Source organism: Bacteroides sp. 224 (assembly GCF_010500995.1).
Taxonomy (GTDB): Bacteria; Bacteroidota; Bacteroidia; order Bacteroidales; family Bacteroidaceae; genus Bacteroides.
Map to the genome: position 1 here is coordinate 57,672 of NZ_QVMK01000019.1, position 57,671 is coordinate 115,342.

The 57,671-nt window shown below is 40.9% G+C and carries 52 protein-coding genes and 1 tRNA gene (2 of these 53 cut by a window edge); 23 read left to right on the forward strand and 30 right to left on the reverse strand.

Annotation, left to right across the window (positions count from 1 at the left end; genetic code table 11):
• The 11 genes from D0T60_RS10460 to D0T60_RS10510 form a co-directional block, all read left to right on the forward strand.
• Positions 1-1,091, forward strand: the 3' portion of a protein-coding gene (locus D0T60_RS10460; RefSeq protein ID WP_239059541.1) for a S9 family peptidase. It extends 1,069 nt beyond the left edge of the window; 1,091 of the gene's 2,160 nt are visible here — the last part of the coding sequence; its start codon lies beyond the left edge, outside the window; it ends in the stop codon at positions 1,089-1,091.
• 114 nt (positions 1,092-1,205) lie between these two features.
• The gene (gene purD / locus D0T60_RS10465; RefSeq protein WP_163218201.1) at positions 1,206-2,480 is read left to right on the forward strand and encodes a phosphoribosylamine--glycine ligase; all 1,275 of its coding nucleotides are present in this window, start codon (positions 1,206-1,208) and stop codon (positions 2,478-2,480) included.
• A 2-nt stretch (positions 2,481-2,482) separates the two neighbouring features.
• Positions 2,483-3,481 (forward strand): hypothetical protein, encoded by a 999-nt coding sequence (locus D0T60_RS10470; protein WP_163218133.1) that lies wholly within the window; start codon positions 2,483-2,485, stop codon positions 3,479-3,481.
• On the forward strand, positions 3,466-3,933 hold the full coding sequence (locus D0T60_RS10475) for a YqaA family protein (RefSeq protein ID WP_163218134.1): 468 nt from the start codon (positions 3,466-3,468) through the stop codon (positions 3,931-3,933). Before D0T60_RS10470 ends, D0T60_RS10475 begins: the two co-directional genes overlap by 16 nt.
• 2 nt (positions 3,934-3,935) lie before the next feature.
• Positions 3,936-4,595: a tRNA (5-methylaminomethyl-2-thiouridine)(34)-methyltransferase MnmD gene (mnmD, locus tag D0T60_RS10480; RefSeq protein WP_163218135.1), complete on the forward strand. Its 660-nt coding sequence runs from the start codon at positions 3,936-3,938 to the stop codon at positions 4,593-4,595.
• 8 nt (positions 4,596-4,603) lie between these two features.
• Positions 4,604-5,491 (forward strand): metal ABC transporter solute-binding protein, Zn/Mn family, encoded by an 888-nt coding sequence (locus D0T60_RS10485; RefSeq protein ID WP_163218136.1) that lies wholly within the window; start codon positions 4,604-4,606, stop codon positions 5,489-5,491.
• Between the two features lie 27 nt (positions 5,492-5,518).
• Positions 5,519-6,292 carry a metal ABC transporter ATP-binding protein gene (locus D0T60_RS10490; protein ID WP_163218137.1) on the forward strand — a complete coding sequence of 258 codons (774 nt, stop codon included), beginning with the start codon at positions 5,519-5,521 and terminating at the stop codon, positions 6,290-6,292.
• A gap of 68 nt (positions 6,293-6,360) precedes the next feature.
• Positions 6,361-7,341 (forward strand): toxin-antitoxin system YwqK family antitoxin, encoded by a 981-nt coding sequence (locus D0T60_RS10495; RefSeq protein WP_163218138.1) that lies wholly within the window; start codon positions 6,361-6,363, stop codon positions 7,339-7,341.
• Positions 7,342-7,420: 79 nt separating this feature from the next.
• A complete protein-coding gene (locus D0T60_RS10500) occupies positions 7,421-10,783 on the forward strand; it encodes a DUF2723 domain-containing protein (protein ID WP_163218139.1) in 3,363 nt (1,120 codons plus the stop codon).
• Between the two features lie 16 nt (positions 10,784-10,799).
• A complete protein-coding gene (locus D0T60_RS10505; protein WP_163218140.1) occupies positions 10,800-11,408 on the forward strand; it encodes a polysaccharide deacetylase family protein in 609 nt (202 codons plus the stop codon).
• Positions 11,409-11,417: 9 nt separating this feature from the next.
• The gene (locus D0T60_RS10510; RefSeq protein WP_163218141.1) at positions 11,418-12,416 is read left to right on the forward strand and encodes an NAD-dependent epimerase/dehydratase family protein; all 999 of its coding nucleotides are present in this window, start codon (positions 11,418-11,420) and stop codon (positions 12,414-12,416) included.
• Positions 12,417-12,483: 67 nt separating this feature from the next.
• Here the strand turns inward: D0T60_RS10510 and D0T60_RS10515 are convergent, their stop codons facing one another.
• The 3 genes from D0T60_RS10515 to kduI form a co-directional block, all read right to left on the reverse strand.
• Positions 12,484-13,728: a DUF4861 domain-containing protein gene (locus D0T60_RS10515; protein ID WP_163218142.1), complete on the reverse strand. Its 1,245-nt coding sequence runs from the start codon at positions 13,726-13,728 to the stop codon at positions 12,484-12,486.
• A gap of 109 nt (positions 13,729-13,837) precedes the next feature.
• Positions 13,838-14,629, reverse strand: a complete 792-nt coding sequence (locus tag D0T60_RS10520) for a gluconate 5-dehydrogenase (protein ID WP_163218143.1) — start codon at positions 14,627-14,629, stop codon at positions 13,838-13,840.
• 99 nt (positions 14,630-14,728) lie between these two features.
• Positions 14,729-15,571: a 5-dehydro-4-deoxy-D-glucuronate isomerase gene (gene kduI / locus D0T60_RS10525; RefSeq protein WP_163218144.1), complete on the reverse strand. Its 843-nt coding sequence runs from the start codon at positions 15,569-15,571 to the stop codon at positions 14,729-14,731.
• 236 nt (positions 15,572-15,807) lie between these two features.
• On the opposite strand from kduI, the gene D0T60_RS10530 reads away from it, so the two are divergent.
• The 3 genes from D0T60_RS10530 (at position 15,808) to D0T60_RS10540 (ending at position 20,640) form a co-directional block, all read left to right on the forward strand.
• Positions 15,808-16,452, forward strand: coding sequence for a murein L,D-transpeptidase catalytic domain-containing protein (locus tag D0T60_RS10530; RefSeq protein WP_163218145.1), 645 nt, complete (start codon positions 15,808-15,810; stop codon positions 16,450-16,452).
• Between the two features lie 112 nt (positions 16,453-16,564).
• On the forward strand, positions 16,565-18,313 hold the full coding sequence (locus tag D0T60_RS10535) for an AAA family ATPase (RefSeq protein WP_370524414.1): 1,749 nt from the start codon (positions 16,565-16,567) through the stop codon (positions 18,311-18,313).
• A gap of 575 nt (positions 18,314-18,888) precedes the next feature.
• Positions 18,889-20,640, forward strand: coding sequence for an AAA family ATPase (locus D0T60_RS10540; protein WP_370524415.1), 1,752 nt, complete (start codon positions 18,889-18,891; stop codon positions 20,638-20,640).
• On the opposite strand, the gene D0T60_RS10545 is transcribed toward D0T60_RS10540, so the two are convergent.
• The 20 genes from D0T60_RS10545 to D0T60_RS10640 form a co-directional block, all read right to left on the reverse strand.
• Positions 20,637-21,350: a hypothetical protein gene (locus D0T60_RS10545; RefSeq protein ID WP_163218146.1), complete on the reverse strand. Its 714-nt coding sequence runs from the start codon at positions 21,348-21,350 to the stop codon at positions 20,637-20,639. The two genes, D0T60_RS10540 and D0T60_RS10545, sit on opposite strands and share 4 nt — an antisense overlap.
• On the reverse strand, positions 21,307-22,071 hold the full coding sequence (locus D0T60_RS10550; RefSeq protein WP_163218147.1) for a hypothetical protein: 765 nt from the start codon (positions 22,069-22,071) through the stop codon (positions 21,307-21,309). The genes D0T60_RS10545 and D0T60_RS10550 overlap by 44 nt, the downstream gene beginning before the upstream one ends.
• A 54-nt stretch (positions 22,072-22,125) precedes the next feature.
• Complete coding sequence (locus tag D0T60_RS10555) at positions 22,126-22,716, reverse strand: hypothetical protein (RefSeq protein ID WP_163218148.1); 591 nt, start codon at positions 22,714-22,716, stop codon at positions 22,126-22,128.
• A complete protein-coding gene (locus D0T60_RS10560) occupies positions 22,713-23,270 on the reverse strand; it encodes an OmpH family outer membrane protein (protein ID WP_163218149.1) in 558 nt (185 codons plus the stop codon). The genes D0T60_RS10555 and D0T60_RS10560 overlap by 4 nt, the downstream gene beginning before the upstream one ends.
• A gap of 72 nt (positions 23,271-23,342) precedes the next feature.
• Positions 23,343-23,413: transfer RNA gene (locus D0T60_RS10565), tRNA-Gln, on the reverse strand.
• 146 nt (positions 23,414-23,559) lie between these two features.
• Positions 23,560-24,858 carry a tyrosine--tRNA ligase gene (gene tyrS / locus D0T60_RS10570; RefSeq protein ID WP_163218150.1) on the reverse strand — a complete coding sequence of 433 codons (1,299 nt, stop codon included), beginning with the start codon at positions 24,856-24,858 and terminating at the stop codon, positions 23,560-23,562.
• 211 nt (positions 24,859-25,069) lie between these two features.
• Positions 25,070-25,522, reverse strand: a complete 453-nt coding sequence (gene tnpA, locus D0T60_RS10575) for an IS200/IS605 family transposase (RefSeq protein WP_163218151.1) — start codon at positions 25,520-25,522, stop codon at positions 25,070-25,072.
• A 183-nt stretch (positions 25,523-25,705) separates the two neighbouring features.
• Positions 25,706-26,347 carry a TatD family hydrolase gene (locus D0T60_RS10580; protein WP_163218152.1) on the reverse strand — a complete coding sequence of 214 codons (642 nt, stop codon included), beginning with the start codon at positions 26,345-26,347 and terminating at the stop codon, positions 25,706-25,708.
• A gap of 11 nt (positions 26,348-26,358) precedes the next feature.
• A complete protein-coding gene (gene yidD / locus D0T60_RS10585) occupies positions 26,359-26,580 on the reverse strand; it encodes a membrane protein insertion efficiency factor YidD (RefSeq protein ID WP_163218153.1) in 222 nt (73 codons plus the stop codon).
• Positions 26,577-26,963, reverse strand: coding sequence for a ribonuclease P protein component (gene rnpA, locus D0T60_RS10590; protein ID WP_163218154.1), 387 nt, complete (start codon positions 26,961-26,963; stop codon positions 26,577-26,579). Before rnpA ends, yidD begins: the two co-directional genes overlap by 4 nt.
• 141 nt (positions 26,964-27,104) lie before the next feature.
• The gene (locus D0T60_RS10595) at positions 27,105-27,857 is read right to left on the reverse strand and encodes a uroporphyrinogen-III synthase (protein ID WP_163218155.1); all 753 of its coding nucleotides are present in this window, start codon (positions 27,855-27,857) and stop codon (positions 27,105-27,107) included.
• Positions 27,858-27,861: 4 nt separating this feature from the next.
• Entirely contained in the window at positions 27,862-28,578 is a 717-nt protein-coding gene (locus D0T60_RS10600; RefSeq protein WP_163218156.1) for a DUF4271 domain-containing protein, read from the reverse strand.
• A gap of 179 nt (positions 28,579-28,757) precedes the next feature.
• Positions 28,758-30,050, reverse strand: a complete 1,293-nt coding sequence (gene metK, locus D0T60_RS10605) for a methionine adenosyltransferase (RefSeq protein WP_163218157.1) — start codon at positions 30,048-30,050, stop codon at positions 28,758-28,760.
• A gap of 158 nt (positions 30,051-30,208) precedes the next feature.
• Positions 30,209-30,673 carry a 2-amino-4-hydroxy-6-hydroxymethyldihydropteridine diphosphokinase gene (gene folK, locus D0T60_RS10610; protein ID WP_163218158.1) on the reverse strand — a complete coding sequence of 155 codons (465 nt, stop codon included), beginning with the start codon at positions 30,671-30,673 and terminating at the stop codon, positions 30,209-30,211.
• Positions 30,674-30,679: 6 nt separating this feature from the next.
• Entirely contained in the window at positions 30,680-31,738 is a 1,059-nt protein-coding gene (queA, locus tag D0T60_RS10615; protein WP_163218159.1) for a tRNA preQ1(34) S-adenosylmethionine ribosyltransferase-isomerase QueA, read from the reverse strand.
• Between the two features lie 17 nt (positions 31,739-31,755).
• Positions 31,756-32,457 (reverse strand): tRNA pseudouridine(55) synthase TruB, encoded by a 702-nt coding sequence (gene truB, locus D0T60_RS10620; protein ID WP_163218160.1) that lies wholly within the window; start codon positions 32,455-32,457, stop codon positions 31,756-31,758.
• A gap of 7 nt (positions 32,458-32,464) precedes the next feature.
• Positions 32,465-33,265: an undecaprenyl-diphosphate phosphatase gene (locus D0T60_RS10625; RefSeq protein WP_163218161.1), complete on the reverse strand. Its 801-nt coding sequence runs from the start codon at positions 33,263-33,265 to the stop codon at positions 32,465-32,467.
• Between the two features lie 3 nt (positions 33,266-33,268).
• The gene (locus D0T60_RS10630; protein WP_163218162.1) at positions 33,269-33,502 is read right to left on the reverse strand and encodes a DUF3098 domain-containing protein; all 234 of its coding nucleotides are present in this window, start codon (positions 33,500-33,502) and stop codon (positions 33,269-33,271) included.
• A 26-nt stretch (positions 33,503-33,528) separates the two neighbouring features.
• Positions 33,529-34,410 (reverse strand): ABC transporter permease, encoded by an 882-nt coding sequence (locus D0T60_RS10635; protein WP_163218163.1) that lies wholly within the window; start codon positions 34,408-34,410, stop codon positions 33,529-33,531.
• The gene (locus tag D0T60_RS10640; protein WP_163218164.1) at positions 34,407-35,312 is read right to left on the reverse strand and encodes a class I SAM-dependent methyltransferase; all 906 of its coding nucleotides are present in this window, start codon (positions 35,310-35,312) and stop codon (positions 34,407-34,409) included. Before D0T60_RS10640 ends, D0T60_RS10635 begins: the two co-directional genes overlap by 4 nt.
• A gap of 170 nt (positions 35,313-35,482) precedes the next feature.
• On the opposite strand from D0T60_RS10640, the gene D0T60_RS10645 reads away from it, so the two are divergent.
• Positions 35,483-35,668 carry a PspC domain-containing protein gene (locus D0T60_RS10645; RefSeq protein WP_163218165.1) on the forward strand — a complete coding sequence of 62 codons (186 nt, stop codon included), beginning with the start codon at positions 35,483-35,485 and terminating at the stop codon, positions 35,666-35,668.
• A 57-nt stretch (positions 35,669-35,725) separates the two neighbouring features.
• Here D0T60_RS10645 and miaB read toward each other — a convergent pair whose 3' ends face one another.
• Both miaB and D0T60_RS10655 read right to left on the reverse strand, forming a co-directional pair.
• On the reverse strand, positions 35,726-37,099 hold the full coding sequence (gene miaB, locus D0T60_RS10650) for a tRNA (N6-isopentenyl adenosine(37)-C2)-methylthiotransferase MiaB (RefSeq protein WP_163218166.1): 1,374 nt from the start codon (positions 37,097-37,099) through the stop codon (positions 35,726-35,728).
• 91 nt (positions 37,100-37,190) lie between these two features.
• Positions 37,191-38,750, reverse strand: a complete 1,560-nt coding sequence (locus D0T60_RS10655) for an ATP-binding protein (protein ID WP_163218167.1) — start codon at positions 38,748-38,750, stop codon at positions 37,191-37,193.
• 556 nt (positions 38,751-39,306) lie between these two features.
• Between D0T60_RS10655 and D0T60_RS10660 the strand changes: the two genes are divergently transcribed.
• From D0T60_RS10660 to D0T60_RS10675, 4 genes are all read left to right on the forward strand, one after another.
• The gene (locus D0T60_RS10660; RefSeq protein WP_163218168.1) at positions 39,307-39,702 is read left to right on the forward strand and encodes an HU family DNA-binding protein; all 396 of its coding nucleotides are present in this window, start codon (positions 39,307-39,309) and stop codon (positions 39,700-39,702) included.
• Positions 39,702-41,777, forward strand: coding sequence for a BT4734/BF3469 family protein (locus tag D0T60_RS10665; RefSeq protein ID WP_163218169.1), 2,076 nt, complete (start codon positions 39,702-39,704; stop codon positions 41,775-41,777). The genes D0T60_RS10660 and D0T60_RS10665 overlap by 1 nt, the downstream gene beginning before the upstream one ends.
• A 289-nt stretch (positions 41,778-42,066) precedes the next feature.
• Positions 42,067-42,405: a hypothetical protein gene (locus D0T60_RS10670; protein ID WP_163218096.1), complete on the forward strand. Its 339-nt coding sequence runs from the start codon at positions 42,067-42,069 to the stop codon at positions 42,403-42,405.
• A 33-nt stretch (positions 42,406-42,438) separates the two neighbouring features.
• Positions 42,439-43,935, forward strand: a complete 1,497-nt coding sequence (locus tag D0T60_RS10675; RefSeq protein ID WP_163218170.1) for an acetyl-CoA hydrolase/transferase family protein — start codon at positions 42,439-42,441, stop codon at positions 43,933-43,935.
• A gap of 78 nt (positions 43,936-44,013) precedes the next feature.
• Here the strand turns inward: D0T60_RS10675 and D0T60_RS10680 are convergent, their stop codons facing one another.
• The 4 genes from D0T60_RS10680 to D0T60_RS10695 form a co-directional block, all read right to left on the reverse strand.
• Entirely contained in the window at positions 44,014-45,765 is a 1,752-nt protein-coding gene (locus D0T60_RS10680) for a hypothetical protein (RefSeq protein ID WP_163218171.1), read from the reverse strand.
• Between the two features lie 126 nt (positions 45,766-45,891).
• Positions 45,892-47,301, reverse strand: coding sequence for a D-alanyl-D-alanine carboxypeptidase/D-alanyl-D-alanine-endopeptidase (gene dacB / locus D0T60_RS10685; protein ID WP_203558318.1), 1,410 nt, complete (start codon positions 47,299-47,301; stop codon positions 45,892-45,894).
• A gap of 163 nt (positions 47,302-47,464) precedes the next feature.
• On the reverse strand, positions 47,465-48,805 hold the full coding sequence (lpdA, locus tag D0T60_RS10690; RefSeq protein WP_163218172.1) for a dihydrolipoyl dehydrogenase: 1,341 nt from the start codon (positions 48,803-48,805) through the stop codon (positions 47,465-47,467).
• Between the two features lie 261 nt (positions 48,806-49,066).
• The gene (locus tag D0T60_RS10695; protein ID WP_163218173.1) at positions 49,067-49,468 is read right to left on the reverse strand and encodes a PH domain-containing protein; all 402 of its coding nucleotides are present in this window, start codon (positions 49,466-49,468) and stop codon (positions 49,067-49,069) included.
• Positions 49,469-49,552: 84 nt separating this feature from the next.
• On the opposite strand from D0T60_RS10695, the gene nadB reads away from it, so the two are divergent.
• Positions 49,553-51,136 carry an L-aspartate oxidase gene (nadB, locus tag D0T60_RS10700; protein ID WP_163218174.1) on the forward strand — a complete coding sequence of 528 codons (1,584 nt, stop codon included), beginning with the start codon at positions 49,553-49,555 and terminating at the stop codon, positions 51,134-51,136.
• Positions 51,137-51,417: 281 nt separating this feature from the next.
• Here the strand turns inward: nadB and rbr are convergent, their stop codons facing one another.
• The gene (gene rbr / locus D0T60_RS10705) at positions 51,418-51,996 is read right to left on the reverse strand and encodes a rubrerythrin (RefSeq protein ID WP_163218175.1); all 579 of its coding nucleotides are present in this window, start codon (positions 51,994-51,996) and stop codon (positions 51,418-51,420) included.
• 251 nt (positions 51,997-52,247) lie between these two features.
• On the opposite strand from rbr, the gene D0T60_RS10710 reads away from it, so the two are divergent.
• The 3 genes from D0T60_RS10710 to D0T60_RS10720 form a co-directional block, all read left to right on the forward strand.
• Complete coding sequence (locus tag D0T60_RS10710) at positions 52,248-53,927, forward strand: SulP family inorganic anion transporter (RefSeq protein ID WP_163218176.1); 1,680 nt, start codon at positions 52,248-52,250, stop codon at positions 53,925-53,927.
• 359 nt (positions 53,928-54,286) lie between these two features.
• The gene (locus D0T60_RS10715) at positions 54,287-57,613 is read left to right on the forward strand and encodes a SusC/RagA family TonB-linked outer membrane protein (RefSeq protein WP_163218177.1); all 3,327 of its coding nucleotides are present in this window, start codon (positions 54,287-54,289) and stop codon (positions 57,611-57,613) included.
• A 21-nt stretch (positions 57,614-57,634) separates the two neighbouring features.
• Positions 57,635-57,671 carry the 5' portion of a RagB/SusD family nutrient uptake outer membrane protein gene (locus D0T60_RS10720; RefSeq protein ID WP_163218178.1) on the forward strand. 1,502 nt of this gene lie beyond the right edge of the window, so the window shows 37 of its 1,539 coding nt (coding positions 1-37); the start codon lies at positions 57,635-57,637; its stop codon lies beyond the right edge, outside the window.

A 57,671-nucleotide genomic window follows, 5' to 3' on the forward strand; every position in this document is an offset into this window, starting at 1 on the left:
ATATACTTGGCTTCAACGAGAAGAAAAAAGAAGTCGTTATAGCAAGTACGGAAAACTCTCCTTTGCAAACCAACGTCTTCCGTGTGAATGTAACATCCGGCAAACGCACCCCGATAGGAAATGCCGAAGGGGTTCACCAAGCTACATTAAGTGCTTCCGGCAATTACATCATCGATCGTTACTCCTCTCCCCAAACGTCTCGTTGCATTGATATTATAGATATTCAAAAGAATAAAAGCATCAATCTGTTAACTGCCAAAGATCCTTTCGAAAATTACGAAATGCCTTCTATCGAGGTGGGAACCATTAAAGCTGCCGACGAAACCACCGACTTATACTATCGTATAGTTAAACCGGCAAACTTCGATCCAACCAAGAAGTATCCGGCCATTGTATATGTGTATGGAGGTCCACACGCCCAAATGCTCAACAATGGGTTTCAAAACGGTGCCCGCGGATGGGATCTTTACATGGCTAATAAAGGCTACATCATCTTTACATTAGACAACCGTGGAAGCAGTAACCGCGGATTGGAATTCGAAAACTGCACCTTCCGTCGTTTAGGCATCGAGGAAGGAAAAGACCAGGTAAAAGGAGCTGAGTTCCTTCAATCTCTTCCTTATGTAGACGGAAACCGCATCGGGGTACACGGATGGAGCTTCGGAGGACACATGACTACTGCTTTACTACTTAGATATCCCAACCTATTTAAGGTAGGAGTTGCCGGTGGTCCGGTTATCGACTGGAACTACTACGAAATAATGTATGGAGAAAGATATATGGATACTCCGCAGGCTAACCCCGAAGGATACAAAGAAACCAACCTGAATAATCTGGCCGGAAACCTGAAAGGGCATCTACTGATTATTCATGATGATCATGACGACACTTGTGTGCCTCAGCACGCACTTTCTTTCATGAAGGCTTGTATCGATGCGCGTACCTATCCGGATTTATTTATCTACCCCAACCATAAACACAATGTGGCAGGTAGAGATCGCGTTCATTTGCATGAGAAAATAACAAGATATTTTGAAGAAAAACTTAGCCTCTCCCCAACCCTCTCCAAAGGAGAGGGAGAAGGAAGATAGCTCTTTATCATAAGCAATAGAAGAAAATAATAAACTATAAAAGAAACAGAAAAGATGAACACATCAGTCAAATCTAACGCCAAATCTCCCCTCTCTTCCGGAGAGGGGAAGGGGGTGAGGCTTCTGCTATTAGGTTCGGGAGGACGCGAACATGCCATGGCATGGAAAATCGCCCAAAGCCCCAAAGTAGAAAAGCTGTATATTGCTCCGGGTAATGCCGGAACGGAATTGGTAGGAGAAAACGTAAACATCAAAGCCACAGACTTTGAGGCCATTAAAACATTCGCCCTCGAAAAAGGTATAGACATGATTGTTGTTGGACCCGAAGATCCGTTGGTAAAGGGTATATATGATTTCTTCACAGAAGATATCACTACGCGCCACATCGCTATTATTGGTCCTTCTATGAAAGGAGCCCAATTAGAGGGAAGCAAGGAATTCGCCAAAGAGTTTATGCAACGCTATGATATCCCAACCGCTCGCTACAAGAGTGTAACCAAAGAAAACTTAGAAGAAGGAATCGCCTTCCTCGAAACCCTGAAAGCACCATACGTACTGAAAGCCGATGGCTTGTGTGCCGGAAAAGGAGTATTGATTCTCCCTACCCTGGAAGATGCTAAGTTCGAACTAAACGCCATGTTAAGCGGCATGTTCGGACAGGCAAGCGCCACAGTGGTTATCGAAGAATTTATCAAAGGCATAGAATGTTCTGTTTTTGTGCTTACAGATGGCAAAAGCTACAAAGTACTACCTGTAGCCAAAGACTACAAACGCATTGGTGAGGGTGATACCGGATTAAACACCGGTGGTATGGGTAGTGTAACCCCCGTGCCTTTCGCAGACGAAGCATTTATGGAGAAAGTACGCACCCGCATCATCGAACCAACCATCCGAGGATTGCAGGAAGAAGAAATTGCATATAAAGGCTTTATCTTTCTGGGGCTTTTCAATATGGATGGCGAACCCTTGGTCGTTGAATACAACGTTCGCATGGGCGATCCTGAAACAGAAAGCGTTATGTTGCGCATTCAAAGCGACTTGGTAGAACTGCTCGAAGGCATCTGGAACGAAGATCTTGATAGCAGAACACTTGAAATAGATCCGCGCACAGCCGCCTGTGTAATGATGGTAAGTGGCGGTTATCCGGAAGCTTACGAAAAAGGATTCCCGATTACAGGATTCAACCTGGCCGAAAAGTCGGACAGTATTCTTTTCCATGCCGGAACAACCAAGAAAGACGGACAAACAGTTACCGATGGAGGTCGCGTAATTGCCGTGTGCTCTTATGGCGAAAATAAAGAAGAGGCGCTGGCTCAAAGCTATAAAGTAGCTAATATCATCAGTTTCGAGAATAAATACTTCCGTCGCGACATCGGATTCGATTTATAAAAGTGAGAGGTAAATATCTACAGAATAAAGCAACCACAGGCAGGTTCACCCTTCCTGTGGTTATCCTTATAACCATCGTATGCTGGGTGGTTAGCTTTTTCCTTATCTCCGATCTTCCCGAAAGGGCAAATACATATACTTTCCTGAAAATTATTTCTACGGAATCAATGCCAACCTGGACCAGCCAGTTAATCAGCTATACGCTGCATCTGGCCATTGGTTACTTTCTGATATCTCTAAATAACACGTTCGCTATTATACGCGTTCGGGCATCTATACAAACAGCTATTTATTTATTGCTTATTGCTGCATGCCCTGCTATACACCGTCTTTATTCGGGAGATGCCGCATCCATTGCAATGCTTCTTTCCGTTTACTATTTATTCGGAGGGTATCAAAGCCCCCAACCTGCCCATGCTCTTTTTCATTCTTTCATATTTCTAAGTATCGGCAGTTTAGCCTTTCCCAAGATTTTATTATTTGCACCTATTCTTTGGATTGGAGCCTTTAATTTCAAGGCACTTACATTCCGAAGCTTTCTGGCCTCCCTTATTGGTTGGAGCATCCCCTATTGGTTCTTCTTAGGCCATTCTTATTTCTTTGGCGAAATAGATAACTTCTATCGCCCTTTTATCGAGCTAATAACTTTTCACCCTATACAAATAGAATTGCTGGAACCTTGGGAATTGGCAACTCTCGGATACTGTTTTATTCTATTTGCCGCAAGTGCCATTCATATTTTTGTAAGTGGATATAAAGATAAAATACGAACCCGAAGCTACCTGCACTTTCTTATATTGCTGGACTTCTGCGTGTTCTGTTTCATCTTGTTGCAACCCATTCATTTTATGGACTTGCTTTCTTTATTAATGATCGGAGTTAGTATCCTCATTGGCCACATGATGGCATTGACAGGTAACAAAGCCTCGAATATATTTTTCATTGCTTGTCTTATTTGCCTTGTTACTTTATTTGGTTTTAATGTATGGACGCTTTTATAAATTTTCTGATTGAATGGGGATATGTAGGCATGTTCCTTTCTGCTTTACTGGCCGGAAGTGCCGTGCCGTTTAGTTCCGAAGCCGTGTTGGTGGCGTTGGTACACCCAAGCACAGGACTAAGCCCAACTTTGGTTATCATATCCGCATCCTTCGGCAATTTACTCGGTAGCCTTACGTGTTATTGGCTGGGACACCTCGGCAAAATGACGTGGCTCGAAAAATACTTCCACATGAAGCGGGAAAAGATAGAACGCATGCAAGCTTACCTGAACGGCAGAAGCGCCTTCATGGCATTCTTTGCATTCCTCCCGATTATAGGAACATTGATAGCTGTGGCACTTGGCTTTTTGCGAAGCAATGTATATATAGTATCCGTAAGCATGTTTGTAGGTAAACTGCTCCGATACATATTAGTAGCTATGGCAGCATTAGGAATTTTTTCTTCGATATAATCATGAAACGAATCGTTGAACATACAGCCGACGGCAGTTCCACCTTATTTGTACCGGAACTCAACGAGCACTACCACAGCGTGAAAGGTGCCCGTACGGAATCGCAACATATATTCATCGATATGGGGATGAAACATTCCTCTGCCAACCCTATTCGTATATTAGAGATTGGGCTGGGAACCGGATTAAATGCTTTCCTCACACTTACCGAAGCCGAACAAAGTGGAAAGGAAGTGCACTACACCGGCCTTGAATTATATCCCTTAGATTGGGAAACAGTTCGTTGCCTGGAGTACAGCGACAGCACACTGTTTCAACAAATACACGTATCTCCCTGGGAGCAGGAAACCAAGCTTACTCCTACATTTACGCTTACTAAAAAGAAAACAGATTTTACTCTTCTACCACAAGACGGTACTTTGAAAGGCTTTGATGTTATCTACTTTGATGCTTTTGCCCCCGAAAAGCAACCGGAGATATGGAACGAAGAACTATTTAAACATTTATACGTTATTATGAACACAGAGGGCATATTAACCACCTACTGTGCCAAAGGTATCGTTCGCCGAATGTTGCAGCAAGCCGGATTTACCGTAGAACGGTTAGCAGGCCCCCCCAACGGAAAGCGTGAGATATTGAGAGCCGTAAAAAATAAATCTTAACCACATATATGAAAACCCAATTATTCATACTCCTATTATTAGTAACCGCCTGTGCCGGAAACCCCGGAAAGAAGCAGGGGGAACGAGTAATTACCGTCACCATAGAGCCACAACGTTATTTCACAGAAGCCATTGCCGGAGATAAATTCAAGGTTATCAGCATGGTGCCCAAAGGAAGCAGTCCCGAGACTTACGACCCCACCCCTCAACAACTTGTATCATTGGGAGAGAGTGAAGCGTATTTTCGTATCGGACACATCGGCTTCGAACAAACATGGATGGACAGGTTATTAAAGAATGCACCTCACATTTCGGTGTTCGATACCTCCAAAGGAATTGATCTTATCTATGGAGAAGGTCATACGCATGGCGATCATTATCATCCCGGTGGTGTGGAACCTCATATTTGGAACTCTGCTGCGAATGCTCAAGTCATTACAAGCAATATTTATAAAGCTTTGTGTACACTGGATAGAGAGAACGAGTCTTATTATCTGGCACGTTATGATTCTATTAATCAACGCATATTACATACCGATAGCATTCTCTCTTCTATATTAACGGCAGATGCCGACAGTGCTTTCATGATATACCATCCGGCACTCTCCTACTTTGCACGCGATTATGGTTTAGAGCAAATCTCCATCGAAGAAGAAGGCAAAGAGCCTTCGCCCGGACATCTTAAAAACTTGATTGAACATTGTAAAGCCAAAAACGTAAGAGTAGTTTTTGTACAACCCGAATTTGATAAACGCAATGCGGAAATCATTGCTCAACAAACAAATACCCAGATTGTACCCATCAATCCGCTTGCTTATGATTGGGAGGAGGAGATGATACATACAGCAAGAAGCCTCTCCCCGGCCCTCTCCAAAAGAGAGGGAGAAGGAAGATAGATTGCCTATCAAACACTACTATACAAAATGCATAAACAAGATACACAAGCTCTCATTACTTTAGAGAAGATATCCGCCGGCTATGATGGCAAGACAGTTCTTCGCGATGTAGATCTCACCATCTACGATCGGGACTTTCTGGGTATTATCGGTCCTAACGGTGGAGGAAAAACCACATTAATCAAAGTAATTCTTGGTTTGCTGAAGCAGAGCAACGGACATATACACTTCTATCAGAACGGGAAAGAAGCCCATACTGTTAAGATGGGATATCTGCCACAATATAGCAGTGTAGATAAGAAATTCCCTATTTCAGTAGAAGAGGTTATTTTGTCCGGACTTAGTTCCCGCAAATCGCTGATGAGTCGTTTTACCAAAGAACAAAAAGACAAAGTACAGCAAGTGATTGCCCGAATGGGGTTGGAAGGTTTGGGAAAACGAGCCATCGGACAACTGAGCGGAGGCCAACTACAACGGGCTTTATTAGGAAGGGCTATTGTGTCAGATCCACAAATCGTTATCCTCGATGAACCCAGTACTTATATTGATAAGCAGTTCGAAGCGCGTTTGTATGAACTCCTTGCGGAAATCAATCAAGATTGCGCCATCATTTTGGTAAGCCATGACATTGGTACTGTTCTGCAGAATGTTAAGTCCATTGCCTGTGTAAATGAAACATTAGATTATCATCCCGATACGGGTATCAGTGGGGAATGGTTGGAGAAGAACTTTCATTGCCCAATTGAAGTATTGGGGCATGGCACGATTCCGCATAGGGTATTGGGGGAACATAGGCATTAAGACCACGCCGTTTGAAACAAGATAAAACTAAGAAACATATTAATAAAACCAACACACTAAAAAGTATTATGAACAAATCATTGATTATTGTAGCTATCTTAAGCTTTTGCATCTCAAGTGTATATTCTCAAACAGAGTATAAAGTAGAGAACATCTCTGTAATAAACCTGGGAGACGGAAGATTGTTATTTCGTTCAGTCGACGAAGATATTCCAATTGAAGGTACGCAACGTATAATAGACGGAAGACGCTCCGAATATATTCTTGCCGAATTTGGACAAGGTCTTTACAACGGTACTTATCAACATTTCAAGTATAATAAGTTAAGCGAAGAAGGTACTTACAAAGAAGGACGCAAACATGGAGTATTTAAAGAATTTAACTCTGACGGAACATCAGTAAAAGCAGAAAAGAAGTATGTTGATGGAAAACCGGATGGTATATGGAAAACTTATTATAGCGATGGTAAAACCGAAGGAGAGAAAGGATACAAAGAGGGACTTGAGCATGGTGTTGAGCGTAGATATGATTACGAAACCGGCGATCTTGTAACTGATATGAATTTCGTTGATGGAAAGAAACATGGCAAACAAATGCAAGTTATCAGCAGTAATCGCGGAATGTATACAATAGAAAGCAAATATTCCGAGGGGTTGCTGGATGGATCTTATACGGAAACATACGAATCGGGGGTAGTTAAGAAGAAAGGCACATACAAACAAGGAAAGGAAAACGGGGTTTGGATATACAATAAACAAGAAGGACTTCCTGAAAAAGAAATCACATATAAAGACGGTAAAAAGAATGGTGAATTCAAGAAATTCTTTACTGATGGTACTGTAAGCGATATTGAAACTTACAAAAACGACAAGCTGGATGGCCCGAAAAAAGAATTCTTTTATAAAACAAACGGAAAAATAAAGTCTCTCTTTAATTATACCAATGGCAGGAGAAACGGAAAGTATGCCTATTATAATGAGGACGGAAGTGTAAGAGAAGACGGTGATTACGAAAATGGAGTAAAAAAGAAATCTACTACTTATAAGTAAGAAACAGCAAACATATTTTTAATTAAAATAGTATCTTTGCGCCCGTGTAACATGTTAACAATTAAAGCACTATAAGTTAATGAGACAGTACAAAACCGTAAACAACCTTATGGGGTGGTTTGCATTTGCCATTGCAGCGGTAGTTTACTGCATGACCATTGAGCCTACAGCGAGTTTCTGGGATTGCGGAGAGTTTATCACATCAGCCTATAAATTGGAAGTAGGTCACCCGCCCGGAGCACCCTTCTTTATGCTTACAGCCAATTTCTTCACACTCTTTACAAACGACCCTACTTTAGTAGCCCGCATGGTAAACACCATGAGTGCTTTGATGAGTGCCGCTTGTATACTTTTCCTCTTTTGGAGTATTACCCACTTAGTAAGAAAACTGGTGGTGAAGAAAGGTGCCGAAGAAGAAATGACAACCGGACAACTGGTTATCATCATGGGTTCGGGATTGGTAGGTGCATTGGCCTATACTTTCAGTGATACATTCTGGTTTAGTGCCGTAGAAGGCGAAGTATATGCTTACTCTTCTCTCTTCACTGCCCTTGTATTCTGGTTGATACTTAAATGGGAGAATGTGGCGAATGAACCTCATTCCGATCGTTGGATCATCTTAATTGCCTATCTAACAGGGTTAAGTATCGGTGTCCATCTGCTGAACCTGCTTTGTTTGCCTGCCATCGTGTTGGTATATTACTACAAAAAGAATCCGGATGCCGACTTAAAAGGAAGTCTTTTAGCACTCGCCGGTTCGGGAATACTGGTTGCCGTTGTGCTTTACGGTATCGTGCCGGGAGTAGTAAAAGTAGGTGGATGGTTTGAGCTCTTCTTTGTCAATACACTGGGACTCTCCTTTAATTCGGGAGTCATTGTTTACATCATTACAATCTCTGCCGTAATTATCTGGGGAATCTATGAAAGTTACACACAAGGCAGTCGCGCCCGAATGAATATCTCTTTCCTGCTCACCCTTGCCTTGCTTGGTATTCCTTTCTACGGGCATGGCACAAGCAGCCTCATAATTGGCGGTGTGGTATTAGGCGTATTGGCCATTTATTTGTTTGCAAAGAATATAAATACGAAATACCAAATCAGTGCACGTACGCTTAATACATCTATGCTTTGTATTCTTACGATCATGATTGGTTATTCCTCGTATGCTTTAATTGTGATTCGTTCCACTGCCAACACTCCGATGGATCAAAATTCACCCGAAGATATCTTCACACTGGGCGAATATTTGGGACGTGAGCAATATGGTACTCGTCCGCTGTTCTACGGACAAACGTATGCTTCAAAAGTAGCGCTGGATGTGGAAGGCAAATACTGTGTTCCCCGTCAGGTAGAAACACCGGATAAATACGTACGCAAAGAGAAAACATCTCCCGACGAAAAAGACTTGTACATCAAAATGCCCGGACGCCTGGAGTATGAATATGCTCAGAACATGCTCTTCCCCCGTATGTACAGCCAGCAAACGCCTCACATTGAACAATACAAAGCATGGGCCAATATACAAGGACACGAAGTGCTTTATGACCAATGTGGCGAAACTGTGAAGGTGACTGTGCCAACCCAATGGGAAAACATTAAATTCTTCTTCTCCTATCAACTCAACTTTATGTATTGGCGCTACTTTATGTGGAACTTTGTAGGACGCCAGAATGATATACAAGGACAAGGAGAAATAGAGCATGGTAACTGGATCACCGGAATTAAATTTATTGATAATGTTCTGGTAGGAAATCAGGACTTATTACCCCAATCTTTAAAAGAGAACAAAGGTCGCAATGTATTTTACGGACTTCCTCTTTTGTTGGGAATCATCGGATTGCTTTGGCAGGCTAACCGCGATAGGAAAGGCGTTCAGCAGTTCTGGGTAGTCTTCTTCCTGTTCTTTATGACGGGGCTTGCTATCATTCTCTATCTAAATCAATCTCCTCTGCAGGTTCGCGAACGCGACTATGCTTATGCAGGTTCTTTCTATGCATTTGCCATTTGGATTGGTATGGGAGTAGCAGGTATAGCCCATGCACTCCAGAAACGTCTGAATATGAGAGAAACGCAAGCGGCCATACTTACTACAATAGCTTGCTTGTGCATTCCCATTCAAATGGTTAGTCAGACGTGGGATGATCATGATAGAAGCGGCCGTTATGTTTGTCGCGACTTTGGTCAGAACTATCTGATGTCATTACAAGAAAGCGGTAATCCGATCATCTTTACTAATGGTGATAATGATACATTCCCGCTGTGGTACAATCAAGAAACCGAAGAGTTCCGTACAGATGCCCGTACCTGTAACCTAAGCTATTTGCAAACCGATTGGTATATCGACCAGATGAAACGTCCGGCTTATGATTCACCATCTCTTCCTATCACCTGGAATCGTATAGAATATACCGAAGGAAACAATGAGTATATTTCGATTCGTCCTGAAATGATGAAACAGATTGATGCACTCTATGCAGAAGCAGAGGCGAACGATGGAAAAATTTCGGGCTCCCAAACCAACTTCAACATACGCGAGGTATTTGGCGAAAACCCTTACGAGCTTGAGAATATCCTGAACAAGTGGATACGTTCGGACAGCAAAGAATTCCACTTCATCCCAACCGACAGTATTGTGATGAAGATTGATAAAGAAGCCGTACGTCGCTCAGGAATGAAGATACCGGAAGCATTGGGCGATTCAATTCCCGACTACATGCACATCTCATTAAAGGGTAAACGTAATCTTTATAAGAGTGAATTAATAATGCTCGAAATGCTTTGTCATGCCAACTGGGAACGTCCTTTGTATATGGCTATCACTGTAGGTTCAGACAATCAATTGAACATGGGAGATCACTTTGTACAAGAAGGTCTTGCCTATCGTTTCACTCCGTTCAATGCCAAACAGTTAAATGCTTCTATCGACACAGAGAAGATGTATGATAACCTGATGAATAAATTCAAATTTGGCGGTATCGAGAAAGAAGGTATCTATATTGACGAGAACGTGATGAGAATGTGCTATACACATCGCCGGATCTTTGCTCAGCTTATCGACCAACTGTTGAAAGAAGGTAAGAAGGAGAAAGCATTGACCGCTCTTGAGTATTGCGAAAAGATGATTCCTGCATTCAATGTGCCTTATGAATTCCAGAATGGCGCATTCACCCTGGCAGAAGCTTATTATAAATTAGGCAAGCAGGAAGAAGGAGATCGTATCATTGATGCAATGGCCAATAACTCTTTGGAATATACAACATGGTATCTTAGCATGAACGATTCTCAACTGTATATATCGGCCAGAGAAGTAATGACTCATTTCTCTTTATTGGATGAAGCAGTACGTATCCTGGAGAAAAACAAATCAGAAAAGGCCGCCCATTACAGCAGCCAATTTGATGAAATATACAAGACATACGTGGCTCGAATGAAAAACATTTAATAGATCGTTTTAAAGAATGTTCATCGAACAACCACCCAGAATTCTCCGAGCATTATACCCCGGGGCTATTTGGCGGATGGATCCAAACGAAAAGGCCGTTTATCTTACTTTTGATGACGGCCCCATCCCGGAAATAACCCCTTGGGTACTTGACTTATTAGACAAATACAACGTGAAAGCTACCTTCTTTATGGTAGGAGATAATGTGCGCAAACACCCCAAAGAATATCAGATGGTGGTAGATCGCGGACATCGTATTGGCAATCATACTTTCAATCACATTCGTGGATTTGAGTATTTATCGGAAAACTACCTGAAGAACACGGATAAGGCAAATGAAATGCTAAAGACCGATTTATTCCGCCCCCCTCATGGGCACATGCGCTGGGGGCAATATTTCACGCTTAAACGCCATTACAAAATCGTTATGTGGGATCTTGTAACACGCGATTATAGTAAAAGACGGAATGGAGAGCAGGTGTTTCAAAACGTAAAGAAGTATGTTAGGAATGGTTCAATCATCACCTTTCACGACTCTGTAAAAGCGGAAAAGAATATGAAATACGCCTTGCCCCGTTCTATAGAATGGCTACAAGAGCAAGGGTATGAATTCAAATTGCTGTAAAACTCATCAATGGTATTTGTAACAGGAGGAAGCGGATTGGTAGGAGGACATCTACTGATCCAATTAGTAAAACAGAACGAACAAATACGCGCTTTAAAACGGGCTAACAGTCAATTTAAAGAGCTCAGGATTATTTGCGAATACTATCAAATGGAATTTGATAAAGTAATGGCGCAAATAGAATGGATAGAAGGGGATTTATTGAACCCGGAAAGCTTGAACAATACCTTAGCAGGCATTCATACTGTTTATCACTGTGCGGCTATTGTTTCCTTTGGTGAATCTTCGCCCAACACACTGCTTCAAACCAATATAACAGGAACCCAAAATCTTCTTGAGGCTTCTTTAAAGAATTCTATTTCTTGTTTTGCTTTTGTCAGCTCCATTGGCGCACTGGGACAATCTCAAAACGGAGAAACTGTTACCGAAGAAACTCCCTGGAATCTTCATAATACCTCTTCTGTATATTCCAACAGTAAATACGCAGCAGAACAGGAAGTTTGGAAAGCTTCCGGCATGGGATTGCCTGTAGTTATTGTCAACCCCGGCATCATTTTAGGAGCAGGAGATGCTTCTAAAGGCAGCTTACTATTATACTCTAAATTCAAGAACGGGATACCTTTCTACACTCCCCAAAGAACCGGATATGTGGATGTTCGGGACGTTTGCCGGGCATTAATTATGCTGGTTCATCAAAAGGTTTATAATCAACGTTTTATATTGGTAAGCGAGAACTTATCCAACCGGGAGTTATTTACGTTTATTGCGAAAGCCGTAGGAAAAAGACCACCATTTATATCGGTAGGAAAGAAAGGACTTTTATTTGCCAAAGGCATAGAAAGGATGATTACTTTTATTTCGGGGAGAAAGCCTCTGTTAACCTCAGAGATTATTACTTCGGCAGTGAAGCAGGAAAGTTATTCGTCAGAGAAGATACGGGAGGCGTATGGCTTTACTTTTACGAATATGGAAGAAACGATAAGTTCTTCGATTCATCTTTCTATATAAAATCATATCCTGCATGGCGTAGGGGCAGGTCTTGTGTCTGCCCTACACCATGCGGTGGAGAATTTCTTTACAGCACCGTCACCTCCAGCGGTTTACGAACCTTCTGCGCATATTCTGCTACATATTGATTCCAGCTTTCGGCATCCATTCCGGCTTTGCTCCAAGCAGATCCCCAATAGTATGTATAGTTTGTTCCGGGCTGATAATCGCTGATAGCCAATACATGGCCATCTGCTCCACCTCTTTCTTTCTCTTTTTCTTCTTTAGAGAAATATATGGCTTTAGCCTCTTTCACTGCACCGGGCACTACAGCGGCAACGAAAATCTTTCCGTTCACACCACTTGCGTTATCTGTAGGGTCTGCATAAGTAATGTAACCTTGGGTTGCATCAGCAGCAATTACAGCTTCACCGTCTGCTTCATGAAGCACAAGACCGGCGGCTATCTCTGTAGTTTCATTCAAACCGGAGTAAGAGATAACTGTTTTGTTTAAGTGAGAACCGGCATCTAATGTGATGATACGTGTTTCAACTACATCAGTGTTTTCTTTCACTGTCAGTGGGTTATATACCAACTGCACAGAGAAACGTAAAGGACCATTATCCAATATCTTATAATCATTATAACAATAAGGATAAATGATGTTTCCTTCCGACATCAATGCAGCAGTACCTCCACCTAAGGTGGGACCTACTTTATAGCAATCCAGTCCGTTACCATGATCTAAATGATAAGAAGTAGCTGCGCGAAGTTCTTTAGCCGCATTGGGATCAGCAATCTTCAAGCTATCTATGGCAGCTAATGTTTCAGGATTCAATTCCATTGCATAACGATCTTCTACTACAGGCTCAGAAGTGTTATATTTAGTCCATACATCATAGCCAAAAGCTCTCTCGCCTGTTTTCTGCAAAGCAGGACCATAGGCACGGAAAGCAACCAAATCGTTCTCCCAAGCAAGGTCGTCTACACGCTCCGGGTATTGTCTTCCACAAGCAAGTGTAGGAACCGTGGCAGGTTTACCTTTTTTCACTACATAAACGGCAGTGCTATCGGCTGGTACATCCGCAGGAAAAATAAGTTTATCGTCCGAAGTTATCTGATAGGCTACTTCTTGGCCATTTGTATTGTAAATTACAAATTGTGCATCATCAGCCAACTGTAGTTTCGTTGATACGTCGGCAATTGATACTTCAACAATTTCGTTATTTCTATCTAATGAAAGCGGATTAAAAACCGTTATGCTTACAGTCTTGCTCTCATTGCAGGCAGCAAGCATAAAAGCTGCTACACATAAATAAAGAATCTTTTTCATTTGCTTTATGAGTTATGAGTTACGAGTTACCAGTTACGGGTTACGAGTTACGAGAAAGATACCTATATTCCTCTTGTAACTCGTAACTTGTAACTCGTAACTAATTTTTTTAAGGCTGTTTACCAATATAAGCCAAAATACCACCATCTACATAAAGCACATGGCCATTCACAAAGTTAGAAGCTTCAGAAGCTAAGAACACGGCAGGGCCTACCAAATCTTCCGGATTTCCCCAACGGGCAGCCGGAGTTTTAGCAATGATAAACTGATCGAATGGATGACGAGAGCCATCTGCTTGCTTCTCTCTCAAAGGAGCTGTTTGTGGAGTAGCGATATAACCCGGTCCAAGGCCGTTACATTGAATATTGTATTCACCATATTCTGATGCAATGTTACGGGTAAGCATTTTCAATCCACCTTTTGCAGCAGCATAAGCTGATACGGTTTCGCGTCCAAGCTCACTCATCATAGAGCAGATGTTGATGATTTTACCTGCACCTTTCTTCATCATAGCAGGAATCACCGCTTTAGCCATGATAAAAGGACCATTCAGGTCGATATCAATTACCTGACGGAACTCGGCTGCTTTCATTTCGTGCATAGGTATGCGTTTGATGATACCTGCATTGTTTACCAGAATATCAATAGTACCTACTTCTTTTTCAATTTGAGCAACTACTGCATTTACCTGATCTTCGTTAGTTACATCGCATACATAACCGTAAGCTTTGATGCCATCTGCTTCATAAGCAGCTAACCCTTTGTTCACCAACTCTTGGTTGATGTCATTAAATACAATGGTAGCTCCTGCCTTTGCATAGCCACTTGCTATTGCATAGCCAATACCATAAGAAGCGCCGGTAACTAAAGCGATCTTACCTTCTAAAGAAAAATTTGCCATATTTATTATTTTAGGTTTCAACGCGTAGAGACGCACGGCGTGCGTCTTTGTACAACATTTGTTATTAAGAAATAGACGCACGCCGTGCGTCTCTACCTGTTATTTTAAATCCGTAATCAACGAGAAATCCTGATCGCCATAATCCAGGTTCTCGCCACCCATACCCCAGATAAAGGTATAGTTGTGAGTAGCTGCTGCCGAGTGGATAGACCATTCGGGAGAAAGTACAGCCTGATCACCCTTCATCCATAAGTGACGCGTTTCATCTACTTCGCCCATGAAGTGACATACCGCATGTTCTTCGGGTACCTCGAAATAGAAATAAGCTTCCATACGACGTGAGTGAACGTGTGCAGGCATGGTGTTCCATACACTACCCGGAGCAAGTTCCGTCATACCCATTTGCAACTGGCAAGTAGGTAACACTTGGTTAACCAACATTTTATTGATGTTACGGTGGTTAGAACCTTCTAAAGAACCCATTTCGGCTACTACCGCATCTGCTTTGGTTACCTTTTTATCGGGATAGTTTTTGTGAGCAGGCAGTGAGTTGAAGTAAAATTTAGCTGGTTTTGCAGCATCTACGCTTTCAAAAGTCACTTCTCTATCGCCCGAACCGATGTATAATGCTTCTTTATAATCCAGTTCAAACACAGTATCGCCTACCTTTATTTTACCGGCTCCACCTACATTATAGATACCTATTTCACGACGAGTAAGGAAATAAGGTGCCTTCAATGGATCGATTGTTTCCAAAGGCAATGCTTCTTTTACAGGCATTGCTCCACCTACTACCATACGGTCGTACATAGAATACACCATATTTACTTCGTCGGCAGAGAATACTTTTTCAATCAAAAAATCTCTGCGGATTCTTGCAGTGTCATAACTCTTCGCATCTTGAGGATGCGCGGCATAACGCACTTCATAATTTGTTTTCATAACTATAGAATATTATAATTAGTTGTTTCGTTTACGCACACGACACAAAAATAGCAAAACTATTCGGAACAGAGATATAAATTTGGTCCTATTAGCTTGCAATTTTGTCCAAAACATTGGTAGATTGGGTTTGTTTAACAATTATAATACGAATTAAGGGGTTATTGTACTTAACAGAAGATTATCTTTGCATACACAAAAACAAGTCAAACTTAAAAACACATATTACTAATATCATGCGAAAACATATATACTTACCCATCATTCTTTGCTGTATTGTATTCACTCTCTTTTGTTTTCATTGCAACGCAAAACAAGATTCCACTTCAATTTCCGAACAAGTAAAAACCCATGCAGACTCCCTCAAAGGTTACTGTCAAAGCAAAGGTTATAATACCGATTATTGCTTTTTGATTGATTTCGGCATACACTCCGGCAAGAAGCGTTTCTTCATCTGGGACTTTAAAGGAGATTCCATTAAATACTCAAGCCTGTGTGCCCACGGATATGGAAAAGAAAGCACCACCGAACAACCTATATATAGTAATGTGGAAGGTAGTTACTGTTCATCCTTAGGAAAATACAAAGTAGGCATTCGCTCTTACAGCAAATGGGGCATCCACGTGCATTACAAATTACACGGTTTAGAAAAGACAAACAGCAATGCTTATAAACGGTATATTGTGCTTCACTCTTACGAATATGTACCCAATAAAGAAGTTTATCCGTTTCATCTCCCACTGGGAATGAGCCAGGGTTGCCCAGTGGTGTCTAACGAAATGATGCGCACGATTGATGAACTATTAAAAGAGAATAAAGACGAAAAACCGGTGTTGTTATGGATATATGAGTCTGAAAAAAGAGAATCAGCTTATATATAAAAGGAAAGGTAAAGATAAACGGTTCTTTATACATAGTTTAGAAACAAGGAAACAAAGAACAATATTACACCAATAAACATTATCTTTGCTATCACTCAAGAAAGTAATCATGATGATGGCAAACAATATTAAAAATATTCCTTACGGGTTGAGCGATTATGAGCGTATGGCACGTGATAATTACTACTATGTAGATAAAACCCACTTTATTCCCTTAATAGAACAGGCTGCTTCCTATTTCTTTCTGATTCGCCCCCGGCGATTCGGCAAAAGCCTGCTGCTCAATATGCTCGACTCTTACTATGATATTAATAATGCCGAACGCTTTGAAGAACTCTTTGGCGAACGCTGGATTTACCAAAACCCCACTAACTTACGGGCTAAGTTCTTGATACTGCGCTTTAACTTTTCAGCAGTCGACTCACGGCCTGAACATTTAGAGGCCTCATTTGAAAAACATTGTGCAGAACGTTTCTTGGAATTTACCGATCGTTATGAACGATTCTTTCATCCTGAGTTTCGTGAAGAATTGATAGAGCGAGGCAACGCAACAGCAAAGCTGCAATACATTAACGGACGCGCCAGCAATCTTGGTCTGCGCATCTACCTCATCATCGACGAGTACGATAACTTTACCAACTCCATTCTTGCCAATATCGGTAAAAAGGCTTATCAGGATGCTACACATGGCGATGGTTTCTTTCGCTTTTTCTTCAATGTAATCAAGGTGATGACTACCGGTAGTGGCATGGCACTGGAGCGAATGTTTATCACTGGAGTAAGCCCCATTACACTGGATGATGTAACTTCAGGATTTAATATTGGTACAAACTTTACTACTGATGCACAGTTTAATAACATCGTGGGATTCTCCGAACCGGAACTACGTACCATGCTGGAATACTACTGCGAACAAGGAGTATTGAAAATGGATGTAGATGAGATGATGAAGGAAATGAAGCCCTGGTATGACAATTACTGCTTTTCCGAAGATAGTTTAAGCGAAAGCATGTATAACTCTGATATGGCACTTTACTATGTTAGCCACTGTTTACGTACAGGTAGGCCTCCCCGGGAGATGATCGATAAAAACATCCGCACCGATTACAACAAGCTGCGCCATCTCATTAAGATTGATAAAGAACTGGGACAAAACTTCTCCGTGATTCGCGAGATAGTGGAAACCGGACAAACAACCGCTCTCCTTAACAGCGGTTTCTCGGTAGAGCAGATGGTAGACCCAAACAATTTCAAGTCGCTGCTTTACTATTTCGGACTGCTGAGCATACAAGGTACCTATCGGGGAAATATAGTTTTGACTATCCCCAATCATACTGTCCGAGAACAAATATACTCCTATCTGATAGAAGGGTTATCCAACAATAATATTTTCCGCATTGACTTCTATCAACTAGGAAAACTAATAGAAGCTATGGCTTACCAGGGAGAGTGGAAATCGGTTTTCTCTTACATCGCCTCCGAACTGGAAAAGCAAAGTCGCGTACGCGAGTTTATTGATGGTGAAGCGCATGTAAAAGGCTTCTTGCTGGCCTATTTGGGGATGACACACAACTATATGTTACTGCCCGAATATGAACTGGCCAAAGGGTATGCCGACTTCTACTTCCAGCCCAGCACCCGGCTACCCGACACGGAGTATGCCTATCTGTTAGAAGTAAAGTATCTGAAACGCGACGAACCGGACGTTCGCATTGCTATCCTCAAAGAGGAAGCCCGTGCACAGTTGCTGAAATATGCTTCGGATGATATCGTAACAAGTACTATTGGTGGGGCAAAGTTACGGCTTATCACTGTGGTATTTCGTGGGTGGGAGTTGGTAGAGATGGAGGAGGTTCAATAAAATACCTAATTGTGTTTTATTTGTTCTCTTTCATATTTTGCCACCATTGACCTAAAAAGAGATGTCTTCAATATCCATTCTCCACTATATACTTTTACCATTTCAACCTATATGCCTTTACCCTCTCAACCTACACACCTTGGCACTCTGTAGGCATATATTCACAAGATACAAAGGTATATACCTAAGCAGTCTGTAAGTGTACACCTTTGCAACCATTAGGTGTACACTTAAGCGACTCTTAGGTATATACCTTTGCAACCATTAAGTATACACTTAAGCAATCCTTACAAATACATCTATATTAATAAGGTACACGCACCTATGCTTTTCGCAATCATATACTTGATTGTACCAAATAAGAAGAACTGAAAATTCAGTTTGGTCAGACCTAACGAGGCAAAAGGTCCGACCTAATTATTGAAAAGGTCCGACCTAATGTAACGTTAAGTCTGACCTTTCAGCAGAACCGATTTCATATTGAAATCACTCCACAAACAAACAGATTTATAAAAAGCAGAACAATATTACACCAATAAACATTATCTTTGCTATCACTCAAGAAAGTAATCATGATGATGGCAAACAATATTAAAAATATTCCTTACGGGTTGAGCGATTATGAGCGTATGGCACGTGATAATTACTACTATGTAGATAAAACCCATTTTATTCCCTTAATAGAACAAGCTGCTTCCTATTTCTTTCTGATTCGCCCCCGGCGGTTCGGCAAAAGCCTGCTGCTCAATATGCTCGATTCTTACTATGATATTAATAATGCCGAACGCTTTGAAGAACTTTTTGGCGAACGCTGGATTTACCAAAACCCCACTAACTTACGGGCAAAGTTTATGGTGCTTCGTTTTAACTTCTCGGCGGTCGATTCATACCCTGAACGATTAGAGGCCTCCTTTGAAGAACATTGTACCGAACGGTTTGTTGAATTTGCAAACCGCTACGAGCATCTTTTTCAAGCCGACTTTCGTGAAGAATTGATAAAACGTGCCAGTGCAACAGCAAGACTGCAATACATCAACGGGCGTGCCAGTGAACTGGGTTTACGCATCTACCTCATCATCGACGAGTACGATAACTTCACTAACTCCATTCTTGCCAATATAGGCAAAAAGGCTTATCAGGATGCTACGCATGGCGATGGATTCTTCCGTTTCTTCTTCAATGTAATCAAGGTGATGACTACCGGAAGCGGCATGGCACTGGAACGAATGTTTATTACCGGAGTAAGCCCCATTACACTGGATGATGTAACTTCAGGGTTTAATATTGGTACTAATTTTACTACCTCTCCCAGATTCAACAATCTGGTAGGATTCTCCGAACCGGAGCTACGCACCATGTTAGAGTATTACTACGAGCATGGTCTGTTGAATATGGAGGTTGATGAAATCATAAAAGAGATAGAGCCTTGGTATGATAACTATTGCTTTGCCGAAGAACGCTTGGAGGAGTCTATGTACAACTCTGACATGGTGCTTTACTATCTCAATAGTTGCTTGGTTGACGGACGGCCTCCCCGGGAGATGATCGATAAAAACATCCGCACCGATTACAACAAGCTGCGCCATCTCATTAAGATTGATAAAGAACTGGGACAAAACTTCTCCGTGATTCGCGAGATAGTGGAAACTGGACAAACAACCGCTCTCCTTAACAGTGGTTTCTCGGTAGAGCAGATGGTAGACCCAAATAATTTCAAGTCGCTGCTTTACTATTTCGGACTGCTAAGCATACGAGGTACCTATCGGGGAAATATAGTTTTGACTATCCCCAATCATACCGTCCGAGAACAAATATATTCCTATCTGATAGAAGGGCTATCCGACAATAATATTTTCCGCATAGACTTCTATCAACTAGGAAAACTGATAGAAGCTATGGCTTACCAGGGAGAATGGAAACCTGTTTTCTCTTACATCGCCTCCGAACTGGAAAAGCAAAGTCGCGTACGCGAGTTTATTGATGGCGAAGCGCATGTAAAAGGCTTCTTGCTGGCTTATTTGGGGATGACACACAACTATATGTTACTGCCCGAATATGAACTGGCCAAAGGGTATGCCGACTTCTACTTCCAGCCCAGCACCCGGCTACCCGACACGGAGTATGCCTATCTGCTGGAAGTAAAGTACCTGAAACGAACTGATCCGGACGCTCGCATTGCCTCTCTTAAGGAGGAAGCCCGTGCACAACTGCTGAAATATGCTTCGGATGATATCGTAACAAGTACTATCGGAGGGGCAAAGTTGCGGCTTATTACTGTGGTATTTCGTGGGTGGGAGCTGGTGGAGATGGAAGAGGTATGTAACTAATCCTCCCCCCAATCACTAAACCCCTTCACGCGTTTTATCTTAAAATCCGCCCAAGCTATCAGTATATAATAGATGGCTCCAAAGCATATAGCAACTTGGGGCTCATCTAAAAACAGGCCACTCCCTCTCTTTACACTTGCATAATCGGCACGTTCCAGAAAGTCTTTAGATAAGCCTAATTCAGGAATCAACCCCGAGAATATAGCGATGAATAACATCAAAAAGAAATAAATAAGAATCGTAGCAACTGCACTCATCACCATACGAGATTTTTCTACTCCATCTACATTGAAGAAAGCAAACCGCATTCGATTGAAAACAACAATCAGATAGATCCAAAGAATGGATAAATCGCCTACCGAACTGGTAAAAGCCCATGCAAATAATCCGTAAAAAGGAAAGAAAAAAAGAAGAGACCATTTCACAGGCATCACTGCCATAAATACTCCGGAATGAGCCATTACAAATTCAAAAGCCATGAGTGTGGCAAAATAATATACTTGCGATATATCTGCAGGCGTAGGCGAAAACCATAAACGAAAGTATTGATAGGCCAAAAACAAGCAGAACCCAATATCTATTAAATCGAATATCCATGCAAAGAAACGATTCTGCGGTATAGCGGTCGGCTTGTTTGACTTATTCTGAAAGTAAGTGCCTGTTGTTTCACTCTTCCGGGGTGCGCGTTTCTTTTTGTTTCTTCGTTCCATGTTTAAAATCAATTACTATTGTTTTACTCCAATCTATATGCCTCATAATAATCATTAAAGCAATATTTGCTATATAATACTCAATTAGGAAAAGTACTTGGAATTTTGCATTCATAAATTCAGTCCGATAAGAAATACTATCCAAAAAACTTTCTGTAAGCCCAAAGGAAGGCTGAAAAAACATGAAAGCTCCTTGAATGACTAATACAATGATGAGTGAAATTATAGACATTGCAAGATAAAGTGCCTTCTTTTTATCTATTTTATTCAGACAAATTGCGCACATACGATTAAGTAGCATAAGGATAAACACAAAAGAATGGGTAGTATTCTTCATCAGACTAAGCAACATTACAGTCAATAAGCCATAAAACAGAAAGGCTATAATGGTTCCATATTTGCGTCCTGCGATGATGACAAAAATTTTAAAAGGAACCATGGAAAACTCCAATAAGAGCAATGTTTCTACACTATCGAGCAAGCTGCCGGCTGTTGTCGGGTCGGGAGTAATCCATAACTGAAATAACTGATAGATGAAAAATAGCTGGAAGGCGATATCAATCCAATCAAAAACAAGTGAAAAGCGAGGCTCTTTCCGAAGCGTTTCTTTAGGAGAAGTTTCGCTTTGAACAAGTATTTCCGGAGTTTTGACTTTCTGAAAAGAGTGTTTTTTCTCTTTCTTTTCTCTTCTTTCTTGCGCCCTCCTCTCTCTTCTTAACATGGTATATGCTGTGTTTTTGATACTTATCCTATAATGTATGTACTCTTTCTTCGATTAATTATGGCATAGTTCGTCTTCTTTAAAGCGCTTCTTCAATTTATAGTCAATAACTATTGTAGAGATATAATAGGTAAGTAAAAGGCAAATTGTGTATTTAGGTGATGTGTTGTTGGTGTTGTAAACAATGCTATTCAGAAACTCTTCAGTCAATCCAAATGAAGGAATCAAGAAAGAGAAAATCCCCCAAAAGAATATCAAAATAAAGAGTGCCCCAACCGAGAATAACAAGGAAAGCTTTTTCTCTGCTTTTGTAGTATTAAAGTAAATCGACCACATACGACTAAACAAAAAGAACAGAAGCATTATAGCAAAACCTGTGTCATTGATATTCAGCAAGATTCCCCCTAATGATAAACAATACCAAAAGATAGAGAAATATAAACCGAACTTACGTCCAAAGACAACAATGAACATTTTAAAAGGAATCATGATAACCTCCAGAACGACTAAGCCGGAAAAGTTATCAAGCATATCGCCAGCCGTAAGCGGATTAGGGGCAACCCATACCCGAAGAAGCAAAAAGAAAAAGTAGACATACAATGCCCAATCTAAGTAGGTAAAGAAACGTTGGAATTTGGGATTCATGGCAGTCTCGCATTAAGCCCCTCTACCACTTCTTGCGTTACGTTATGTTCTTTCTTCCCATAGAGTATATTATCAAAGCCTGAGTTGGTAAGGATAAAATCGTATCCTTTTTCCTGGGCATATTCTTCGATGAATGCGCTGATGGCTTTATGAAGAACAACAGCATTCTGATCATTCTCGTTTTTTAGTTCTACAGCCAATTGTTCTTTCTCTTTTTCCAGATTTTCTTGTCTGTTCTGAATTCGGTCATATTCCTGTTGGGCTCGTTCGGCACTGATGAAAGCATTTTTTTCTATTTTCTCTTGAAATAATTGTATTTCTTTCTCTAAATCTTTCATCTTCAGATTCAATGATGTGCGTATATTTTCTTCCTTTTGAAGCGTTTGCGCCATCATATCATTCCACATTTTATAATTTGTCAGTAACGAATCCATATTAACATATCCAATTTTAAGGACTTGAACAGGTGTTGTGGTGCCAAATTCTGTTTCTTGTGCATTAACACAAAAAATTGTTCCTACAAAAAAGAAGATTAAAAGAACTGTTTTTTTCATCGTTGAATGTATTAAGTGTTTCTTAATAAAAAAACACTCTACAAGCAATAACCTGTAGAGTGTCTTTTTTTGTTGTCTCACCAGGATTCGAACCTAGACAAACAGAACCAAAAACTGTTGTGCTACCATTACACCATGAGACAAACTTGTGTGCTTTCTGTTAAAAAGCGGTGCAAAGATAGGGCTACTGTTTCTATTTTGCAAGTATTTAAAGAACTATTTTTTGTTTTACTATAAAAAAACCCCGATTTATAAGATCGGGGTTAAAATTTCTATTGTTTAGCACGAATTATTTAGCAATCACCAAATAATAATTCTTCTTGCCTTTTTGTACCAGCAGATATTTATCGTTCAGCAAATCGGCTGTTGTAATCTCCTGATCGAAGGCAGCCAACTTCTCTTTATTCAAAGCAACACCACCGCCTTGAACAAGTTTACGCATTTCGCCTTTTGAAGGGAATACGGCCGCATTTTCTACAAACAAATCAACGGCTTTTGTTCCTTCTTTCAAAAGATCTTTGGAGATCTCGAACTGAGGAACGCCATCAAAAACGGCTAAAAGGGTGTCTTCATCCAATTTCTTCAATGCATCGGAGGTAGCATTACCAAACAAGATGTTTGATGCTTCTACGGCCGCTTCATAATCTTCCAAAGAGTGTACCATAACGGTAATCTCCTTAGCCAAGCGTTTTTGTAAGGCACGCAAATGCGGAGCTTCTTCTTGTTCTTTCTCTAAAGCAAGTATTTCTTCCTGGTTTAATGCTGTAAAGATACGAATGTACTTAGCAGCATCCACATCGCTTACATTCAACCAGAACTGATAAAACTTATATGGAGAAGTATAACGACGATCCAACCATACGTTACCCGATTCTGTTTTGCCGAATTTACCACCGTCTGCTTTAGTTATCAACGGACAAACCAGTGCAAAAGCTTCACTTTCATGCCCCATCTTACGACGAATTAATTCGGTTCCGGTAGTAATATTACCCCATTGATCCGAACCACCCATTTGCAGGCGAACACCTTCGTTTTGATATAAATATAAATAATCGTATCCTTGTAAAAGTTGATAAGAAAACTCTGTGAAAGAGAGTCCTACACTTGATTCGGAGTTCAAACGTTTCTTCACCGAATCTTTCGACATCATGTAGTTTACAGTGATGTGTTTTCCGATATCACGGATAAAGTTCAGGAACGAATACTCCTTCATCCAGTCGTAGTTGTTTACCAACTTGGCTGCATTAGGGGCATCAGAGTCGAAATCAAGGAATTTCGCCAGCTGTTTTCTGATACTTTCCTGATTGTGACGGAGAGTGGCTTCGTCCAACAAGTTACGTTCGGCCGACTTCATCGAAGGGTCACCAATCATACCGGTGGCACCACCTATCAAAGCAATCGGGCGATGTCCGGCGCGTTGAAAATGCTTCAACATCATCACACTCACCAAGTGTCCGATATGCAATGAATCGGCTGTAGGGTCAATACCTACGTAAGCAGAAGTCATTCCTTTTTGTAACTGTTCTTCGGTTCCGGGCATCATGTCTTGAATCATGCCTCTCCATCTTAATTCTTCTACAAAATTCATCGAATGATTTATTATTTAATATGTTTACAAGGCAAAAATACGACTTTAGTTTGATATAATGGTACCTTTACAGGTAGTTTTATAGGCCAACGGCCTAATAGCCTTTAGCGTAGGGCAAGGGAGGCTTCTGCCGACCGCCGCCCTATGATTGAAGTTGAATTGATATTGGATAGAAACGAGGCTGTAGGTCTCGGAGCCTCCATGAAACTACTTATTCCCAAAGATATCGTTCATCATATTCTTGCTCATACTTCTTTAGAAATGCAATGAGTTCCTCTTTAAATGTACGGATACGATGATGTTCTTTTTGATTGCGAATATAATTTATTACAATATCCTTTTCCGAAGGATTAACAGAAAAAATACAATAACCATCCTGCCAATAAAAATTAGCATACGAAGGTGCAATTGTTTTCATCCATTTAGAAGATTGCTTCTTTATTTCTTCAATCAACTTTATTTGGGTAATCTTCTTAGATAAAAGACAAAGAATATGAATATGGTCTTTATAACCTCCTATCTGAATAGGATAACATTCTAATGCTCTGCATGCTCCACCCAAATATTCCCAAAGTCGTTCTTCGACCTGATTATCAATAAATGGATAACGATGTTTAGTACTAAAGGTGATATGTACATAGACTTTAGATAATGATTGTGGCATAGTTTGTCGTTTAGCGAGCAAAGATAACAAAAGAGATGGAATAGAGAAAATGGAATGGCGGCTCCGAGGCTTACAGCCTCATTTGCTAAACATTGTCTATCATCTATCCATAGGGCGATGGTCGGCATCCGCCTCCCTTGCCCTACGCTAAAGGCTATTAGGCCGTTGGCCTATTTTTACCTACTACTTAAAAACAATATTGATATTTTGTTGCACCCTCTCTATCAATTCATTAGCAGAAAGGTCCAAACATTGAGAAGCATTTTGATACAAAGTAAGGATAGGGACATCACTTTCGTCGGTTTCCAGAAACAATTTGTCAACCGGAATGGTTTTCAATGCTTCTTTGTTATATTTCTCGCCCAATGAAAGGTAAAAGCCATGATCGGTTAGTTGCTTTGCCATTTCTTTCTTCCCACGAAAGCCATGAATAATCCACGGCACGACAGGGTTTAGTTCTTTTTTAAGATGAATAACCTCATTAAACGAATGAACAGCATGAATAATGAGCGGCTTCTTTATCATTTCTGATATCTCTATATGCTTCCTAAAGGCATATTCCTGAATATTCGGAGTTGTTGTATTGGCTAATTTATCAAGACCGGTTTCGCCAATAGCCAAAACATTCGCCCTGCCTGCAATACCGGCCAACGAATCCCAGTCTTCTTCTTTATTGGAAGAAAGATACCACGGATGATAGCCTATCGAGTAAAATCCATCTTCAGAAGGTAAATGAGGCGCCACCTCCGCAGAGGCTACCACATTCATAATTGCTTGTAGCGGATTACTTGGTGAGTGATGAGTATGAATATCCAGCAATTCCATAACCGGATTAATTAAGGCACAGGATCATAACCGGAGCCTCCCCACGGATGGCAACGTAATATTCTTCGCAGCCCCAGATAAAATCCTTTAAAGGGACCATGCTTCTTTATTGCCTCAATGGCATATTGAGAACAGGTTGGAGTATATCGGCAGGAAGGGGGCAATAATGGAGAAATGCACGCTCTGTAAAAGTAGATCGGCAGCAACAATATGTATGAAAGTAACTTCTTCATGATAGCTTTTCAATTGTCCTTGCCAATAGTATCTTCATCTTATCCTCTATTTGGGTGGACGAAATCATTTCATTCGACAAGTAGATAAAAGCTATAACAACCGATTTCTCTTGTTGTTCAAGGTATTGAAGAAGTTCATGTTTATTCTTCCGGTAAGCTTCGCGTATCTGGCGCTTTATTCTGTTTCTATGTACTGCTCGCTTAAAGCGTTTTTTAGGCACACTAATCAGAATGGCAGCAGGTACTTTCCCCGCCTCTTCAAGCTCCATGCAAACCATACGCAGCGGAAACACCGAGAAAGATTTTGAACCACCTTCAAACATCTTTTCGATAAGTTTCTTACTATTTAGCTTTTCGGCTTTACAAAATGTATTTCTTTGCATTGGTCAGTTACGAGTTACAGAGTTACGAGTTACGGGTTACAAGTATAGGAAGAAAATTCCGGTTTACAAAAACGGAGTTACGATCCATCCGTATGGCACTCGTAACTCCGTAACTTGTAACTCGTAACTTCTTATATACGATTATTTTCCTTTATTTGTTTCTTTGATAAACAATTCGAGTGCAGCAGTCATAGATGGCGCATTAGGCGTAGGAGCTTCTAAGTCCAAGCGAAATCCGGCATCGCGTACAGCTTGTGCTGTGGTTGTTCCGAATGTTCCGATTTTGATTTCTTTCTGATCGAAATTCGGGAAGTTTTTCTGTAGCGAAGATACTCCCGAAGGGCTGAAGAATACAAGCATATCATAGTCGAACTCTTCATCTTCTGTGAAATCGTTACTTACCGTACGGTACATAACAGCCTCTACATATTGAACTTTCAATTTATCCAGCAAATTCTTCACATCGCCATTACGAACATCCGAAACCGGTACAATGAACTTTTCCGAATTATGCTTGGTGATAGAAGGAGCTAAATCTTCTATTTTACCGGATGAACCAAAGAAAATCTTTCTCTTTCGGTACTGAACGTATTTCTGTATATAAAGGGCTACTGCCTCAGTTACACAAAAGTACTTCATAGTTTCAGGTATGGTTACGCGTAAATCCGCACATAAATTGAAATAGTGGTCAATGGCATGGCGGGAGGTGAAAATGACAGCGGTATAATCCGATATGGATATTTTTTGTTGTCTGAATTCTTTCGCAGAAAGTCTTTCTACCTTGATGAAAGGGCGGAAATTTATTTTTACTCCATACTTTTCTGCAATGTCGTAATAAGGAGATTTTTCTGACGCAGGTTTTGGTTGCGACACAAGTACTTTCTTGATTTTCAACGTCCTAAAATTTTATAAGCAACAAACTATTAATTTGAATCAATACCTGATAATACAAAAAGAGAGGTATGATTTCAAGGGCACAAAAGTACAAAATTAAAGAGAATACTCCATCAACTTTATTCAAAAAAAGCTTTAACCACTTATAGAATATCAGTATTTTAGCAATAATTACGAAAATCAGGCCAGTTATTACCACAACATAAACACTTACATCAAAATAAACAATGATCAAAATAGGAAGAAATAAGGCAAAGCTATAATAGTAAAGCAGTGTAGAATAGGACTCAAGCCAAAGGTCGACTTTGTTTTTATCGAAGAAAATCCACCCCAAGAAAGAGTAGATTCCCCACTTCAATATTACATATAAAATAGCGACAAGGATGTAGGCAAAAAGAAGAATATAGGAGGGTATTCTTTGAAATAAAACAGGACAAACGCCCTCAAAGTAAGTCAATATATGAATACCCGAAAGTATACAAGTCTGCACAACCAAAAACAACAAATAGCGCATATCTGCCGCAGTGGAAGAAACAAAAAGGCTACTTCGCTCCTTATGAAACAGGAAATTCTTTCCTTGTTGGAAGAGTATCTTTTTGCTCCGTCCTAAAATATAGGCCGAAAAGATAAAGCAAAGCAGCAGAATAATCGCAATACCGTCATCCGTTTTAGTGGAGTATGGTATTAATATTCCTTCTATCCAATCGGAAGAGGTACTCATATTGCAGCAAATTTACGAATAGAAATATCCCATATATGCTTCCAACTCTCATCTACCTGAGTACTGGAGGTACAATACACACAAATAGCGCTTATTTTATTCATTAACAGGGGTGTTTTATGATTGATAAGGCAAAAGTACAAAAACAAGGGCGGACATACAAGCCCGCCCATATAGCATTATAAACCAAATGCTTCTTTTACTTTATCTACATAATCCAGCTTTTCCCATGTGAAGAGTTCCACTTCCATAGTCTTATCCGGTTGATAACGAGAGCTGAATTTCTTGGTTACAATACGCGGTTCACGCCCCATGTGTCCGTAAGCAGCTGTTTCGCTGTAAATTGGGTTGCGGAGCTTCAGTCTGTCTTCAATGGCTTTTGGGCGCAGATCAAATAACTCGTCAATCTTGCAAGCAATCTCTCCGTCACTCATTGGCACATTGCTACGGCCATAAGTATTTACATAGATATTGATAGGGCGAGCCACACCAATAGCGTAAGATACCTGAACCAATATTTCATCAGCTACACCGGCAGCTACCAGATTTTTAGCAATATGACGAACCGCATAGGCAGCACTGCGGTCTACCTTACTTGGATCTTTACCCGAGAAAGCACCACCACCATGGGCTCCTTTTCCTCCGTAGGTATCAACAATGATTTTACGACCTGTTAAACCGGAGTCTCCGTGAGGACCTCCAATCACGAATTTACCTGTCGGATTCACATGATAAGTAATGTTAGCATCGAACAGAGCTAATACTTCCGGATGGTTAATAGTAGCAAATACACGTGGCATCAGTATCTCGATAACATCTTTCCGGATAATAGCCAGCATTTTCTCGTCAGCAGCCAATTGGGCTTCCAAAGAATCATTTTCGGGCTGAATAAAATCATCATGCTGAGTAGATACAACAATGGTATCTATGCGGATTGGCTTACCATTATCTTCGTACTCAATAGTCACCTGACTTTTTGAATCGGGACGAAGATACGTCATCACTTTACCTTCGCGACGGATTTCTGCCAACACAGAAAGAATACGGTGCGATAAGTCCAATGACAGCGGCATGTAGTTCTCTGTTTCATGGGTTGCATAACCGAACATCATTCCTTGGTCGCCAGCTCCCTGATCCATCGGATCTTTTCGTTCCACGCCGCGGTTTATGTCAGGGCTTTGCTCATGAATGGCGGAAAACACCCCACAGGAGTTCCCTTCAAACATATACTCACCTTTGGTATAACCAATGCGTTTAATTACTCCTCTTGCAACTTCTTGTAAGTCGACATAAGCTTCAGATTTCACTTCTCCGGCCAAAACCACCTGACCGGTAGTTACCAGGGTTTCGCAAGCTACTTTAGAACTTGGATCGTAAGCCAAAAGCTCATCAAGTACAGCGTCCGATATTTGATCGGCCACTTTATCGGGGTGCCCTTCAGACACCGATTCGGATGTGAATAGATAACTCATTTTAATTAAGAATTATGAATTAGTAATTAAGATAGTGGAGGGGTATAAACAATGAGTAGGGTGTATAAAGCAGAAAGGAATGTTGTTTTAGCATTTTTTTCTGTGGTTGCAAGCTACTCAAATTTCTCCACATATCTTTTCGGCTACAAAGGTACGTATTATTTTAATAGATCGGATAATTCTTTCATCGTTTTCTTTAATACCGGGTGTGTTAAATTAGGTGCAATCTCTGCCAGGGGCTCCATAACAAACTTTCGGTCGGTCATTAACGGATGGGGAATGATTAAATCCGGCTCATTGATTTCCTGATCATCATACAGAAGAAGATCAATATCAATTAAGCGATCTGCATACGTATGGTTCACCGATTTGGAAGTACGGCCGATCTCTTTTTCTATGGATTGCGTTTTATTCAGTAGTTGCCTTGGTAGTATACTTGTTTCCACACATACAACGGCATTCAGAAAGGAATGAACAGAAACAAATCCCCAAGGAGCCGTTTCATAAAAAGCGGATAAGGAGACTACTCTCCCTATCCGCCTTTCTATAAAAGTGATGGCTTTTTGAAGATTGCTTTCCTTATCTCCAAGGTTGGTGCCCAATCCTAAATAAATAAAAGCCATTGTTTATTATCTGTCTAAAATAAGCATAGCATCGCCATACGTACCAAAGCGATATTCTTCTTTGATAGCCACTTCATAAGCATCCATGATAAGGTCGTAACCTCCGAATGCAGCCACAATCATTAATAAGGTAGACAGCGGCATGTGGAAATTGGATATCATACTATTGGCTACTGTAAAGTCATAAGGAGGGAAGATAAACTTATTTGTCCATCCTTCGTAGGGTTTCAGGTGTCCGTCGGTACTTACAGTGCTTTCAATGGCACGCATTACAGTGGTTCCTACAGCACATATATTCTTGCCCATGTCTTTGGCATTGTTCACCATGCCGACAGTTTCTTCGGATACAAGCATTTGCTCCGAGTCCATTTTATGCTTTGTCAGGTCTTCTACATCTATATCGCGGAAGTTTCCTAAACCGGCATGTAATGTAAGGTATGCAAAGTCTATTCCTTTAATTTCCAAGCGTTTCAGCAATTCACGGCTAAAGTGCAAACTCGCTGTGGGTGCTGTAACTGCTCCTTCGTTCTTTGCAAAAATAGACTGGAAGCGTTCTGCATCTTCCGGTTCTACATCGCGGTTTACAATCATCTTAGGCAGTGGAGTCTCTCCCAATGCGTATAATGCTTTCTTAAATTCATCATGCGGTCCATCGTAGAGAAAACGCAATGTACGGCCACGCGATGTTGTATTATCAATCACCTCGGCTACCATTGAATCGTCTTCACCAAAATAGAGTTTATTCCCGATTCTGATTTTACGGGCAGGATCTACCAATACATCCCATAAACGAAGTTCTTCATTTAATTCGCGCAACAAGAATACCTCAATGCGTGCCCCGGTCTTTTCTTTGTTTCCATACAAACGGGCAGGAAATACTTTGGTGTCGTTAAACACAAACACATCTTTGTCATCAAAGTAAGTCAGTACATCCTTGAAAAGCTTGTGCTCTATTTCTCCGGTTTTCTTATGAATAACCATTAAACGAGATTCATCCCTGTACTTCGTGGGATGCAAAGCAATTCTCTCTTCGGGTAACTTAAATTTAAATTGCGATAGTTTCATATCTACTCTATTTTGCTTTAATTATTTTCTTCTATTTCCAATTTATCCAGCCAGTCAACGAAATCGTCGAACTGCACACAGTTTTCTAAAGTCACATCGCCTACACGGGTACGAATTAATCCGGTAAGATGCGCTCCACTATTCAATGCTTCACCAATATCACGAGCCAATGCCCGGATGTAAGTTCCTTTGCTGCAAACTACCCTTACTTTTATCTCGGGCAGGTTGCATTCCAACAGTTCTATATCATCAATCACAAGCAATTTGGGTTTAAGCTCTACCTCTTTTCCCTTGCGAGCCAGATCGTACGCACGTGTACCGTCTACTTTACAAGCCGAGAAGGCGGGCGGTATTTGCTGTATCTCACCTATAAATTGCTTCAATGTATTTTCCACCATCTCACGAGTTATATGCTCTGTGGGATAAGTGGCATCTATCTCATGCTCCAAATCATAAGAGGGAGTAGTAGCCCCTAACTGAATGGTAGCTATATACTCCTTGGTTTGATATTGAAACTCTTCTATTCGTTTGGTGGCTTTGCCTGTACAAATTATCATTACTCCTGTAGCAAGAGGATCGAGGGTACCGGCATGGCCAACTTTCAGTTTCTTCTCCTTTATCTTTCTGCACAAATGGTACCGCACCCGATTTACCAGATTGAACGAAGTCCAATGCAATGGCTTATAAAAGTATAGTACCTCTCCTTCTTTAAAGTTCATCCGCAAATTATGATTTGATCAATGATAGAATAATAGTAACTGCTCCGGCTATGCTACAGTAAATTGCAAAGTAGATCAGTTTGCCCTTCTTCACGATATTAATCATCCATTTACAAGCTATACATCCGGATACAAAAGCAGCAAGAAAACCTATTAACAATGACACAACAGGAATACCCGACGCTGCCGGACTAAATCCACCTTTCATCAAATCCAACAACGCTTCGCCCAATATAGGCACAAGCACCATTAAGAATGAGAACTGTGCCAAATTTTCTTTCTTATTGCCTAATAGCAAGCCTGTGGCAATAGTAGAGCCCGAACGAGATAATCCCGGCAATACAGCACAAGCCTGAGCAAGACCAATAATAAAGGCATCCTTCATGGAGATCTTTTCTTTCTGACGAGGTTTGGCATAATAAGAAAATGCCAACAATGCCGCAGTAACCAACAGCATACATCCTACCAACAGCAAGCCTTCGCCAAAAAGGGCACTTACTTCATCTTTAAAAAATACACCTACAATGCCTACAGGTATCATAGAAACAATGATATTCACGGCATAGCGCATTTCATCATTCCATTGGAACTTAAAGACTCCTTTTACAATCCACTCTATTTCTTTCCAAAGTATTACAATAGTACTTAATACGGTAGCAGCATGTACGGCTATTGCAAAAGTCAGATTTTCTTCTCCCTCAAGACCGAACAAAGCGGCTCCTATGGCCAAATGCCCACTACTACTAACAGGCAAATATTCTGTAAACCCTTGAACTAACCCAAGGATCAGTGCTTCAAACCATTCCATTCTTTATCTTACTGCTTTCGGTTTACGCAATATGGCGTATATCATTGAAATAAAACCCAAAAAACAAACAGCAGGAGCTACCTTTATTCTGCGTACACTAAAAATATCAGGTTCGAATGCTGTTTCTGTTGAAGCGGGTCCCGCCATCAAAATAAATCCAAGGATAACTACAGCCATCCCTACAGCCAACAAGATAAAGTTGACTTTATCGAAAGCAAATTTTTGTTTATCTTCCATTTTACCTTATTTATATGTTTACCTATTTATATAGAATACAATGCATTCGCCTTCATCCTCAAATATTTATTGATAGATATATAAGCGCAAAAGAAAGTAATAATAACACCAAATCCCAACACCGAAACCATAACAATCAGCATCACATCGGGGCTAATTACGCTGATTAGTTCAGGCTCATAAGTAATCAGCCAATAAGCTACTCCCATCAAGATGGCATCTGCCAAAATCGCCGCCAATACTCCGCTCCAGATATTCCGCATCAGGAAGGGGCGACGAATAAAGCCCCAACTTGCTCCCACCAGTTTCATGGTATGAATCAAGAAACGTTTAGAGTAGATAGCCAGTCGAATGGTATTATTAATCAGTGCAAATGAAATAGTAGCCAGCACCAACGCCAATACAAGAAGCACCACGGTGATGGTTTTTATATTATCATTCACGGCATCAATTAATTCTTTTTGGTAAAGCACTTCCTGTATGCTGGAATTTTGCTTGATACCTTTTTCAATTACAGCAATGCTATCGGAGTTGGCATAATCAGCATGAAGTTTTATCTCGATAGAGGCTTTAAAAGGATTGTATCCCAAGAATTCCTGCGGATCGGTTCCCATCGCTTCGGTTTGTTCTGCCAACGCCTGTTTTTTGGAGATATAGGTTGACTGTTTCACGAAAGGCTCTTTATCCAGTTGCTTTTGAAGGATCAGGATATCTGCCTCTTTCATATCGTCGCTAATCAAAACGGCAAAGCTCAGATTCTCGCGTACATATACAGATAGATTATTGGCTGCCAATACAAAAAACACGACTAATCCCAACAACAATAATACAAGCATCGTACTAATGCTCGATGTTAGAAACTGCATATCGAAATATGAAGGGGCATTATGTGACTTTCTGTTGCTCATTTTGTTTTCTTTCTGAATATATAAATCATCGAACTACTTCGTTCCTTCTTTATCAATGCATGAAACCATGCTATGGTGCCCACATACATTCCTTTCAGGAAGGAGAAACGACTTCCTTTATTCCTCTCACTCAACATTGAAATATAGAAAGCATCAAAAGGCATCGGATAACGTTCCGCCATAATAAAACCATGTTTGGAGGCTAATTGTTGCATAGTACCGGGAGTAAAATGCCATAAATGACGCGGAACATCATACGCAGCCCAATCGGAACCATATTTCTGTGCATCATAAGAAGCCTGGTTTGGAACTGCTATAATCAGAATACCTTTGGCTTCTAATAGCTCAAACAGGCGATCCCAGGTTTCATGCAGATTCTCCAGATGTTCCATTACATGCCATAATGTAATTACATCAAAGGAAGCAGGAGAAAACTCATTCAGTGCATCTACGCTTTTTACGTCTATATTGAATTTTTCTTTGGCAAAAGCACGGGCATCAGCGTTTTTTTCTACTGCTTCTACCTCCCAGCCTTGCTTCTTCATCATAGCGTTGGGGAAATAAGCGGTTCCGGTACCTATATCAAGCAAACGTCCGGATTGGCGATGTGCTTCTCTTACCACCATTCGCGCCTTCTTGTTTAGCATATATTTACGTACACGGTGATAGAGAGTATTCATTAAACCTTTCTTGGTATCGGAATGAGAGATGTAATCAGAACTCTCATAATACTTATTTATCTCATCTCCCGAAGGAATTCCCTGCGTAAACACAAAGCCACAAGCCTCGCAAGAGAAAACTTCAAACCGTTCTCTCGAAGCATAAAAATCCATACAAGTAAGGGAGTGCTTTATTTGTGTGCTACCACAAAGAGGACAAGATTTTAGGATGAGTTTATTCATTTGTTCTATCAATACGGTACGTCATGACGCATTATACCCAAATATGGTGCAAAGAAACAAATAAAATGCGATGTCGAATACTTCCTTTAAGGTCTTTTAATAATATAAGCCAAAGAAGCTAAGAAAATATCTCTAATTTTGTTTGATAAACAATTAAATGATACAAACGAATGAGCAATAGAAAACTGGTAAAGTCAAGAGATAAAGTAATTGCCGGAGTATGTGGAGGATTGGCCGAGTATTTCGGGTTTGATTATACCATAACCCGGCTGATTTATGCACTGCTGACAATCTTCACCGCTTTTGCCGGAGTAATTATTTATATTATTCTTTGGATATTAATGCCGTCGAGATAGTGGAGAGTTAAGAGTGGAGAGTTACCATGCGGCATCGTAACTCTCCACTCTCAACTCTCAACTCTCAACTAATAACGTTCCTTTCAGCGTCGCTGAGCTGGCCTCGGTAATATTTACCCTTACATAATCGCCTATTTTATGCGAACCTCTATCGAACACTACCACTCTGTTTTGCTCCGTCCGTCCAAACAACTGATCTTTGGATCTTTTGGAGACTCCTTCCACAAGTACTTCGTATTCTTTTCCAATGCAGCGGTTATTGCCTTCGGCCGATAGGCGGTTCTGCAAAGCAATGATTTCATTTAAGCGACTGATTTTTACCTCTTCGGAGATATTATCCGGCAAATGCTTCGAAGCATAAGTACCGGGACGCTCGGAGTATTTAAACATAAAAGCAGCATCGAATGCAGAGGCTTCCATTAAAGAAAGAGATTCTTGGTGATCTTCTTCCGTTTCGCCGTGAAAGCCTGTAAAGATGTCGGTACTCAGCCCGCAATCCGGAATAATCCGCCTGATGGCAGCTACCCTATCTAAATACCACTCCCGTGTATATTTTCGGTTCATCGCTTTGAGTACCTTAGAGCTTCCGCTTTGCACCGGTAAATGTATGTGTTTGCAAACATTTGGTACTTCTGCGATAACCTGTAATGTTTCGTCGCTCATATCTTTAGGATGAGAAGTAGTAAAACGTACCCGCATACCAGGCACAGCCTCGGCCACCATACGCAAAAGTATATGGAAAGTGATACGTTTTTCTTCGGATTCAAAACAGTACGAATTTACATTCTGCCCCAGCAAGGTTACTTCTTTATAGCCTTTCGATTCCAAATCTCGTACTTCATTCAGTATGCTTTCTACATCCCTGCTTCTTTCTCTACCCCGGGTATAGGGTACAATGCAATAGGTGCAAAAGTTATTGCATCCGCGCATAATCGACACAAACCCCGAAATATGATTGCCACAAATACGAGAAGGAATTACATCGCGATAAGTTTCCGTGGTAGATAGCTCCACATTAATCGCTTTCTCTCCCGCCTCCACAGAGGCTACCAAATCGGGCAAGCTTAAATAAGCATCCGGGCCTACCACTAAGTCTACATGATGATTTTCGATCAAATCATCTTTCACCCTCTCGGCCATACAGCCCAACACTCCCACAATAAGATTTCGTTTCTTTTTCCGTAACGAATGAAAAAATTCCAAACGATTTAAAATCTTTTGCTCGGCATTATCACGAATGGAGCAAGTGTTCAGAAACACTGCGTCGGCCTCATCTAATGAGTCGACTGTTGAATAACCCGCCATTTGCATAACCGAAGCAATCACTTCACTATCAGCTACATTCATCTGGCATCCGTACGTCTCAATGAATAACTTCTTGTCGTTATTCGCAGTTGCAGATTTAAAGTCTGCTCCCGTTGTTTTTTCCATTTTTAAATACTGTGTTATGATTTACAATACAAATGTACATGATAAATTTCATTTTTCACACAAGCATATAAAATAGACTTCTATGTAGAGGCTAAATACCAATCAGATATTTCCCAATATTCCTTTCATCCTTTTCAAACTCCACACCAACTTTTACCAGTTTCCGCTCGTCGGCAATATAAGGAATAAGATAGCCTTTATCATCTATCTGTTGTAATGCTTCCTCGGCTGTGCCATTGAGCTTGAACTCAAAAACATAAATCTGATCTTTGGTATATACCACAGCATCTGCCCGACCCGTTGCCGAATGTACTTCGGCTTGTACAAACTGTCCCATCAGTTTAAATACCAAATAGAAGATAACCTGGTAATGACGTTCGGTTTCATCATTCAGTTCATAGGGAATATCAGCAAAAAAGGCTTTCAGACGTTTCAGAAAAGAGGGAACATCACCACTACGAAGTTCACGCACAAAATGGCTGATGTGGAATGCCTGTTCGTTTGTATTGACCTGTGTATAGAAAGGTACAAGAAATTGGAGGAAAGCATATTTCACTTCTTCGTTTGGGAAACATAGCGTGTACATTCCAAACTCTCTGTCATAGCTTTTAATAGTAAGATATCCGCTCTGATAAAGTACAGGTATAGGATTATTAGCTTCAACTCTATATTCAGTAAAAGCTTGTGGACTGGTTTCGACACCATCAATTAGTATACGTAAATCGTAATCGCTTTCTCTCAGTAAATCAACTAAAAAAGTTGGGGTTCCGGTTTGGAACCAGAAGTTATCCAATACCAGGTATTTCAACGCACTTAACACACTGAAGGGGTTAAATAGGCCGGGCGTATTTTCGCGAAAGTGATAACCATCGTATTGAGCAGCCATTTTCTCAACAGTCTCTTCGAAGGTATAACCATTAAACTCGCTTACCTTTTTCAACTCAGGCGTAAATACCTTTACCAATTCCTCCTCTGTTATGCCGCAAATGGTGGCATAAGCAGGTACCATACTAATATCGCTTAGTTGATTAAGGTCACTGAATATGCTTACATGAGAGAACTTTGTAACACCAGTCAGAAATACGAAACGTAAGTAACGGTCGGCACTTTTCAGTACACCATAAAAGCCTTTCAGAATGTTTCTATATTCTTCCAGCAAAGGTTCGTTAAGCAGGTTTTGCAACAAGGGTTTATCATATTCATCAATCAGAACAACGACCTGCATACCTGTTTGTTCACTGGCCCTACGGATGATACCGGCAAAACGAGTAGCGAGTGTTGTTTCATTCTCCTTACTTCCATAAAGTTCTTCCCATTGTGTCAGGAAAGCATTTATCAACCCTATCAATCGTTCTGCACTATCAAACTTCTCTGCATTAAGATCCAGATGCAGTACGGGATATTGTTTCCACTCTGTTTCTAAATCGGCCAGTGCCAACCCTTCGAATAGGTCTTTTCGGCCAAGGAAGTAAGACTCTAATGTGCTGATGAGTAAGCTTTTGCCAAACCGACGCGGACGACTCAGAAAATAAGCTTTCCCGGTATTGGCTACTTGCCAAACCAAATCAGTTTTATCGACATACATATAATTTCCATTACGGATGTCTTCAAAAGTTTGTATTCCAATGGGGAGATTGCGAACTGTACTCATGGTTTGATATTTTTATTTCAATATTCAGGTCTATAATAACAAGTTATCTGCAAATATACATGATAAATTTCATTTTCCACACAAGCGTATAAAAATGTATTTTCCTGCCTATTCTCTTGAAAGTAGCAGATTATTGAGTAGACACCCTGATCGCAAAACAGTAAAAAACAAACCGTTCAGAACGAATTTATCGACAAAAAAGTGTCACAAGTGTCACACGCACCCCATAACCCACTGACTATCAACCCATAAAAGAGCGTGACACTTTTCAAAAAAGCATCACAAAAGTGTCACAAGTGTCACACCAAAATAGAATTATTTTTTTGATTTTAAAATGACATAATTCAAAGATAAAAACCTCTTATTACCTATTTCTTCTCTTGAAAAATTCAATTTGTTTTTGTATATTTGTAATCAGCTTCACATTCGCCACATCCGGGTGCAGCAAGGTTCTCCACCCGGATGGAGAGACTCTCTCCACCCGGATGTGGAAGCCCCCTCCACCCGGGTGGAGGAAAAGCAAAGAAATAAGATTAATAAATTAAACAAATAAGGTATGCAATCGTATGTGGTTCGATCCAAGATCGACAAGAGTAAAAAAGAAGAGAGAAAGCTTTATTATGCTGTTCCGGTAACTTCGGGACAGGTTGATGCCGACCAGTTAGCACAAGAAATCTGTGTGCGCTGTTCACTGAGTAGTCCTGATGTACTGGCCGCAATCAGAGCGTTAAGCGAGGTAATGCAAGAACATCTGAGTACAGGAAACACTGTCTACCTGAAAGGCATTGGGCTGTTCTCTGTTTCGGCCAGCAGCCCCGGCTTCGAGACACCCCAGGAAGTTACACCCGCTAAAGTGAAAGCACAACGCATTTGCTTTAAAGCAGACAACGCCCTGAGAAGCATTTTAGAGAGAATAAAATATAAATTCTGTGAACGAGCAAAGAAGAAATAATGAAAATAACCCAATACCGCAACGACGGTAAAACACAGACACAACGCACAATGGATATTGAAGCAGCACTGGCTGCTATGCGAACAGAGATTAAAACCAAACCAGTATCGGTAATGCGCGAAAAGCTACACTATGCCATGCATGAAGCCAAAAACGAATTCATTCAGAAAGTACCACTCATGGCTTTTGGTGGAGTATTTCGCAGAATAGGCAGCCGACAGGAGATGGCCGTCTACAACGGCGTAGTGATGCTCGAAGTAAATAAACTGGCCGATATGAAGGAGGCTATCAAAGTACGCGACCTGGCATCAACACTACCACAAACGCTACTGGCCTTTGTGGGATCGAGTGGTAGAAGCACGAAAATATTCATACCCTTTACCCTACCCGACGGCACGCTTCCCCAGAACCACGAATTAGTTGAAATGTTTCATGCGCATGCCTATCGCGATGCCGTGAAATGGTATCAACCCCAACTAAAAAGAGAAATAGAACTAAAGAAGCCAACTCCCAACCAGTGTTGTAGAATGACGTACGACCCTACCCTGTTTTACAACCCTCAGGCTGTGCCTATTCGCATCGAGCAACCCGTACGTATGCCTGCCGAGCCAACCTTCTCCGAGCATTTGCAAGAGATCTGCGATCCGCTGCTACGCCTTTTGCCCGGCTACGAACGATACTGGATTATCGACACCCTTTTCGAAACCAGCTTGTGGAATGCTTTATCATCGCTCGAAAAAGTAGATACAGAGGAAGACCTACACCCGTTTCTGATTCGGCTTGCCGAAAATTGCTATCACTCCGGAGTACCCGAAGAGGAAGCCGTTCGGCTTACATTGGTACGCCGCAACTTGCAAAAATACGACTTACTGGTGCGCACTTGCTTCCGCAACGCCTACACTATGAGTCAGAAGTTTGGCGGCAAACCATGCATTACGTCAACCATGACGCTGGTGGCTCAGTTGGAAGAATTTATGCATCGCCGCTACCAATTACGCCGAAACACCGTTAAAGGTGTGGTGGAATACCGGGAATTGAAATCGTACAAATTCGACTTCCATCCGCTCACCAAACAGGTTATCAATGGCATGACACTGAATATCACGTCCGAAGGAGTCAACGCATGGGATGCCGACGTGCGGCGCTATGTAGAATCCGACCGCATTCCGGTGTACGACCCTATTGAGGAATACCTGTTCGGGCTTCCTAAGTGGGACGGGAAAGACCGTATCCGACCATTGGCCCAACGAGTGAAATGCTCTAACAAGCGCTGGCCGGATTTGTTCTACACCTGGTTCCTGTCTATGGTAGCACATTGGTTGCAACTGGATCGCGAACACGCCAATAGCACATTGCCACTACTTGTAGGGAATCAGGGATGCGGGAAATCAACCTTTTGCCTGAATATACTTCCACCCGAACTGCGCGACTATTACACTGATAGCATAGACTTCAGCAACCGCCGCGATGTGCAATTAGCTCTCAACAGGTTTGCGCTGATTAATATGGACGAGTTCGACTCCATCGGTCCTTCTTATCAAGGCTTCCTGAAACACATTCTGCAAAAAGCGATTGTGCAAACCCGCCGGCCGCACGGCAGTTCAACAGAGCAACTAAGGCGCTATGCCACCTTTATTGCCACAAGTAATAATTTCGATTTACTGACCGACCCTACCGGAAGCCGACGCTTTATCTGTATCGAAGTTGAAGGTGTTATTGATTATACACAACCCATCGACTACACGCAGTTATACGCACAAGCCCTGCATGCCGTACGCAACAAAGAGCGGTATTGGTTTACACACGAAGAAGAGGCATACATTACGAAGAGCAACCTGGGCTTTCATCAAATGCTACCCGAAGAAGAAACAATTTTTCTATACTTCCGCTCGCCACACGCAGGAGAGGCATTCGAGGAATTAACCTGTACCGAAATACTGGAACGCGTACACCAACGCCGCCCCACATTTGAGTGCAGTCGCTCCGTTTCTATGCGATTAGGCAGAATTCTGAGAAAGAGCCTGAACAGCCGTAAAAGCAGACATGGAATGGTATATCAAGTAGTAGAAATATGAAAACAGAGAAAAATATCGGGATCTCGGAACAACACACAAGACATTCAGAACATTACATGGCATAAAATATTAATGTTTGTTAATCCTTTAAACATTTATTTGCTACCATTTTGCTCGTTTAATTATATTTCACATATTTGTGCAGTGAAAGAAACATTAGATTTTTTCATAGTTAAGGTTTAGGTTAAAAAAATTAAGGGGAGCTGTGAAGCTGCCCTTTTTTCATCTTAAATAGTTGGTTTCTATCAGATTAAATCTCTATCTTTGGCTGTCAAACAAAAATAATATTATGAATATTCTAATCATTATAGGTTTAGTTATTTATGCAATATACAAAATAAGCACTTCTTTTATTAAAACCAGTGCTGGGGGACACGATTACGAAGACAGATCCTCGCAAAGTGATTCATTCGAAACTCCACCTCCTTTCCTTGCGATAGATGCGCCTGCATCTTCAAAAAAAACAACTAAAAAGAAGCCCGATTCGGCCATCACATTAAAGGCAGAAAAATACAATTCCTCCTCCATTCAACAGGAGCAAACCACAGAAAGTGAGTTTAACATTCACTCCACCGAAGAAGTACGACGTGCCGTTATTTGGTCGGAAATACTCAACAGAAAATATTAAGGTCTATTCTAATACGAAAATATACTAAGCATTATGTCATTTACCATTTTAAGTGCAGCCGAGGCTGCAAGCTTTGTTAAGCATGGCTATACGGTTGGCATCAGTGGATTTACGCCTGCCGGCTCTCCGAAGGCAGTAGCTCCCGAAATTGCTAAAATCGCAGAAGCAGAACATGCAAAAGGAAACCCTTTTCAGATTAGTGTTTTAAGTGGTGCTTCCACCGGAGATTCCTGCGACGGAGTATTAACCCGCGCAAAAGCTATCAGATACAGAGCCCCTTACACCACCAATACCGATTTTCGAAATGCAGTAAACTGTGGAGATATTGCATACAATGATATCCACCTCTCGCAAATGGCCCAAGAGATACGCTTCGGCTTCCTTGGCAAAGTAGATGTGGCTATTATAGAAGCCTGCGATATTACACCCGACGGGAAAATATTTCTGACTGCTGCCGGTGGTATTTCGCCAACAGTATGCGAAAAAGCAGATAAGATTATCATAGAGCTAAACAGTGCCCACAACAAGAACATTGCCGGCTTACATGATGTTTATCAGCCACTCGACCCTCCTTATCGTCGCGAAATTCCCATATACAAACCATCCGATCGTATAGGAACTACGTATGTACAGGTAGACCCTAAAAAGATTATTGGTATTGTTGAGGTTAACATCCCCGACGAAGCACGCGGCTTTACTGCTCCCGATCCTATCACAGATCAAATTGGTATAAACGTGGCCAACTTCTTAGTGGCCGACATGAAACGCGGAATCATCCCGCCATCCTTCCTTCCTTTACAATCGGGAGTAGGAAACATTGCCAATGCCGTATTAGGAGCTTTAGGACGCGATAAAACCATCCCTAACTTCGAAATGTACACAGAAGTTATTCAAGATTCGGTTATCGACCTGATGAAAGAAGGCCGCATCAAGTTTGGTAGCACCTGCTCTCTTTCGGTAACCAATGAATGTTTGGACGAGATTTACAGAGATATGAATTTCTTTGGCGACAAGTTAGTGCTTCGCCAATCTGAGATTTCAAACAATCCGGAAGTTATTCGCCGCTTAGGTATCATCTCTATGAATACAGCCATCGAAGCCGATATCTACGGAAACATTAACTCTACCCATATTGCAGGCACCAAGATGATGAATGGACTGGGCGGATCGGGAGACTTTACCCGCAATGCTTATATTTCCATATTCTCTTGCCCATCGGTGGCCAAAGGAGGAAAGATCAGCTCGATTGTTCCTATGGTTTCTCACCACGACCACAGCGAGCATTCTGTAAATGTAATCATCACCGAACAAGGTATTGCCGATCTTCGCGGAAAAAGCCCATTGGAAAGAGCAAAAGCAATCATCGAGAACTGTGCTCACCCGGATTACAAACAACTACTTTGGGATTACCTGAAAATTGCATCCAAAGGACAAACTCCTCATTGCATGAAAGCTGCATTAGGTATGCATGCCGCACTTTTAGACAAAGGAGATATGAAGTTGACAGATTGGGCCGAGTACACGAAATAAAGACTTAACCCATTAACATACAAAAAGAGCAGGAATCCGGATTCCTGCTCTTTTTGTTTCTCGTTCTATTATAGATCCTTATCTAATCATATACTGATTATAAGTTATTTGAATACGCTCCATATTCATAGAGTTTGTTTTATCTGTCTTCTGTATCCAACGTCCTGTATGATCATACTTATAATATGATTTATCATCTACCTCATTACCATACTCATCATATTGGAAAGTAGCAACAGTGGTTATCTTATCCGAACTTCCCAGCGTTTTCTTAGAAGTAATTTTTGTTAGATAACCATATTTATCATATTCATACTCATCAATCTGAGAAACCACAGTAGCTGCCAGAATCTTATCTTTAGATACAGCAAACTGCCGTTCCGATTCAACCAAAACACCTTTATCATTATACTTATTAAACTGCATGCTCACCTTTTCTCCCAATTTATTAAATTCGAATTCGGTAGTCAGATTACCTACTTTATCGTACTTCCTTAAAATAAGGCGACCGGTAGCATACGCAGTAGAGTCTACATATATTTCTCCTTCAGGGCCAAAAACTCTGGAACGTCTATACACCATTTTAGAGGTTTTAGTATCTATTTGTCGTTCCACGGCACAACGTCCGCGAGAGTCATAGTAGTAAGTTGTATAATAGTTATTCGTTTTACCCATTTCTTTAACCTTAGAAGTAGAAGAAATAACTTTGCCATACGAGTTGTACTTGTAAGTACTTGTGGTTGTTTTGTTCAAGTCCATCTCCTCCAACCTCGTTAGTCTATTGTTGGTGTAAGTCTTCTTATAAGTAGGAGCAGTCCACAACAATTCCCTTTCAAAAGAAGCGCGAAGCCCACTGGCTTTTTCACGAAACTCTTTATACCGGTGTGTTTTCAGATAATCTGCAATAAGAATCAAATCGGAAGGCGCTTTTACTACCGACGCAAGAATATCAAAGTCAACCCGGTTTGTAATATACTCTAAGCTGTCGGGGTTTCTTTTATCCTGCGATCTTAAATAAGGAGTTGTATTATACTTATCTATGAACTTTCTTGCCACCGAAGGGTCTTTGCTCTCACTGATGAATTTAAAGAGATACTCAGCATAAAGGCGGCGGGCATCTTCCGAATACATACGATCATCCAAAGAGCCAAAATAGTCATTCAAAGAAGCCTCGGCAAAGTAGTTTTCAAAATTCTCTTCTGTAGGCAATTCCTGAACCGTTTTATACAAAATAGCATTATGCATCACTTTCATTTCACGTTCATACTTTCCATCGGGAAACTCGGCAAAGTAAAGCTTGCAAGTATTAATTTGAGGATCTTTTTCCATGGATTCGCGCAACTTCGTTTCGCGGGTATCCAAAAAGAGTTGCATATCTTCTGTTTTCAGCGGATAATTTGCTCTGCGTACATTATTAATAAGTTCGCGACTAAAAGTTAATGGCTGTTTCGAATCTTGCAGAAAGCCAAGGATTATTTCATCCGTTTTATTCCGGATATCATCCATAGATGTTTTAGTTTCCCGGCACATCATGTGGAAGGTAGTGTGCGTATTCTTCACATAATATTCGTAATAAACGGGGATACTCGAAATATCTCCTTTATTCCAGATATTATCTAATGCATCAATAAGAACAAGTTCCGTGGCAAAAGCCAGAGATGTTTTCTCGTCCAATTTTCCTCTTTTCTTTTGAAACTGCTTCTGTTTGTTGTCACATAGATTTTTCAGAACTGTCTCCACTCGTCCTCTCTTTTGCGCATTTGCCTGAGGAACTGCACATAATAGTAGAACTGTTACTATCATGAAAATAGTAGTCTTGCGTCTGTCCATTGCTAAAGTTTTTTTTAAATAAATGCTTGTGAGAACAAATATATACATTATTTTTCTTTAGAATAAAAATACGAGCAGAAAAAACATAAAAAAGCTGAATATTGATAGAATATTTGGATAAAAACATTATTCACACAGCATTTCACAGATCAAATCTTGCAAAGTACGCGCATCTTTTGCTTTCATCTGATTTTGGTTCATTATGGCGAAAGCAATATCATGCCCATTGGAAGTTTTCAGGTAACCCGCCAAAGAAGAAATACCTGTTACCGTACCTGTTTTTGCATGTACTTTCTTGTATGCTTTTGAACCTCTCATCCGATATTGAAGTGTACCGTCTATCCCGGAAATGGGCAAAGCTTTATAAAGTCTTTGGAATAAGGCTGTATTAGAATATGCATACTTCAGGAAATCTACCAATAACTGTGGCGATATGCAATTATAGTTAGACAGCCCCGAGCCATCGGCAATTCTATAGCCATCCGGCTCGTGTCCCACTCGCTTAATCTGGTTTTTAACCACTGATAATCCTTCTTCCCAAGACACTTTCTTTTTCCCGGTAGCATGAACGGCCAATCTGCATAAGAGCGCTTCGGCTCCCAGATTATCACTATCCTTCAGCACTTTCCTAACAACTTGTTGTAAGGAAGTATCCCAATGGGTTATACAGGCGGAAAGGGTATCTTCGGCAAACTCCGCGTATGTGTATGTGCCGGGTATTTCAACTCCTTGCTTGCGTAAGCGTTCGGTAAACACATGCATAAAAAAGTTTTGCGAAGAACTTACGTTTACTTCCCCTGTATTTCTATTCTGAACATTTCCGCTAACAATTATATCATCCTTTCCTTCCAACCAGTTTCTGGATACAGCGAACTTACCGGCATCATACGACTTAGACTTGGTTTTATTGACTAATGTATAAAAAGAAGATTCCGGTTCGCAGAGAATAACAGCCGTATCTCCCTTCTCTCCGGGTAGAGCTGTAACGGTCACCATTCCTTTATGAAACATCAGTGGCGTCATGTAAGGTTGAAAAGAAGAAGGGGTGTCATCCCATGCCCATCCGCTACCCCAATACAGGGAATCTTTCATGGAGATATCACCATATATATTTCCTTCGATAACCGAAAAGGGGAAAGCCCTCACACGGCTAACCAGAGAGTCCATGGCTTCATTGCCAAATTCAGGATCGAAGCCTCCTACCACATATAAATCACCGGCTAATGTATCTTGTTTCACAGTTCCTTTATACCATACTTCCGTACGAAAGGGTTCGTTATAATTTAAACGCGCCAAAGCTGTAATAGCCGTCAGCAATTTCATATTGGAAGCGGGACGAGAAAGTTTATCTGCCCGATACGAATACAGCTCCGCTTTTCCTGTCAGGTCATATACAGATACACCCACATCCGATCCTTTCGGCAGTTTGGCGTTAATTAATGAGTCAAGGCGTTCGGTTAAAGAACGTTGCCCCCAAGCAGAGGGCAGCACACCAAATAGAAGAAATAAGTGAATGAAACAGGTTTTCAGGTACATAATTTTATTTTATAGAATATTGAACCGCAGAGTTACGCAGATTAACGCAGAGTTTTTTAACTTTCCGGCGGCATCGTAATTCTATACTCCGCGTTAATCTGCGTAACTCTGCGGTTCAATAAATAAACATACAACAATATAAATCTATTTAAAGAAATAAATTTTATAATGTCTCTTTAAATATTTCTCCTACAGTAGGGTGCGGATAAACCATCTTTTTCCACGCTGCTGCTTTCAAGTTCATTTCAATGGCTATGCCTGCCAGGGTTATAATTTCCGATGCCGGATTTCCGAGTACATGAACACCCAATACGGTTTCATCCTCTCCCAGCAATATCTTACAAACTCCGTTTACCCCTTCATTCTCGGCTACAAACCTACCGGAATATGCCATGGGTAACTTCTTAACAATATAGGATATGCCTTTAGCTTGCAACGACTCTTCCGTCTCTCCCACCCCGGCCAATTCCGGGTTACTGTATACTACTCCGGGAATGGCACGATAGCTCATCCGGTCTTCTTTGCCCAGTATGTTGTGAACGGCTACTTCTGCCTCGCTTACTGCTGTGTGTGCAAGTAGAGAGAATCCTGTCAAATCACCACATACATAGACTCCTGATACAGATGTTTGCATGTATTCGTCTACTTTCACCCGTCCTTTTTCGGTAAGTTGCAGATTCAGGTTCTCCAATCCAAAACCTTTGGTAACAGGTCGGCGCCCTACACTTAACAGTAACTTAGCAGCTTTCAACTCTCCTTCTCCTTCAGCATTCTTGTAATTCACACGAACTTCTTCGTCTCCCGAGAAGGAAACCACTTGGGCATTCAGTAAGAATGTTACGCCTCGTTTGCTGTATTCGGCACGAAGCAGGGCAGACAATTCTTTATCCATACCGCCAAGTATTTCATCCAACATTTCTACCACTGTTACTTCTACTCCCAAGCTGTTGAAGAAGGAGGCAAATTCCATCCCGATAACTCCCCCACCTACTATTACTAAGGAAGAAGGGAGTTCTTTGTTATCCAATGCTTCGCGATGTGTCCAATAAGGCACTTTGTCAACTCCTTCAATGGGAGGAATGGTTGTTTCGGAACCGGTACAAATAATCAGGTTCTTACAAGTATATGTTTCTTCGCCACAACGAATGGTATTCTTATCTATAATGAAAGCTTCTCCCGAAACAATCGTCACATTGTTAGCTGTCAACTTCGATTTAACTCCCAATACAAGTTTACGTACTACTTTCGACTTACGAGCAATGATTTTAGGTAGATCAAAAGATACCTCGCTCGCACTTACTGCATACTTGGAGGCATTTCTTGCACTATCATATATCTTAGCCGAATAGAGCAATGTTTTGGTGGGTATACATCCTTCGTTTAAACAGACTCCACCCAGGTTTTGTTTCTCGAAAATCACGGTACTCAATCCGGCTTTTCCGGCAGCTTCGGCAGCAGTATATCCTGCGGGGCCTCCTCCGATAATGGCTACATCATACTTCATAAGATCATTTTTATGTTTAAATTATATGAGTTCGACAAAGAAAAAGGCCAACGGCCTTAAAGCCTCCAGCGTAGGGCATCGCCCTACGAAAAGATGTTTAAGGATAAACCATGAGGCTATAAGCCTCAGAGCTATAATATTTTAAAGAGGCTTCGAGGCTTACAGCCTCGTTCCTCACAAAATATGATTTACAGTCCATAGGGCGATGCCCTACGCTATAAGCTCTAAGGCCGTTGGCCTTTTTCTATATAAAACTCATATTTAGTTACATTTCTTTTGTTCTTTCTCAACAGTATCTATAAACTCCCTTTCTTTCACAGGGAGCACAGATACATATTTATCTTTACTATAATGAATCAGTAAGTAAGAAGTCAGGTAAAAGCTACCGATCTTCAAAAGATATCGTTTCTCTACTGAAACAATATCTTTTATAGCAATGTTTTTCGATTTGGAGAATCTACCCATATAAAGAATCAACATTCCTTCTGTAGTCACAGTATAGGTAGTATGTATAAATCGTTCTATAAAAACAACCAGTAAGAGCATGCAAACCGCGGCAAGCAGAATGGCTCTTATCCATAGCAAATGGAAAGCAAGCAGCCCCACCACTACAAGAAAAAGGTATTGATGCCAGACAATTCGTGTATGAAAGATATGGTTCATAAAAATATTGTATCATAAATTGACTGGAAAGGTAGCACTTAAAAAACTTATTTCGTAGCTTTGCGGCAAGAAATAATATAAACTATGGTCAGAAAGTTCGATTTCTTAGTAATCGGATCCGGCATAGCCGGTATGAGCTTCGCCCTGAAAGTAGCCGGTAAAGGCACTGTGGCACTCATCTGCAAAACATCATTAGAAGAGGCAAACACGTATTTTGCCCAAGGGGGAATAGCCTCTGTAACCAATAATCTGGTTGACAATTTCGAGAAACATATTGAAGATACCATGATAGCGGGCGATTGGCTCAGCGAGCGCGAAGCTGTGGAAAAGGTAGTTCGCGAAGCCCCCGGACAAATTGAAGAATTAATAAGCTGGGGGGTGGACTTTGATAAGAACGAGAAAGGAGAATTCGACCTGCATCGCGAAGGAGGACATTCCGAATTCCGTATTCTTCATCATAAAGACAACACCGGAGCCGAAATACAAGACAGTTTGATTAAAGCCGTAAAGAGGCACAAAAATATCGAAGTATTTGAGAACCGTTTTGCGGTTGAAATACTTACTCAGCACCATTTAGGAGTAACCGTTACCCGGCAAACTCCGGATATTAAGTGCTATGGAGCCTATATACTCGACCCGCAAACGGGAAAAGTAGAAACATACCTGGCCAAAGTTACCCTAATGGCTACCGGCGGTGTAGGTGCCGTTTACCAAACCACCACCAATCCTTTAGTGGCTACCGGAGATGGCATTGCAATGGTCTATCGCGCCAAAGGAACCGTAAAAGACATGGAGTTTGTACAGTTCCACCCCACGGCTTTATACAATCCGGGAGATCGCCCTTCTTTCCTTATCACCGAAGCTATGCGTGGTTATGGTGGGGTATTACGCACGATGGACGGAAAAGAATTTATGCATAAATACGATCCCCGTTTATCGTTAGCACCCAGAGACATCGTAGCCCGCGCCATCGACAATGAAATGAAGAACACAGGAGATGAACATGTTTATTTGGATGTTACTCACAAAGATCCGGAGGAAACCAAAAAGCATTTCCCCAATATTTACGAAAAATGCCTCAGCTTAGGCATTGATATTACAAAAGACTATATTCCTGTGGCACCCGCTGCCCATTATCTTTGTGGTGGTATTAAAGTGGACTTGAATGCACAGTCGTCTATTGAACGTTTGTATGCCATTGGCGAATGTTCCTGCACGGGTCTGCACGGAGGAAACCGTTTAGCTTCCAATTCATTGATCGAAGCCGTAGTATATGCCGATGCCGCTGCCAAACACAGCCTCAGCGTTATTAACGAATACGCTTTCAACGAAGAAATTCCCGAATGGGATGACGAAGGTACCCGCTCTAACGAAGAGATGGTACTCATTACCCAAAGTTCCAAAGAAGTTACCCAAATTATGAGCAGCTATGTAGGTATTGTACGCTCTAACCTTCGTTTGGAACGTGCCTGGAAGCGATTAGACATTATTTATGAAGAAACAGAAAGCTTATTTAAACGCAGTTTTGCTTCGAAAGAAATTTGCGAACTACGTAACATGGTGAATGTGGGTTATCTGATTATGCGTCAGGCCATTGAACGAAAAGAAAGCCGCGGATTGCATTACACCATTGATTATCCGCATCCGAAAACAAAAGATACCCTATAACCTTTATATACCTTCAAACAAATAGCCTGCTTTCTTTATACATGGAAGCGGGCTGTTTTATTTATAGCCAATTAGTTGCATGATACCCCCTCCGCCCTTTGGGCACCTCCCCCTTGCAGGGGAGGAGTCGATGCCGCAGGAATTCCTCCCCTGCAAGGGGGAGGTGCCCAAAGGGCGGAGGGGGCAATGATATAAACTAATTATGAACACCTACTTTAAAAAATATAAGGCATTATCTCGTAATGAAGTAATGCCTTATTTGTTATATTCCGGTCAACAACTTACCAATTATTCTTCTTCACCTCAAAATGAGCTTGTGGATGCACACATGCAGGACAAACCTTAGGAGCTTCCTCGCCTACATGCACATAACCGCAGTTACGGCATTGCCAAACAGTTTCCTCATCTTTAGCAAATACTTTGCCTTCTTCTATATTTTTTAGTAAAGCAAGATATCTTTCTTCGTGTGCTTTTTCGGCCACAACAATATGGCGATACATAGCAGCAACAGCAGGGAAACCTTCCTCCTCTGCAATATCAGCAAATTTAGGATAGTCGATAGCCCATTCTTCATGCTCGCCGGAAGCAGCAGCTTTCAGGTTTTCGGCAGTAGTACCAATAACGCCTGCGGGGAAAGTGCCTGTAAATTCAACCATGCCTCCTTCGAGGAACTTAAACATACGTTTGGCATGTTCCTTTTCCTGATCGGCAGTTTCGGTGAAAATAGCAGCTATTTGTTCGTAACCTTCTTTCTTAGCCACACTTGCAAAGTAAGTATAACGCATTCTTGCTTGTGATTCACCAGCAAATGTACAAAGCAAGTTTTTCTCTGTACGAGTTCCTTTAATACTTTTAGTCATAATCTTCATTAAAATAAATAAGTAAAACGTTTCGTTTGTTCTGATTCTAAATATAGAACAACACAAATATACAGATTGATCAGCGGATTACCATTTAATTCTTCATTATTCGCTAATTTATTTTCCGTCTAAATAAGGAGAAGCGAAAACAAAAAACAAAATTAAACAGTTTATAGGATAACGAAGCCCTTTTTTATGTACTTTTGCAACCTCTTTTAACAACATGTTAGATTTATAAATGAATAAACAAAATGAAAGCGTTCGCCTTTAGGCCCAAATTGATCTCTACACTTAAGAATTACTCTAAAGAGACATTCACGGCCGATCTTATGGCCGGCATTATCGTCGGCATTGTAGCACTTCCACTGGCCATTGCATTTGGTATTGCATCGGGAGTATCACCTGAAAAAGGAATCATCACAGCCATTATTGCCGGATTCATTATCTCCTTTTTAGGAGGGAGTAAAGTACAAATCGGAGGACCTACAGGAGCCTTCATTGTTATTGTATACGGAATCATTCAGCAATACGGTGAATCCGGGCTGATTGTTGCCACTATTCTGGCAGGAGTATTGCTTGTGTTACTTGGAGTATTCAAGCTTGGCGCTATCATTAAGTTTATTCCCTATCCTATTATTGTAGGATTTACCAGTGGGATAGCCGTAACCATTTTTACAACACAAATCGCAGACATATTTGGTCTTAACTTCGGAGCAGAAAAAGTGCCCGGCGATTTCATTGGAAAATGGATCATATACTTTAAGCATCTTGATACTATCAATTGGTGGAATACGGGAGTCAGCATAATTAGTATTCTTATTATTGCACTCTCTCCAAAGCTAACGAAGAAAATTCCCGGATCACTCATAGCTATTATATTTGTTACGATAGCCGTTTATTTACTCAAAGAATTTGCCGGAATAACTTCTATTCCTACTATTGGCGATCGGTTCAGCATACAGTCTGAACTTCCGGCAGCAGAGATTCCGGAAATGAGCTGGGGGGTAATCAACAACCTTATTCCGGCTGCCATAACCATTGCCGTATTAGGAGCCATCGAATCGCTTCTATCTGCTACGGTAGCCGATGGAATGATTGGTGATAAACACGATTCAAATACTGAATTAATAGCACAGGGAGCGGCCAACATCATTACTCCCTTATTCGGAGGTATTCCTGCTACAGGTGCCATTGCCCGTACCATGACTAACATTAATAATGGTGGTAAAACCCCCGTAGCAGGTATCATACATGCTATCGTTCTATTGCTCATTCTATTATTCCTTATGCCTTTGGCACAATACATCCCCATGGCTTGTTTGGCCGGGGTATTAGTCATCGTTTCCTATAATATGAGCGAATGGCGCACGTTCAAGGCACTAATGAAGAACCCAAAATCGGATATTGCCGTATTATTAATCACCTTCTTTCTTACTGTAATCTTCGACCTGACTATCGCTATCGAAGTAGGGCTGATTATTGCTTGCTTATTATTTATGCGTCGTGTGGCAGAAACGACCGAGATCTCTGTTATCAAAGATGAAATAGACCCAAGCACAGAGATAGATATGGCTATTAATGATGAGCATCTCGCAATACCCGAAGGTGTAGAAGTCTACGAAATTAACGGCCCCTATTTCTTTGGTATAGCCAACAAATTCGAAGAACAAATGATTATGATCAGAGGTCGGTCTAAAGTTCGCATCATTCGTATGAGAAAGGTTCCCTTTATCGACTCTACCGGTATTCATAATTTGACGAACTTATGTAAAACTTCTAAAAAAGAAAAGATCACCATTGTGCTATCCGGAGTAAACCCTAAAGTACATCAGGTATTAGAAAAAGCCGGGTTCTATGATTTACTGGGAAAAGAAAATATATGTCCCAATATCAATGTAGCTTTAGAGAGAGCTAAAGAGCTGATAGACTGACAATAAGATTAAGTATATATCATTAAAAATCATTCGCCGCATGAGTGTAGCACATATATGATGCTTCTTATGCCAGGTTTTGCCACGGCCGCAGCAAAGTTTTGTTACGGCCGTAGCTATATCTTGTTGCGGCCGCGGAAAAATCTTGTTGCGGCCGTGGCAAAACCCTGTTACGGCCGTGGCAAAAATCTTGCTAAAGCAATCAAAAATATGCCACAGAGGGGAAATTTGTTCAATGAAGATTGGGTAAAATTGGTTGGTTGATGTTATCTTTGTGAAAAACCATTCAATTATCGTTTCTTTCTGTGAATTAATCACAACGATTCAGGGTTCTTTTTTCTATAAACAAGCAAACATTTATGAAGAGACAGTTAGTGCTATTATTATTCTGCTTTTTAGGAAGTTTGGGGTTAATAATTGCCCAAACAATATCCGTCAATGGTATTGTTATTTCCGAAGAAGACAATGAGCCTGTAATAGGCGCATCAATATTAGTTACAGGTACATCAATAGGTACCATAACCGATATGAATGGTAAGTTTTCAATTTCTAATATTCCTAATTCTGCTAAAACATTGCAGGTTTCGTTTGTAGGAATGAAGACTATGGAAGCAACTATTAAGCCGGGATTTATAAAAATTGTATTGAAGGCCGACTCTGAAGTATTGGATGAAGTAGTAGTGACAGGTCTAACCAAAGTAGACAAACGCTTATTTACAGGAGCCACCGACCAGCTAAAAGCACAAGATATCAAATTAGATGGTGTGGCCGATATCAGTCGCGCTTTAGAAGGGCGTTCCGCAGGTGTTTCCGTACAGAATGTATCCGGAACTTTTGGTACAGCTCCTAAAATCCTGGTGCGTGGTGCTACCTCCATTTATGGAAGTTCCAAGCCACTGTGGGTAGTTGATGGAGTAATTATGGAAGATATCGTTGAAATAAATGCCGACGAATTATCATCCGGAGATGCTATCACATTAATAAGCTCTACCATAGCAGGACTAAATGCCGACGATATTGAGGATTTCCAAATATTAAAAGACGGTTCGGCTACATCCATATACGGTGCTCGTGCCATGGCCGGGGTAATTGTTATCACTACCAAAAAAGGACGACCAGGCATCAGCCGCATTAGCTATACCGGAGAATACTCCATGCGTTTAAAGCCGAGCTACCAAAACTTTAATATCCTCAATTCACAAGAACAGATGGGTATTTATCAGGAACTTCGGAATAAAGGATGGCTTAACTTTGCAGAAACCGCACGAAGTTCAGAAAGCGGAGTTTACGGAAAATTGTACGAACTTACAAATTCTTATAATGCATCATCAGGCATGTTTGGTATAGTTAATCTTGATGAAATTCAGAACTTATACTTACGCCAGGCCGAAATGAGAAACACCAATTGGTTTGATGAATTATTCAATACCAATATAATGCATAACCACTCTGTAAGTATATCCACGGGTACGGAGAAAGCATCTGTTTATGCTTCGCTTAGTGCAATGATTGATCCGGGTTGGTATAAGCAAAGTAAAACAAACCGCTTTACAGGAAACATAAACACCTCTTATCGCATTCGCGAAAACCTGACGGCCAATTTATTAATGAATGCATCCTATCGTAAACAAAAGGCTCCGGGAACTCTCAGCCAGGATGTAGACGCAGTAAATGGTACAGTTAAACGCGATTTCGATATCAATCCTTATAGCTATGCATTAAATTCATCGCGTGCGCTGGATCCCAATACTTATTATACAAGTAATTATGCTCCATTCAATATTCAAAACGAGTTAGATCAGAATAACATGGAGTTAAATATAACCAACCTGAAATTCCAAGGAGAATTAAGTTGGGACATCATTCCGGCCCTAAAGGTATCGGTACTTGGTGCATTGAAGTATAATGCTTCTTCTCAGGAACATCGGATTAAAGACGGATCTAATCAGGCAATGGCTTATCGTGCTATGGACGATCCAAACATCAGAGACAAAAATCCGTTGTTATATACAGATCCGGACAATCCTTATGCATTGCCTATATCTGTTTTACCACAAGGTGGAATATATCAACGCCGCGACAATAAAATGTTAGGTTATGATTTCCGTGCCAGTATTGCGTGGAACAAGGTGATTAATACGCATCACATTACTAACTTCAATGGAGGGATGGAGGTAAACTCTGTCGACCGCGATCAAACATTCTTCAATGGCTGGGGAGTGGAATATGAAATGGGAGTAACTCCATTCTATATTTATGAATTCTTCAAAAAAGGAGTAGAGTACAACGATAGTTATTACTCCATAACCACACAACGTAATCGCAGTGCTGCTTTCTATGCAAATCCTACTTATTCGTATCAAGGAAAGTACACGCTATCGGGCACAGTTCGTTACGAAGGCACCAACCGACTTGGAAAGTCTAAAAGTGCCCGTTGGTTACCTACATGGAATATCTCCGGGTTATGGAATGTACACGAGGAAAAGTTCTTTAAATCAATGAACACTGTATTATCTCATTTAACCCTTAAAGCATCTTACAGCTTGACCGGCGATAACCCTCCGGGCAATGTAACTAATTCTGAGATCATTATTAAAAGCACCAAAACCAACAGGCCCAATGCGGATTTAACGGAAAACGCGCTTGCCATTGAAGAGTTAGAGAACAGTGAACTAACCTACGAAAAGAAGCATGAGTTTAACATTGGAGCAGAACTTGGCTTTCTTAAAAACAGAATTAATCTTGTATTCGATTGGTACACCCGAAACAATCATGATTTAATTGGGCTCATAAACACACAAGGTTCGGGAGGAAATATCAATAAATTTGCAAACATAGCAGATATGAAATCTCAGGGAGTTGAGTTTACGCTTTCGACTAAAAATATCATCGAAAAGAGTTTCTCCTGGAGTACAGACCTTACATTCTCTTACTCCAAAACCAAAGTTACAGACCTGCAAACAAGAACACGAGCCATAGATTTAATAACAGGTAGCGGATTTGCTATGGAAGGATATCCGCAAAGAGGATTATTCTCTTTCCGGTTTGGCGGATTAACCGAAGATGGTATGCCCATTATCGTAGACGAAAAAGGAGATCCGATTACAGCCGAGGATATTAATTTTCAGGAAAGAGAGAATTTGAGCTTCCTGAAATACGAAGGTCCTACTACTCCAACGGTTAATGGCGGTTTAGGAAATGTATTCAGGTATAAAAACCTACGATTGAATGTTTTTGTAACTTATGCCTTTGGCAACAAGATACGCCTCGACCCTGTATTCAAAAGCAAATACAATGATTTATCGTCCATGCCGAAAGAGTTTAAGAATCGTTGGATGATGTCCGGAGACGAATCCAAAACAAATGTACCGGTTATAATAAGCAAACCGCAATTAAGCGCTAACTCCAATTTAACGAAATTGTATAATGCTTATAACTACACTGATGTACGTATTGCAGACGGAGACTTTATCAGAATGAAGGAAATTTCTCTTACTTATGATCTTCCCAAGAGAATCATATCGAAATATGTAGAAAGTGCATCCGTAAAATTACAGGCTACCAATCTATTCCTGATATATTCAGACTCAAAACTGAATGGACAAGATCCGGAATTCTTCCGTTCGGGAGGAGTTTCTGCCCCTGTACCCAAGCAGTTTACGATGACTTTAAGATTAGGTTTTTAACTCTAAAAATGATGATTTAATATGAAAAAGATTATATACATACTATCAGGAATACTTT

What these genes read in the sequence shown, in the direction of transcription:
- mnmD (WP_163218135.1), top strand. Translation starts at nt 3,936, where the DNA reads ATGAAACGAATCGTTGAACATACAGCCGACGGCAGTTCCACCTTATTT.
- D0T60_RS10630 (WP_163218162.1), bottom strand. Translation starts at nt 33,502, where the DNA reads ATGGAAGATAAACAAAAATTTGCTTTCGATAAAGTCAACTTTATCTTG.
- D0T60_RS10530 (WP_163218145.1), top strand. Translation starts at nt 15,808, where the DNA reads ATGCGAAAACATATATACTTACCCATCATTCTTTGCTGTATTGTATTC.
- D0T60_RS10510 (WP_163218141.1), top strand. Translation starts at nt 11,418, where the DNA reads ATGGTATTTGTAACAGGAGGAAGCGGATTGGTAGGAGGACATCTACTG.
- rbr (WP_163218175.1), bottom strand. Translation starts at nt 51,996, where the DNA reads ATGACTAAAAGTATTAAAGGAACTCGTACAGAGAAAAACTTGCTTTGT.
- tyrS (WP_163218150.1), bottom strand. Translation starts at nt 24,858, where the DNA reads ATGAATTTTGTAGAAGAATTAAGATGGAGAGGCATGATTCAAGACATG.
- lpdA (WP_163218172.1), bottom strand. Translation starts at nt 48,805, where the DNA reads ATGAAGTATGATGTAGCCATTATCGGAGGAGGCCCCGCAGGATATACT.
- D0T60_RS10715 (WP_163218177.1), top strand. Translation starts at nt 54,287, where the DNA reads ATGAAGAGACAGTTAGTGCTATTATTATTCTGCTTTTTAGGAAGTTTG.
- queA (WP_163218159.1), bottom strand. Translation starts at nt 31,738, where the DNA reads ATGAAACTATCGCAATTTAAATTTAAGTTACCCGAAGAGAGAATTGCT.
- kduI (WP_163218144.1), bottom strand. Translation starts at nt 15,571, where the DNA reads ATGAAAACAAATTATGAAGTGCGTTATGCCGCGCATCCTCAAGATGCG.
- D0T60_RS10550 (WP_163218147.1), bottom strand. Translation starts at nt 22,071, where the DNA reads ATGTTAAGAAGAGAGAGGAGGGCGCAAGAAAGAAGAGAAAAGAAAGAG.
- D0T60_RS10475 (WP_163218134.1), top strand. Translation starts at nt 3,466, where the DNA reads ATGGACGCTTTTATAAATTTTCTGATTGAATGGGGATATGTAGGCATG.
- D0T60_RS10485 (WP_163218136.1), top strand. Translation starts at nt 4,604, where the DNA reads ATGAAAACCCAATTATTCATACTCCTATTATTAGTAACCGCCTGTGCC.
- folK (WP_163218158.1), bottom strand. Translation starts at nt 30,673, where the DNA reads ATGGCTTTTATTTATTTAGGATTGGGCACCAACCTTGGAGATAAGGAA.
- D0T60_RS10665 (WP_163218169.1), top strand. Translation starts at nt 39,702, where the DNA reads ATGAAAATAACCCAATACCGCAACGACGGTAAAACACAGACACAACGC.
- D0T60_RS10495 (WP_163218138.1), top strand. Translation starts at nt 6,361, where the DNA reads ATGAACAAATCATTGATTATTGTAGCTATCTTAAGCTTTTGCATCTCA.
- tnpA (WP_163218151.1), bottom strand. Translation starts at nt 25,522, where the DNA reads ATGCCACAATCATTATCTAAAGTCTATGTACATATCACCTTTAGTACT.
- D0T60_RS10520 (WP_163218143.1), bottom strand. Translation starts at nt 14,629, where the DNA reads ATGGCAAATTTTTCTTTAGAAGGTAAGATCGCTTTAGTTACCGGCGCT.
- rnpA (WP_163218154.1), bottom strand. Translation starts at nt 26,963, where the DNA reads ATGCAAAGAAATACATTTTGTAAAGCCGAAAAGCTAAATAGTAAGAAA.
- D0T60_RS10535 (WP_370524414.1), top strand. Translation starts at nt 16,565, where the DNA reads ATGATGGCAAACAATATTAAAAATATTCCTTACGGGTTGAGCGATTAT.
- D0T60_RS10710 (WP_163218176.1), top strand. Translation starts at nt 52,248, where the DNA reads ATGAAAGCGTTCGCCTTTAGGCCCAAATTGATCTCTACACTTAAGAAT.
- D0T60_RS10660 (WP_163218168.1), top strand. Translation starts at nt 39,307, where the DNA reads ATGCAATCGTATGTGGTTCGATCCAAGATCGACAAGAGTAAAAAAGAA.
- metK (WP_163218157.1), bottom strand. Translation starts at nt 30,050, where the DNA reads ATGAGTTATCTATTCACATCCGAATCGGTGTCTGAAGGGCACCCCGAT.
- D0T60_RS10500 (WP_163218139.1), top strand. Translation starts at nt 7,421, where the DNA reads ATGAGACAGTACAAAACCGTAAACAACCTTATGGGGTGGTTTGCATTT.
- D0T60_RS10580 (WP_163218152.1), bottom strand. Translation starts at nt 26,347, where the DNA reads ATGGAATTGCTGGATATTCATACTCATCACTCACCAAGTAATCCGCTA.
- D0T60_RS10560 (WP_163218149.1), bottom strand. Translation starts at nt 23,270, where the DNA reads ATGAAAAAAACAGTTCTTTTAATCTTCTTTTTTGTAGGAACAATTTTT.
- D0T60_RS10635 (WP_163218163.1), bottom strand. Translation starts at nt 34,410, where the DNA reads ATGAGCAACAGAAAGTCACATAATGCCCCTTCATATTTCGATATGCAG.
- truB (WP_163218160.1), bottom strand. Translation starts at nt 32,457, where the DNA reads ATGAACTTTAAAGAAGGAGAGGTACTATACTTTTATAAGCCATTGCAT.
- D0T60_RS10645 (WP_163218165.1), top strand. Translation starts at nt 35,483, where the DNA reads ATGAGCAATAGAAAACTGGTAAAGTCAAGAGATAAAGTAATTGCCGGA.
- D0T60_RS10675 (WP_163218170.1), top strand. Translation starts at nt 42,439, where the DNA reads ATGTCATTTACCATTTTAAGTGCAGCCGAGGCTGCAAGCTTTGTTAAG.
- D0T60_RS10625 (WP_163218161.1), bottom strand. Translation starts at nt 33,265, where the DNA reads ATGGAATGGTTTGAAGCACTGATCCTTGGGTTAGTTCAAGGGTTTACA.
- D0T60_RS10670 (WP_163218096.1), top strand. Translation starts at nt 42,067, where the DNA reads ATGAATATTCTAATCATTATAGGTTTAGTTATTTATGCAATATACAAA.
- dacB (WP_203558318.1), bottom strand. Translation starts at nt 47,301, where the DNA reads ATGTACCTGAAAACCTGTTTCATTCACTTATTTCTTCTATTTGGTGTG.
- D0T60_RS10540 (WP_370524415.1), top strand. Translation starts at nt 18,889, where the DNA reads ATGATGGCAAACAATATTAAAAATATTCCTTACGGGTTGAGCGATTAT.
- D0T60_RS10505 (WP_163218140.1), top strand. Translation starts at nt 10,800, where the DNA reads ATGTTCATCGAACAACCACCCAGAATTCTCCGAGCATTATACCCCGGG.
- miaB (WP_163218166.1), bottom strand. Translation starts at nt 37,099, where the DNA reads ATGGAAAAAACAACGGGAGCAGACTTTAAATCTGCAACTGCGAATAAC.
- D0T60_RS10680 (WP_163218171.1), bottom strand. Translation starts at nt 45,765, where the DNA reads ATGGACAGACGCAAGACTACTATTTTCATGATAGTAACAGTTCTACTA.
- D0T60_RS10655 (WP_163218167.1), bottom strand. Translation starts at nt 38,750, where the DNA reads ATGAGTACAGTTCGCAATCTCCCCATTGGAATACAAACTTTTGAAGAC.
- nadB (WP_163218174.1), top strand. Translation starts at nt 49,553, where the DNA reads ATGGTCAGAAAGTTCGATTTCTTAGTAATCGGATCCGGCATAGCCGGT.
- yidD (WP_163218153.1), bottom strand. Translation starts at nt 26,580, where the DNA reads ATGAAGAAGTTACTTTCATACATATTGTTGCTGCCGATCTACTTTTAC.
- D0T60_RS10515 (WP_163218142.1), bottom strand. Translation starts at nt 13,728, where the DNA reads ATGAAAAAGATTCTTTATTTATGTGTAGCAGCTTTTATGCTTGCTGCC.
- D0T60_RS10640 (WP_163218164.1), bottom strand. Translation starts at nt 35,312, where the DNA reads ATGAATAAACTCATCCTAAAATCTTGTCCTCTTTGTGGTAGCACACAA.
- D0T60_RS10600 (WP_163218156.1), bottom strand. Translation starts at nt 28,578, where the DNA reads ATGAGTACCTCTTCCGATTGGATAGAAGGAATATTAATACCATACTCC.
- D0T60_RS10490 (WP_163218137.1), top strand. Translation starts at nt 5,519, where the DNA reads ATGCATAAACAAGATACACAAGCTCTCATTACTTTAGAGAAGATATCC.
- D0T60_RS10545 (WP_163218146.1), bottom strand. Translation starts at nt 21,350, where the DNA reads ATGGAACGAAGAAACAAAAAGAAACGCGCACCCCGGAAGAGTGAAACA.
- D0T60_RS10695 (WP_163218173.1), bottom strand. Translation starts at nt 49,468, where the DNA reads ATGAACCATATCTTTCATACACGAATTGTCTGGCATCAATACCTTTTT.
- D0T60_RS10555 (WP_163218148.1), bottom strand. Translation starts at nt 22,716, where the DNA reads ATGAATCCCAAATTCCAACGTTTCTTTACCTACTTAGATTGGGCATTG.